Annotated in this window: 52 protein-coding genes and 1 tRNA gene (1 of these 53 running past the window's edge); 28 read left to right on the plus strand and 25 right to left on the minus strand. The window is 65.4% G+C overall.

The annotated features are described in order from the left end of the window. Positions 1–74: 74 nt before the first annotated feature. Positions 75–1274, minus strand: a complete 1200-nt coding sequence (gene tyrS, locus PA6_RS18335; protein ID WP_021702460.1) for a tyrosine--tRNA ligase — start codon at positions 1272–1274, stop codon at positions 75–77. Positions 1275–1454: 180 nt separating this feature from the next. Here tyrS and PA6_RS18340 point away from each other — a divergent pair, with 180 nt between their 5' ends. Further along, entirely contained in the window at positions 1455–2873 is a 1419-nt protein-coding gene (locus PA6_RS18340) for a peptidoglycan DD-metalloendopeptidase family protein (protein ID WP_021702461.1), read from the plus strand. Position 2874: 1 nt separating this feature from the next. Next, positions 2875–3966 carry an anhydro-N-acetylmuramic acid kinase gene (locus tag PA6_RS18345; protein ID WP_021702462.1) on the plus strand — a complete coding sequence of 364 codons (1092 nt, stop codon included), beginning with the start codon at positions 2875–2877 and terminating at the stop codon, positions 3964–3966. Positions 3967–4026: 60 nt separating this feature from the next. Here the strand turns inward: PA6_RS18345 and erpA are convergent, their stop codons facing one another. Then, entirely contained in the window at positions 4027–4377 is a 351-nt protein-coding gene (gene erpA / locus PA6_RS18350; protein WP_021702463.1) for an iron-sulfur cluster insertion protein ErpA, read from the minus strand. A gap of 133 nt (positions 4378–4510) precedes the next feature. Then, the gene (gene argC / locus PA6_RS18355; RefSeq protein ID WP_021702464.1) at positions 4511–5545 is read right to left on the minus strand and encodes an N-acetyl-gamma-glutamyl-phosphate reductase; all 1035 of its coding nucleotides are present in this window, start codon (positions 5543–5545) and stop codon (positions 4511–4513) included. Positions 5546–5689: 144 nt separating this feature from the next. Between argC and hemJ the strand changes: the two genes are divergently transcribed. The 4 genes from hemJ to PA6_RS18375 all read left to right on the plus strand — a co-directional run bounded on the left by hemJ (position 5690) and on the right by PA6_RS18375 (position 9004). Beyond that, positions 5690–6115, plus strand: a complete 426-nt coding sequence (gene hemJ / locus PA6_RS18360; protein ID WP_021702465.1) for a protoporphyrinogen oxidase HemJ — start codon at positions 5690–5692, stop codon at positions 6113–6115. A gap of 18 nt (positions 6116–6133) precedes the next feature. Further along, the gene (locus PA6_RS18365; protein ID WP_021702466.1) at positions 6134–7096 is read left to right on the plus strand and encodes an NAD(P)H-dependent flavin oxidoreductase; all 963 of its coding nucleotides are present in this window, start codon (positions 6134–6136) and stop codon (positions 7094–7096) included. Positions 7097–7183: 87 nt separating this feature from the next. Continuing rightward, the gene (locus tag PA6_RS18370) at positions 7184–8179 is read left to right on the plus strand and encodes a DUF805 domain-containing protein (protein WP_021702467.1); all 996 of its coding nucleotides are present in this window, start codon (positions 7184–7186) and stop codon (positions 8177–8179) included. A gap of 3 nt (positions 8180–8182) precedes the next feature. Further along, positions 8183–9004 carry an SDR family NAD(P)-dependent oxidoreductase gene (locus PA6_RS18375; RefSeq protein WP_021702468.1) on the plus strand — a complete coding sequence of 274 codons (822 nt, stop codon included), beginning with the start codon at positions 8183–8185 and terminating at the stop codon, positions 9002–9004. Here PA6_RS18375 and PA6_RS18380 read toward each other — a convergent pair. Further along, complete coding sequence (locus tag PA6_RS18380; protein WP_021702469.1) at positions 9001–10482, minus strand: AAA family ATPase; 1482 nt, start codon at positions 10480–10482, stop codon at positions 9001–9003. The two genes, PA6_RS18375 and PA6_RS18380, sit on opposite strands and share 4 nt — an antisense overlap. 71 nt (positions 10483–10553) lie before the next feature. Between PA6_RS18380 and PA6_RS18385 the strand changes: the two genes are divergently transcribed. Further along, entirely contained in the window at positions 10554–10892 is a 339-nt protein-coding gene (locus PA6_RS18385; RefSeq protein WP_021702470.1) for a histidine triad nucleotide-binding protein, read from the plus strand. An 86-nt stretch (positions 10893–10978) separates the two neighbouring features. Continuing rightward, positions 10979–11626: a 2-polyprenyl-3-methyl-6-methoxy-1,4-benzoquinone monooxygenase gene (coq7, locus tag PA6_RS18390; RefSeq protein ID WP_043217011.1), complete on the plus strand. Its 648-nt coding sequence runs from the start codon at positions 10979–10981 to the stop codon at positions 11624–11626. Positions 11627–11680: 54 nt separating this feature from the next. On the opposite strand, the gene speD is transcribed toward coq7, so the two are convergent. Continuing rightward, a complete protein-coding gene (gene speD / locus PA6_RS18395) occupies positions 11681–12475 on the minus strand; it encodes an adenosylmethionine decarboxylase (RefSeq protein WP_021702472.1) in 795 nt (264 codons plus the stop codon). Between the two features lie 211 nt (positions 12476–12686). Continuing rightward, positions 12687–13109 (minus strand): OsmC family protein, encoded by a 423-nt coding sequence (locus PA6_RS18400; protein ID WP_021702473.1) that lies wholly within the window; start codon positions 13107–13109, stop codon positions 12687–12689. Positions 13110–13335: 226 nt separating this feature from the next. On the opposite strand from PA6_RS18400, the gene crp reads away from it, so the two are divergent. Next, positions 13336–13980: a cAMP-activated global transcriptional regulator CRP gene (crp, locus tag PA6_RS18405; RefSeq protein ID WP_021702474.1), complete on the plus strand. Its 645-nt coding sequence runs from the start codon at positions 13336–13338 to the stop codon at positions 13978–13980. 176 nt (positions 13981–14156) lie between these two features. Here the strand turns inward: crp and trpC are convergent, their stop codons facing one another. From trpC to PA6_RS18470, 13 genes are all read right to left on the minus strand, one after another. Beyond that, positions 14157–14993, minus strand: a complete 837-nt coding sequence (gene trpC / locus PA6_RS18410) for an indole-3-glycerol phosphate synthase TrpC (RefSeq protein ID WP_021702475.1) — start codon at positions 14991–14993, stop codon at positions 14157–14159. Then, on the minus strand, positions 14990–16036 hold the full coding sequence (trpD, locus tag PA6_RS18415) for an anthranilate phosphoribosyltransferase (RefSeq protein WP_021702476.1): 1047 nt from the start codon (positions 16034–16036) through the stop codon (positions 14990–14992). The genes trpC and trpD overlap by 4 nt, the downstream gene beginning before the upstream one ends. Continuing rightward, positions 16036–16629 (minus strand): aminodeoxychorismate/anthranilate synthase component II, encoded by a 594-nt coding sequence (locus tag PA6_RS18420; protein WP_021702477.1) that lies wholly within the window; start codon positions 16627–16629, stop codon positions 16036–16038. The genes trpD and PA6_RS18420 overlap by 1 nt, the downstream gene beginning before the upstream one ends. A gap of 12 nt (positions 16630–16641) precedes the next feature. Then, positions 16642–18120 (minus strand): anthranilate synthase component I, encoded by a 1479-nt coding sequence (trpE, locus tag PA6_RS18425; RefSeq protein WP_021702478.1) that lies wholly within the window; start codon positions 18118–18120, stop codon positions 16642–16644. Positions 18121–18191: 71 nt separating this feature from the next. Next, positions 18192–18965, minus strand: a complete 774-nt coding sequence (locus PA6_RS18430) for a phosphoglycolate phosphatase (RefSeq protein WP_052520192.1) — start codon at positions 18963–18965, stop codon at positions 18192–18194. 38 nt (positions 18966–19003) lie between these two features. Continuing rightward, positions 19004–19678 (minus strand): ribulose-phosphate 3-epimerase, encoded by a 675-nt coding sequence (gene rpe, locus PA6_RS18435; protein WP_021702480.1) that lies wholly within the window; start codon positions 19676–19678, stop codon positions 19004–19006. A gap of 138 nt (positions 19679–19816) precedes the next feature. Next, complete coding sequence (locus PA6_RS18440; RefSeq protein ID WP_021702481.1) at positions 19817–20644, minus strand: ABC transporter permease; 828 nt, start codon at positions 20642–20644, stop codon at positions 19817–19819. Positions 20645–20752: 108 nt separating this feature from the next. Continuing rightward, positions 20753–22000 (minus strand): ABC transporter permease, encoded by a 1248-nt coding sequence (locus tag PA6_RS18445; protein WP_021702482.1) that lies wholly within the window; start codon positions 21998–22000, stop codon positions 20753–20755. A gap of 123 nt (positions 22001–22123) precedes the next feature. Beyond that, positions 22124–23176, minus strand: coding sequence for an ABC transporter substrate-binding protein (locus PA6_RS18450; RefSeq protein WP_021702483.1), 1053 nt, complete (start codon positions 23174–23176; stop codon positions 22124–22126). Between the two features lie 43 nt (positions 23177–23219). Continuing rightward, a complete protein-coding gene (locus tag PA6_RS18455; RefSeq protein WP_021702484.1) occupies positions 23220–24329 on the minus strand; it encodes an ABC transporter ATP-binding protein in 1110 nt (369 codons plus the stop codon). A 137-nt stretch (positions 24330–24466) separates the two neighbouring features. Beyond that, on the minus strand, positions 24467–25492 hold the full coding sequence (locus PA6_RS18460) for an ABC transporter substrate-binding protein (protein ID WP_043217013.1): 1026 nt from the start codon (positions 25490–25492) through the stop codon (positions 24467–24469). A 127-nt stretch (positions 25493–25619) separates the two neighbouring features. Further along, positions 25620–26249: a response regulator gene (locus PA6_RS18465; protein WP_021702486.1), complete on the minus strand. Its 630-nt coding sequence runs from the start codon at positions 26247–26249 to the stop codon at positions 25620–25622. Then, on the minus strand, positions 26246–28633 hold the full coding sequence (locus tag PA6_RS18470) for a PAS domain-containing sensor histidine kinase (protein ID WP_021702487.1): 2388 nt from the start codon (positions 28631–28633) through the stop codon (positions 26246–26248). Before PA6_RS18470 ends, PA6_RS18465 begins: the two co-directional genes overlap by 4 nt. An 89-nt stretch (positions 28634–28722) precedes the next feature. On the opposite strand from PA6_RS18470, the gene PA6_RS18475 reads away from it, so the two are divergent. Next, complete coding sequence (locus tag PA6_RS18475) at positions 28723–29709, plus strand: alpha/beta hydrolase family protein (RefSeq protein WP_021702488.1); 987 nt, start codon at positions 28723–28725, stop codon at positions 29707–29709. A 5-nt stretch (positions 29710–29714) separates the two neighbouring features. Here the strand turns inward: PA6_RS18475 and PA6_RS18480 are convergent, their stop codons facing one another. From PA6_RS18480 to PA6_RS18490, 3 genes are read right to left on the minus strand one after another with little or no spacing between them, the layout of a single operon-like run. Continuing rightward, on the minus strand, positions 29715–30488 hold the full coding sequence (locus PA6_RS18480; RefSeq protein WP_021702489.1) for a TerB family tellurite resistance protein: 774 nt from the start codon (positions 30486–30488) through the stop codon (positions 29715–29717). Between the two features lies 1 nt (position 30489). Further along, a complete protein-coding gene (gene murU / locus PA6_RS18485; RefSeq protein WP_021702490.1) occupies positions 30490–31161 on the minus strand; it encodes an N-acetylmuramate alpha-1-phosphate uridylyltransferase MurU in 672 nt (223 codons plus the stop codon). Further along, a complete protein-coding gene (locus tag PA6_RS18490) occupies positions 31158–32183 on the minus strand; it encodes an aminoglycoside phosphotransferase family protein (RefSeq protein ID WP_043217015.1) in 1026 nt (341 codons plus the stop codon). Before PA6_RS18490 ends, murU begins: the two co-directional genes overlap by 4 nt. Positions 32184–32310: 127 nt before the next feature. Here PA6_RS18490 and PA6_RS18495 point away from each other — a divergent pair, with 127 nt between their 5' ends. The 11 genes from PA6_RS18495 to PA6_RS18545 all read left to right on the plus strand — a co-directional run bounded on the left by PA6_RS18495 (position 32311) and on the right by PA6_RS18545 (position 46399). Continuing rightward, positions 32311–35073: an LPS-assembly protein LptD gene (locus PA6_RS18495; protein WP_021702492.1), complete on the plus strand. Its 2763-nt coding sequence runs from the start codon at positions 32311–32313 to the stop codon at positions 35071–35073. Next, complete coding sequence (locus PA6_RS18500) at positions 35048–36346, plus strand: peptidylprolyl isomerase (protein ID WP_043217016.1); 1299 nt, start codon at positions 35048–35050, stop codon at positions 36344–36346. Before PA6_RS18495 ends, PA6_RS18500 begins: the two co-directional genes overlap by 26 nt. Before the next feature lie 90 nt (positions 36347–36436). After that, the gene (pdxA, locus tag PA6_RS18505) at positions 36437–37429 is read left to right on the plus strand and encodes a 4-hydroxythreonine-4-phosphate dehydrogenase PdxA (protein ID WP_021702494.1); all 993 of its coding nucleotides are present in this window, start codon (positions 36437–36439) and stop codon (positions 37427–37429) included. A gap of 152 nt (positions 37430–37581) precedes the next feature. Further along, on the plus strand, positions 37582–38394 hold the full coding sequence (gene rsmA / locus PA6_RS18510; RefSeq protein WP_021702495.1) for a 16S rRNA (adenine(1518)-N(6)/adenine(1519)-N(6))-dimethyltransferase RsmA: 813 nt from the start codon (positions 37582–37584) through the stop codon (positions 38392–38394). 31 nt (positions 38395–38425) lie between these two features. Continuing rightward, positions 38426–38806, plus strand: coding sequence for a Co2+/Mg2+ efflux protein ApaG (gene apaG / locus PA6_RS18515; protein ID WP_021702496.1), 381 nt, complete (start codon positions 38426–38428; stop codon positions 38804–38806). Further along, positions 38806–39630: a symmetrical bis(5'-nucleosyl)-tetraphosphatase gene (locus tag PA6_RS18520; protein WP_021702497.1), complete on the plus strand. Its 825-nt coding sequence runs from the start codon at positions 38806–38808 to the stop codon at positions 39628–39630. The genes apaG and PA6_RS18520 overlap by 1 nt, the downstream gene beginning before the upstream one ends. Beyond that, positions 39627–39956, plus strand: a complete 330-nt coding sequence (gene glpE / locus PA6_RS18525; RefSeq protein ID WP_021702498.1) for a thiosulfate sulfurtransferase GlpE — start codon at positions 39627–39629, stop codon at positions 39954–39956. Before PA6_RS18520 ends, glpE begins: the two co-directional genes overlap by 4 nt. A gap of 267 nt (positions 39957–40223) precedes the next feature. Next, positions 40224–42146, plus strand: a complete 1923-nt coding sequence (locus tag PA6_RS18530) for a PrkA family serine protein kinase (protein ID WP_021702499.1) — start codon at positions 40224–40226, stop codon at positions 42144–42146. Positions 42147–42262: 116 nt separating this feature from the next. Beyond that, positions 42263–43534 (plus strand): YeaH/YhbH family protein, encoded by a 1272-nt coding sequence (locus PA6_RS18535; RefSeq protein ID WP_021702500.1) that lies wholly within the window; start codon positions 42263–42265, stop codon positions 43532–43534. 10 nt (positions 43535–43544) lie between these two features. After that, the gene (locus PA6_RS18540) at positions 43545–45101 is read left to right on the plus strand and encodes a SpoVR family protein (protein WP_021702501.1); all 1557 of its coding nucleotides are present in this window, start codon (positions 43545–43547) and stop codon (positions 45099–45101) included. Between the two features lie 65 nt (positions 45102–45166). Next, entirely contained in the window at positions 45167–46399 is a 1233-nt protein-coding gene (locus tag PA6_RS18545) for a multifunctional CCA addition/repair protein (RefSeq protein WP_021702502.1), read from the plus strand. A gap of 27 nt (positions 46400–46426) precedes the next feature. Here the strand turns inward: PA6_RS18545 and folK are convergent, their stop codons facing one another. After that, a complete protein-coding gene (folK, locus tag PA6_RS18550) occupies positions 46427–46960 on the minus strand; it encodes a 2-amino-4-hydroxy-6-hydroxymethyldihydropteridine diphosphokinase (protein ID WP_021702503.1) in 534 nt (177 codons plus the stop codon). Next, on the minus strand, positions 46957–47310 hold the full coding sequence (gene folB, locus PA6_RS18555) for a dihydroneopterin aldolase (protein ID WP_021702504.1): 354 nt from the start codon (positions 47308–47310) through the stop codon (positions 46957–46959). Before folB ends, folK begins: the two co-directional genes overlap by 4 nt. 75 nt (positions 47311–47385) lie before the next feature. Between folB and plsY the strand changes: the two genes are divergently transcribed. Next, positions 47386–47955: a glycerol-3-phosphate 1-O-acyltransferase PlsY gene (gene plsY / locus PA6_RS18560; protein WP_021702505.1), complete on the plus strand. Its 570-nt coding sequence runs from the start codon at positions 47386–47388 to the stop codon at positions 47953–47955. Positions 47956–47974: 19 nt separating this feature from the next. Here the strand turns inward: plsY and tsaD are convergent, their stop codons facing one another. Beyond that, entirely contained in the window at positions 47975–49000 is a 1026-nt protein-coding gene (gene tsaD / locus PA6_RS18565) for a tRNA (adenosine(37)-N6)-threonylcarbamoyltransferase complex transferase subunit TsaD (protein WP_021702506.1), read from the minus strand. 199 nt (positions 49001–49199) lie between these two features. Here tsaD and rpsU point away from each other — a divergent pair, with 199 nt between their 5' ends. From rpsU to PA6_RS18595, 6 genes are all read left to right on the plus strand, one after another. Beyond that, positions 49200–49415, plus strand: coding sequence for a 30S ribosomal protein S21 (rpsU, locus tag PA6_RS18570; RefSeq protein ID WP_021702507.1), 216 nt, complete (start codon positions 49200–49202; stop codon positions 49413–49415). Positions 49416–49555: 140 nt separating this feature from the next. Continuing rightward, the gene (gene dnaG, locus PA6_RS18575; RefSeq protein ID WP_021702508.1) at positions 49556–51559 is read left to right on the plus strand and encodes a DNA primase; all 2004 of its coding nucleotides are present in this window, start codon (positions 49556–49558) and stop codon (positions 51557–51559) included. A gap of 67 nt (positions 51560–51626) precedes the next feature. Beyond that, positions 51627–53465, plus strand: coding sequence for an RNA polymerase sigma factor RpoD (gene rpoD, locus PA6_RS18580; RefSeq protein ID WP_021702509.1), 1839 nt, complete (start codon positions 51627–51629; stop codon positions 53463–53465). An 83-nt stretch (positions 53466–53548) separates the two neighbouring features. Beyond that, complete coding sequence (locus tag PA6_RS18585; protein WP_021702510.1) at positions 53549–57283, plus strand: EAL domain-containing protein; 3735 nt, start codon at positions 53549–53551, stop codon at positions 57281–57283. A 17-nt stretch (positions 57284–57300) separates the two neighbouring features. Next, positions 57301–57377, plus strand: a tRNA-Ile gene (locus PA6_RS18590). Between the two features lie 127 nt (positions 57378–57504). Then, positions 57505–57671, plus strand: the 5' end (the start) of a protein-coding gene (locus PA6_RS18595) for a tyrosine-type recombinase/integrase (RefSeq protein ID WP_021702511.1). 910 nt of this gene lie beyond the right edge of the window; the window shows 167 of its 1077 coding nt (coding positions 1–167); the start codon lies at positions 57505–57507; its stop codon lies off the right edge, out of view.

Raw genomic sequence — 57671 nt, forward strand, 5'->3', positions numbered from 1 at the left:
CCGAGAGGACTGCACCGGAAGAGGCGCGCATTATAAGGACCTTGAACGGGCCGTCAAGCCCATTCCAAGAACTTTTACTCAGCCTTGAGGCTGATGCGCGCGAAAGCCTTCTTGCCCGCCTGGCAGACATGCACGGAACCCAGCTTAAAGATGAAGGTGCGGTCGACCACCTCGCCATCCACCTTCACGCTACCCGCATTGAGCAGATCACGAGCAGCCGCAGCATTCTTCACCAGACCAGCTTTATTAAGGACAGACGAGATCGGCATATCCTCGGCAGAGAGCAGCTCCACTTCCGGCAGATCGTCAGGCAGCTCACCATCCTTGAGGCGATTGCCCGCCGAGCGATGCGCATTGGCGGCAGCCTCTTCACCATGGAAGCGCGCAACGATCTCCTCAGCCAGCTTGATCTTGATATCGCGAGGGTTGGCGCCGGCGGCCACATCCTGCTTGAACTGCTCGATCTCCTCCATGGAGCGGAAGCTCAGCAGCTCGAAGTAACGCCACATCAGCGCGTCAGGCATGGAGACCAGCTTGTTGTACATGACACCCGGCGCTTCCTGGATGCCCACGTAGTTACCCAAGGACTTGGACATCTTCTTCACACCATCCAGCCCTTCGAGCAGCGGCATGGTGACGATGCATTGCGACGGCTGACCATAGGCACGCTGCAGTTCGCGTCCCATCAGCAGATTGAACTTCTGGTCAGTACCACCCAGCTCGACGTCAGCACGCAGCGCCACCGAGTCGTAGCCCTGCACCAAGGGATAGAGGAACTCATGAATGGCGATCGGCTGGTTGCCTTCATAGCGCTTCTGGAAATCATCGCGCTCGAGCATGCGCGCCACGGTGTACTGAGAGGCCAGGCGAATGAAGTCGGCCGGCGTCAGCTGATCCATCCAGGTGGAGTTGAACGCCACCTCGGTCTTGGCCGGATCGAGAATCTTGAACACCTGCGCCTTGTAGGTCTCGGCGTTATCCAGCACCTGCTCACGGGTCAGAGGAGGACGAGTCGCGCTCTTGCCACTGGGATCACCGATCATCCCGGTGAAGTCGCCGATCAGAAAGACCACCTGATGCCCCAGCTCCTGGAACTGGCGCAGCTTATTAATAAGCACGGTATGCCCCAGGTGCAGGTCGGGCGCCGTCGGATCGAAACCAGCCTTGATACGCAGCGGCTCGCCACGCTTCAGCTTCTCTACCAGTTCAGACTCAACCAGAACCTCTTCCGCACCGCGCTTGATCAGCGCCAGCTGCTCTTCAACCGACTTCATGACAGAACTCACGCTACCCACAGACCAAAAGGGAACCAACCATACAAGATCACTGACCAATTACAAGCTTTGCCCCCAGGGCCGGCCACTCGGCCGATAGGTCAGCCACAGGGTTGCCTATAGGGAATTTTGATTATATTTTAGACAGTTAATGCATTCTTCCAAGAAACACCCTTAGCCATGACGCATTCTGTACCCAAAGCCCCGCCCTACCCGAGGAGCCATCTGCTGGCAGCCAGCGGTGTAGCGGCGCTGCTGAGCCTGGCCCTGCTGGTGTTCCCCTCCCGCGAAGTCGAGGCGAAGAAGACCTACCTGAGCCTGGAGCTGGAGAACGGCTCCGAGCAGATCGTCCAGGAAAAGGACGATCTCCGACCCGGCCAGGCCGCCGGGGATGGAGGCGCATCGCCTTTTGCCGATGCAGGCCTCAGCGACAACAAGAACAGCGCCCAAGCAGACGCGGATAAAAACAACCAAGCCAGTCTTCCCACCGATCCGCTACAGAAAAGCGTCACTGTTGCCAGTGGCGACACACTGTCGACCGTGTTCTCGCGGGTCGGTCTGGATGCCAACGCGCTACACGAAGCCATTGGCAGCAGCAAGGAAGCCAAACGCTTCGGTCGTCTGCATGTTGGCCAGGTACTGGAGTTCAAGCTGACTGCCGACGGCAAGCTGGAACGCCTGGGCAGCAAGCTGAGCGACCTCGAAAGCATCTCCCTGACGCGCAGCGACAACGGTTTCTCCTTCAAGCGCGAGCTGGTCAAGCCGGACGTACGCACCACCTACGCTCACGGCGTGATCAACAGCTCACTGTTCCTCTCTGCCAAACGTGCCGGTCTGTCGCACAGCCTGACCATGGATCTGGCCAACGTGTTCGGCTACGACATCGACTTCGCCCAGGACATCCGTGAGGGCGACGAGTTCGAAGTCATCTATGAGGAGCACGTGGTCGGCAACAAACAGGTTGGCAGCGGCAACATCCTCTCTGCGCGCTTCACCAACCGCGGCAAGACCTATACCGCCGTGCGCTACACCAGCAAGCAGGGCGTGACCAGCTACTACAACGCCGACGGCATGAGCATGCGCAAGGCGTTCATCCGCACCCCGGTAGACTTCGCGCGCATCAGCTCGAAGTTCTCCATGGGCCGTCGCCACCCGATTCTGAACAAGATCCGCGCCCACAAGGGCGTCGATTACGCCGCGCCGCGTGGCACGCCGATCAAGGCCGCCGGCGACGGACGCGTCATGCTGGCCGGACGACGTGGCGGCTACGGCAACACCGTGATCATCCAGCACGGCAACAGCTACCGCACGCTCTACGGACACATGCAGGGCTTTGCCAAGGGCATCCGCAACGGCGTGGGCGTGAAACAGGGTCAGATCATCGGCTATATCGGCACCACCGGTCTTTCTACCGGGCCGCACCTGCACTACGAGTTCCAGGTCAACGGCCGTCACGTCGACCCGCTCAGCCAGAAGCTGCCGATGGCCGATCCCATCGCTCGCAACGAGAAGCAGCGCTTCCTGCAGCAGAGCAAGCCGCTGATGGCCCGCATGGATCAGGAAAAGGCCACCCTGCTGGCCGCCAACAAGCAGCCCTGATATGCCGCACTACCTGGGGGTGATGTCCGGTACCAGTCTCGACGGACTGGACATCGCCCTGGTCCGCCAGGAAGACCGCCCCACCCTACTCGCCCACCACTACCTGCCCATGCCGGCCGCGCTGCGTGCCGAGCTGCTGGCCTTGTGCGCCTCCGGGCCAGACGAACTGGCGCGCGCGGCAACAGCCGAGCAGCAATGGGTCGAGCTGGCCGCTGAAGGCATACACAAACTGCTGAAACGCGAGCAGCTGAGCCCGGATGACATCCGCGCCATCGGCAGCCACGGCCAGACCGTGCGGCACGAGCCGGCACGCGGTTTCACGGTACAGATCGGCAACCCCGCCCTGCTGGCCGAACTGACCGGTATCGAGGTGGTCGCCGACTTCCGCCGTCGCGACGTCGCGGCTGGGGGGCAGGGCGCCCCCCTGGTCCCCGCCTTCCACGAGGCGCTATTCGATACTCAGGACAGCCCCTGCGCCGTGCTCAATGTCGGCGGCTTCAGCAATCTGAGCCTGATCGATCCGGGCCGGGAGGTGCGCGGCTTTGACTGTGGCCCGGGCAACGTCCTGCTGGACGCCTGGATCGGCAAGGTACGCGGCGAGACCTTCGACCGCGACGGTGCCTGGGCCGCCAGCGGCCTGCTGAACGAAGCCCTGCTGTTGCGCCTGATGAGCGATCCCTACTTCGCCGGGCGCGGCCCGAAGAGCACCGGCCGCGAGCTGTTCAACCTGCCCTGGCTGGAAAGCCATCTCGCTGCCCTGCCGCCGCTGCCAGCAGCCGATGTACAGCGCACCCTGCTGGAACTGACCGCGCGCAGCATCATCGATTCGCTGCGGCAGGCCCAAAGCGATACCGCCGAACTGCTGGTGTGCGGCGGTGGCGCACACAACGGCGCGCTGATGCAGCGCCTGCAGGCACTGCTGCCGAGCTGCCGGGTCGCCAGCACCGCAACTCGGGGCGTGCCACCGGACTGGGTCGAAGCCATGGCCTTCGCCTGGCTGGCACACTGCTGCCTGGAGCGCATCCCTGCCAACCGCCCCAGCGTGACCGGCGCCAGAGGGCTGCGCGTATTGGGCGCCATCTACCCCGCCTGACGGCGCCCGAGCCGAAACGAAAAAGCCGCGCATCAGCGCGGCTTTTCCTGTCCAGCAGACTTAGATCGAGAAGGACGATCCGCAGCCGCAAGTGGTCGTGGCATTGGGGTTGTTGATCACGAAGCGGGAACCCTCCAGGCCTTCCTGGTAGTCCACCTCGGCACCCGCCAGGTACTGGAAGCTCATCGGATCAACCACCAGGCTGACACCCTCGCGCTCGACAATGGTGTCGTCGTCGGCCACATCCTCATCGAAGGTGAAACCGTACTGGAAGCCCGAGCAGCCGCCACCGGTGACGAACACGCGCAGCTTCAGGCGCGGGTTGCCTTCTTCATCGACCAGGCTCTTCACCTTGTTCGCCGCGCCCTGGGTGAAGATCAGGGGGGTTGGAGTGAAGGTCTCGACGCTCATCTTGCTGCTCTCCCGGCGCCAGGCGCCAACTTACATACCACACGGGTGGCGATTATCCGCTTACCCGAGCAAATCGGTCAATTATTCCGCACCAAGGTTGGCGCGGAGCCTGCCCGCGCAGGCTCCACGTGGATCAGGGCAGCAGTGCGGCGTGAGCCAGGCCCAGGCGCTCGTCCAGACCGAAGAGGATGTTCATGTTCTGCAGCGCCTGGCCCGACGCGCCCTTGACCAGGTTGTCGATGGCCGACAGCACCACCACCAGTTCGCCGCCCTGCGGACGGTGCACGGCGATGCGGCAGACGTTGGCGCCACGCACACTGCGGGTTTCCGGATGGCTACCGGCCGGCATCACATCAACGAAGGGTTCGTTGGCGTAGCGCTGCTCGAACAGCGCCTGCAGGTCCACGCCACGATCGGCGACAGTGGCGTACAGGGTCGCGTGGATGCCGCGGATCATCGGCGCCAGGTGCGGCACGAAGGTCAGGCCGACCGGGCCATTGGCGGCACGACGCAGGCCCTGACTGATCTCCGGCAGGTGGCGGTGCCCCTTGACCGAGTAGGCCATCATGCTTTCGCTGGCCTCGCACAGCAGCGAGCCGACCTTGGCCCCACGGCCCGCGCCGCTGACGCCGGAGGCACAGTTGGCGATCAGGCGGCTCGGGTCGGCCAGGCCGGCTTCGAGCAGCGGGATCAGGCCGAGCTGGGTCGCCGTCGGGTAGCAACCTGGTACGGCGATCAGGCGGGCGCCCTTGATCGCCTCGCGATTGACTTCCGGCAGGCCGTAGACCGCTTCCGGCAGCAGATCCGGCGCGCCGTGCGGCTGGCCGTACCACTGGGCCCACTCCTGCGCATCCTGCAGACGAAAGTCGGCCGACAGGTCGATGACCTTGGTGCCGGCCGCCAGCAGCTCACCGGCCAGGGCATGGGCCACGCCGTGCGGGGTGGCGAAGAACACCACGTCGCAGGCGCCCAGGGTCGCCACGTCCGGCACGCTGAACGCCAGATCGTCGTAGTGACCACGCAGGTTGGGGTACATGTCGGCGACCTTGACTCCAGCCTCGGAGCGCGAGGTGATCACCGCCACCTCGGCCTGCGGGTGCTGAGCCAGCAGGCGCAGCAGCTCCACTCCGGTGTAACCCGTGCCGCCGACGATTCCGACCTTGACCATTGCATACCCCCGCTGCGAGACCGTTGAGAAAGGCTGCGATGATAAGGCCCGTGGCCGCGCCGGCCAACCTCGAACGGCGAGAGGATGACGGGCAGGCGCGGCTTTCTCTACTATCGCAGGCAACTCTTCAGCTGGACGCCGTCAATGCTCTATCTCTGGATCAAGGCCCTGCACATCATCGCCATCGTCTGCTGGTTCGCCGGCCTGTTCTATCTGCCGCGCCTGTTCGTCTATCACGCCATGGCCGAGGACCAGATCAGCCGCGAGCGCTTCTGCGTGATGGAGCGCAAGCTGTATCGCGGCATCATGAACCCGTCGATGATCGCCACCCTAGCCTTCGGCGCCTGGCTGCTCTACCTCAATCCGGCCTGGCTGAAGATGGGCTGGCTGCACGCCAAGCTGCTGCTGGTGGTCCTGCTGGTCGGCTACCACCATGTCTGCGGTGCCCAGCTCAAACGCTTCGCGCGCGGCGAAAACGCCCGCGGCCATGTGTTCTACCGCTGGTTCAACGAGGTGCCGGTGCTGTTCCTGCTGGGCATCGTGATCCTCGTGGTGGTCAAACCCTTCTGATTACAAGAGGAAAGTCTCATGTCCCTGCCCGCCCTGCTCGACCAGCGCCTGCGCCTGCCCGTGGTGGCCGCGCCGATGTTCCTGGTGTCCAACCCGCAACTCGTGCTGGCCTGCTGCCACAGCGGCGTGCTGGGCAGCTTCCCCGCCCTCAACCAGCGCGAGAGCAGTGGTTTCAAGGCCTGGCTGGAAGAAATCGAGGCCGGCCTCAAGACCGACTCCGCCCCCTATGCGGTCAATCTCATCGTGCATGGCAGCAATCCGCGCCTGCAGGCGGACCTGGCCATCTGCGTCGAACACAAGGTGCCGGTGGTGATCACCAGCCTGGGCGCGGTCAAGGAAGTGGTGGACGCGGTGCACAGCTACGGCGGCCTGGTGTTCCACGACGTGACCACCCGCCGTCATGCCGAGAAGGCCGCCGAGGCCGGAGTGGACGGCCTGATCGCGGTAGCTGCCGGCGCCGGTGGGCATGCCGGCACCTGGAGCCCGTTTGCCCTGATTGCAGAGATCCGCCAGTTCTTCGACAAGACGCTGTTGCTCTCCGGCTGCCTCAACCATGGCCATGAAGTGCTGGCCGCGCAGCTGCTCGGCGCCGACCTGGCCTATATGGGCACCCGTTTCATCGCCACCCGCGAGAGCAACGCCGACGCCGACTACAAGCAGATGATCCTCAACGCCCGCGCCGCCGATATCGTGCATACCCCGGCGGTGTCCGGCGTGCCGGCCAGCTTCATGCGCCAGAGCCTGGAGAAGGCCGGCTATGACCTGGCACGCCTGCAGGACAAGGGTGACGTCAACTACGGCGAGAAGCTCAAACCGATCAGCGACGAGGCCAAGGCCTGGAAGACCGTGTGGTCGGCCGGCCAGGGCGTCGGCGGCATCGCCGATGTACCCTCGGTGGCCGAACTGGTGGCACGCCTGGATGCCGAATACCGCGCCGCCCAGGGACGTTCCTCGCAGCTCAGCCAGCATTGGCCGCGCTGAGCAGGAATTTGCGCAGCCGTCGCTTGTCCGCCCTCGGCAAAGCCCCTAGGCTCTAGACATTTTAATAACGCAGACAGGGATGCACGCATGACAGAAGCTCGCTACAAGATCGTCTTCGACGGCCAACTGATGCCGGAGATGACGCTCGAAACGGTCAAGGACAACCTGGCTCGCCTGTTCAAGAGCGACCCGAGCAAGATCGACGCACTGTTCAGCGGCTCGCCGGTGGCGCTCAAGCGCGACCTGGCCGAGACCGAGGCGGACAAGTACCTGGCCGCTCTGCAGCAGGCCGGCGCCCAGGCCCGCAAGGAGCAGGAAGCGGTCGCGCTGAGCCTGGTTGAAACCACTCCGGAGCCGGCAACGGCACCCGCGCACGCCATGACTTGCCCCAAGTGTGGCCATCAGCAGGACAAGGCAGCCGAGTGCGCAGCGTGCGGCATCATCATCGACAAGTACCTGGCGCGCCAGGCGCAGCAGGCCGAGAGCGCTCCGGCGTCGGCCACGCTCGGCGCACCATCGCCCTACAGCCCACCGCGCTCTGAAGTCGGCGACAGCCTGCCGGAATACGGCACGCTGAAGGTCTTCACCACGGATGGGCGGATCGGCCGCGTGCGCTATCTGGGCTGGTCCATGGGCATGATGCTCCTGGCCATGCTGGCCTATGGCATCTCGGCCGGTCTGATGCTCGCCTCGCCCATCCTGGGCGGCATTCTGATGATCCCGCTGGTGATTGCCGCCGTGGTGATCAGCGTGATGATCGGCGTGCAGCGCCTGCACGATATCGGCTGGTCCGGCTGGCTGTGGCTGGTCAACTTCGTTCCGGTGGTCGGCAGCGTATTCGCCATCCTGATGCTGGTAGTACCCGGCACCCAGGGCGCCAACCGTTACGGCGCACCGCCGCCGCCGAACAGCCGCGGCGTCATCGCCCTGGCCTGGTGCGCACTCCTGGTGCCCATCATCGGTATTGTCGCGGCCATCTCGATTCCGGCCTATCAGGACTATGTCGATGCGGCCCAGGGCATGGAGCAGGTGGCGCCCGCAGACGCCGCCGAGCCCTACGTGAGCCCGGACTTCGAGGAGTAAGCCTTGAGCGGTTACGCCCTGATCACCGGAGCCTCCAGCGGCCTCGGCCTGGCCCTGGCCGAGGCGCTGGCCCGGCGCGGGCGCAACCTGATCCTGGTGGCGCGCCAGCGCGACGCGCTGGAGAGCATTGCCTGCGAGCTGAGCCAGCGCTTCGGCATCGAGGCGCTGCTACGCATCTGTGACCTGACCGAACCCCTGCAGCTCACCGGGCTGATCCAGGAACTGGAACAGGGCGAGCGCCACATCGACCTGCTGGTGAACAATGCCGGCATCGGCAGCGCCGGGTTGTTCGTCGACCAGGACTGGGGGCAGGAACAGGACCTGATCGAGCTCAACATGCTGGCCGTCGCCCGCCTCTGCCATGCCCTGGGTGCGGACATGAAGCGGCGCGGCGGCGGGCAGATTCTCAATGTCGCGTCCGTGGCGGCCTTCCAGCCCGGGCCGCTGATGAGCAATTACTTCGCCAGCAAGGCCTACGTGCTGCACCTGTCCGAGGCCCTGCGCTGCGAACTGGCGCCTTTCGGCGTCAAGGTCTCGGTGCTGTGCCCCGGGCCGGTGGCCACCGCCTTCTTCCGTCGCGCCGGCCTCTACAGCGGCGGGCTGGAGCGGCACCAGCAACTGGCCAGCCCCGAGCAGGTCGCCCTGGCCGCCATGCGAGGTCTGGAGAAGAATCGCGCCATCATCATTCCCGGATGGCGCAACCGCCTGCTGCCCCAGTTGCTGCGCCTGACCCCGCGCGCGCTGGTGCGCCGCATTGCCATGCGCATGGTGCGCCCGCTGCTGCCGCGAACGCCGGACGGCGAGCAGGCCCGCGCGCTCGACTAGCCGGCGTTTACCGTGCGGCCATCCGCCCAGGCGCGCAGGGCGGCCAGGTCCTCGGCCATCACCACCGACAGCGGCGCCGTGCCCTGGATATTGCTCAGCAGCAACGCCTGATCCACGGGCTGCTGGCGGGCTTGCGCGGCATACAGGGCGCTGACCACCACCTGCTCGATCTCGGCCCCGGAGAAACCGTCACAGGCTGCTGCCAGCGCGGCCAGATCGAACTGCTCGGGCTCCAGCTCGCGGCGCCGCAGATGGATGGCGAAGATCTCCGCGCGCACCGCCGCATCCGGCAGGTCGACGAAGAACAGCTCGTCGAAGCGGCCCTTGCGCACCAGTTCCGGCGGCAGACGGTGAATGGCGTTGGCGGTGGCCACCATGAACACCGGCGCCTTGCGCTCGGCCATCCAGGTCAGCAGGGTGCCCAGTACGCGCTGGCTCACGCCGTCGTCGTTGTCGGCAGTGGCCAGGCCCTTCTCCAGCTCGTCCATCCACAGCACGCAGGGTGCCATCTGCTCGGCCAGCTTGAGCGCCTCGCGCAGGTTGCGTTCGGTCTCGCCGAAGAACTTGTTGTACAGGCTGGCAAAGTCTAGGCGCAGCAGCGGCAGGCCCCAGAGCCCGGCCACGGCCTTGGCCGCCAGGCTCTTGCCGCCGCCCTGCACGCCGACCAGCAACATGCCCTTGGGCATGTCCGCCCCCTTGCCGTTGAGGAAGATGTCCTGGCGCTCGCCCAGCCAGCGCTTGAGGTTGGCCAGGCCGCCGACTTCGGCGAAGCGCGCGGTGTCGTGTTCGAAGCTGAGCACGCCATCCAGGTCGAGCAGCTGGAACTTGGCCTTGTTCAGCTCCGGCAGGTCTTCCTGGGTGATGGCGCCGTCGTCGCAGATCAGGTTGCGCGCCAGCGCCCGCGCCTCCGCATGGCTCATGCCACGCAGGTTCTTCACCACCTGCTGCAGGGTGCGGTTGTCGGTGCGCACCCGCGCGCCACGGTTGCGCTCGCTCCAGCGCGTGGCTTCCTCGCGCACGATCGCCAGCAGCTCCTCCTCGGTCGGCAGCGCCAGGCTGAAGCGTGCGGCGTAGCGCTGTACCTCGGCCGGCAGTTTGACCGCATGCGACACCAGCACCAGGGTCGGCTTGTGCGGCGCCTCGTTCATGGCGATTTCCTTGAGCAGGCGCACCAGCTTGGGGTCGTCGACCAGGAACGGATGCAGGTCGCACATCACGTAGAGGTTGGGCGTCGGATCGGCCTTAATCAGGCGCAGCGCCTGCTCCGGCTCACGACTGTCCTGCTCGCCCACCGGCTCGCCACCAAAGGCCAGGCGCTGCAGGCCTTCGGTGACCGCCCAGGTGTAGATGCCGAGGCCGCGCTTGATCGCCAGCGAGGTGAGGGTTTCCAGCACTCGCGGTTCATCCCAGGACTCGATCACCACCAGCTTGACGCGCGACTCCAGCACCAGCCCGAGATCGTGAATATCGTTCTTCAACACGCACTCCTTGTGCAGCCTGCCAACACGATTAAACTCGCAGAATACCCAAAGTCACCGAGGGAAAGCGCATGGACTGCCTGTTCTGCCGCATCGTCGCCGGCGAGATACCGGCCCGCACGCTGTATGAGGACGACCAGGTGCTGGCCTTCCATGACATCGGCCCACAGGCGCCGGTGCATTTCCTGGTAATCCCCAAGCGCCACATTCCCCGCCTCGACCAGCTCACCGAAGATGACCGGGCCCTGGCCGGGCACATCCTCTACACAGCCCAGCGCCTGGCCATGCAGGAGGGATGCGCGGAAGGTTTCCGCGTGGTGATGAACTGCAATGACCTGGGCGGGCAGACCGTGCATCACATCCACATGCACGTGCTCGGCCAGCGCCAGCTGCACTGGCCGCCGGGCTGAGCGGCGCACTGCGGCCTCTTGTCACCGGTCATTTTTCTGTCCGGCCCTTCAGGTAAACTGACTGCATGCTTTCCGTGGAGTTGGCCATGAGCAACGAACGCCAGTTTTCCCCCGTCGACCGTCTGCTGATGCAGGCCGATGCCGCCATGCGCACGCTGCTGCCCTTCAGTGGCGCCCCTGCGCGCCCCTCGCCGGCGATCCTGCAGAACGAGTCGGCGCTGAGCGACGACGAGGCCCGCCATGTCGCCGGCCTGATGCGCATCAACCACACCGGCGAGGTCTGCGCCCAGGCGCTCTATCAGGGCCAGGCGCTGACCGCCAAGCTGCCGCAGGTACGCAAGGCCATGGAACATGCCGCCGACGAGGAGATCGATCACCTGGCCTGGTGCGAGCAGCGCATCCGCGAACTGGGCAGCCACCCGAGCGTGCTCAACCCACTGTTCTACGGCCTGTCGTTTGGCGTCGGCGCAGTGGCCGGGCTGATCGGCGACCGCGTCAGCCTGGGCTTCGTCGCCGCCACCGAGGATCAGGTGGTCAAGCATCTGGACGAGCACCTGGAACAGATCCCGGCGGACGATGCCAAGACCCGCGCCATTCTCGAGCAGATGCGCGAGGACGAAGAGCAGCATGCCACCAGCGCCCTGGACGCAGGCGGGCTGCGCTTCCCGGCGCCTGTGAAGCTGGGCATGAGCCTGCTGTCCAAGGTGATGACCAAGAGCACCTATCGCATATAACGCGGTAGCCACGAAAAAGGGCGCCAATCGGCGCCCTTTTTCATTGCAGGAGCATCAGCGCGGCATGTTGCGCGCGTAGAAGATCTCCAGCATCTCGTGGCGCACGCGCTCTTCCACCTGCTTGCGCTGTTCGGCGGTGAGGTTGCGGGTCGCGTCACCGAACAGGTAGTTGTCCAGATCGAACTGCTTGAGCAGCATCTTGGTGTGGAACAGGTTCTCCTGGTACACGTTGACGTCCGTCATCTGATAAGCGTCCCGGGTGTCGTCGGAGAGGTATTTCTGGATCGAGTTGATCTCGTGATCGATGAAGTGCTTCTTGCCTTCCACGTCGCGGGTAAAGCCCCGCACGCGGTAGTCGACGGTGACGATGTCCGAGTCGAACTGGTGGATCAGGTAGTTGAGCGCCTTCAGCGGCGAAATCACGCCACAGGTCGACACGTCGATGTCCACGCGGAAAGTCGCGATGCCCTCGACCGGATGGATCTCCGGGTAGGTGTGCACGGTGATGTGACTCTTGTCCAGGTGCGCCAGGATGGTCTCCGGCAACGGCCCCGGGGACTCCTCGATCTGGCTGGCGGTGGGTTCCACCGGCTGCTCGGAGATCAGGATGGTCACGCTGGCGCCTTGCGGGTCGTAGTCCTGACGGGCGATGTTCAGAATATTGGCGCCGATGATGTCGACAACATCGGTGAGGATCTGCGTCAGGCGCTCGGCGTCGTACTCTTCATCGATGTACTGGACGTAGGCCTGCTGGTCTTCCGGCGTTTCCGCGTAGCAGATGTCGTAGATGTTGAAGCTCAAGGTCTTCGTCAGGTTGTTGAACCCGTGGAGCTTGAGTTTGCTTTTCACCGTTTGGAACTCTCTATGTGGATGCGGCCCTGCCGCGTGATCGAGCATGCCCGTCAGCTGGGAACGACTCAGCTGCGTAGGACGGTTAACACCTCTTCGCGATGGCGATTGTGGTTTGGGGTTGCGGGCATGAGCCCGCGAAAAGGCGCGCATTATGCAGAGCCGGGACCGGCTCCGCCAGAGCATGCGCGCGCGGCATGACGAACGTGGCTCAGCCCAGTTCGACGATTTCGTAGTCGTGGGTGATCTCGACGCCGGCGCGGCCGAGCATGATCGAGGCCGAGCAGTACTTCTCCGCCGACAGTTCCACGGCGCGCTTGACCTGGGGTTCCTTGAGGCCGCGGCCCTTGACCACGAAGTGCAGGTGGATCTTGGTGAATACCTTGGGATCTTCGTCGGCACGCTCGGCCTCGAGGAAGGCTTCGCAGCTCTCGACCGGCTGACGCGCCTTCTTCAGGATGCTGACCACGTCGAAGTTGCTGCAACCGCCCAGGCCGATCAGCACCATTTCCATCGGGCGCACGCCGAGGTTGCGACCACCGGCCTCGGGCGGGCCGTCCATCACCACCACATGACCGCTGCCGGATTCGCCGAGGAACATGGCCTCGCCGGCCCATTGAATGCGCGCTTTCATTGCCAGGACTCCACTGCCCGAAAAAGGCGCGTAGCTTATCACAGCGCGCTGTAGCGCCCGTTCCCGGACAATGGGCCGCACTGCGTGCCGACTGTGTCGCAATTTGGCATTGCCGCCCCCCCTCGGTCTGTTAAGCTGACCCCGGATAACTGGCACACTTGTTCGGATAACTAATAAGAAATTCGCCTGCTGGACAAAGGCTTACTCTAATTTTCGGGACTCGGGCATGGTCGCTATTACCCTTACACCTAAGATCAAGAACATCGACAAACTGCTCGCGCATTGTCACCGCCGCCGCTACACGGCCAAAAGCACCATCATCTATGCAGGGGATCGTTGCGAAACCCTGTTCTTCATCATCAAAGGCTCGGTCACCATCCTCATCGAGGATGACGACGGCCGCGAGATGATCATCGCCTACCTCAACGCCGGCGACTTCTTCGGCGAGATGGGCCTGTTCGAGAAGGAAGGCACCGAGAAGGAACGCAGCGCCTGGGTCCGCGCCAAGACCGAGTGCGAGGTGGCGGAACTGAGCTACGCCAAGTTCCGTGAACTGACCCAACAGGACCCGGAGATTCTCTATGCCCTGGGCAGCCAGATGGCCGATCGCCTGCGCAATACCACGCGCAAGGTGGGCGACCTGGCTTTCCTCGACGTTACCGGCCGCGTGGCCCGCACCTTGCTGGACCTGTGCAAGCAACCGGACGCCATGACGCATCCGGACGGCATGCAGATCAAGATCACCCGTCAGGAAATCGGCCGCATCGTCGGCTGCTCCCGCGAGATGGTCGGCCGCGTGCTCAAGTCCCTGGAGGAACAGGGCCTGGTGCATGTCAAAGGCAAGACCATGGTGGTCTTCGGTACCCGCTGACGGATACCGGCCAGAAAAGGCCCGCCAATGGCGGGCTTTTTTGTGCCTGGCGTAAGGCGAATGAAACCCGCATAGACTCCCCGACACACGAAAGCCCGCCGCGGGTTTCACCCGCCCTACCGCCTCGAAGAATGAAAAAGCCCGCCGATTGGCGGGCTTTTTATTGAGCGGCGGAATCAGTCCGGATCAGCGCCCAGCACCACGCGCTTGCCATCCGGGAAGAACAGGCGCTTCAACTCTGCACCCGGCTCCTCGGCGCGCATGAAGGCTTCGCCAACCAGGAAGGAATAGACCCGGTTGATCTCCATCAGCTCCACGTCGGTGCGGGTGAGGATGCCGCTCTCGGTGATCACCAGGCGATCACTGGGGATGCGCGGCAACAGATCCAGGGTGGTTTCCAGGCTCACCTCGAAGGTGTGCAGGTTACGGTTGTTGATGCCCACCAGCGGCGTGTCGAGGGTGTTCAGGGCACGCTCCAGCTCGGCGCCGTCGTGCACCTCTACCAGCACATCGAGGCCGACGTCCTTGGCGGTGGCAGCCAGCTCGGCCATGCGCACGTCGTCCAGCGCCGAGACGATCAGCAGGATGCAGTCGGCGCCGATGGCCCGCGCTTCCACCACCTGGTAGGGGTCGATCATGAAGTCCTTGCGGATCACCGGCAGGCTGCAGGCCGCGCGGGCCTGCTGCAGGTATTCGTCGGCGCCCTGGAAGAAGTCGATGTCGGTTAGTACCGACAGGCAGGCCGCACCGCCAGCCTCGTAGCTCCTGGCGATCTCGGCAGGCACGAAGTCCTCGCGCAGCACGCCCTTGCTCGGCGAAGCCTTCTTCACCTCGGCGATCACCGCCGCCTGTTTGCGCGCTACCCGCTCCTGCAGGGCGCGGGCAAAGCCGCGCACCGGGTCGGCGGCGCGGGCCGCGGCCTCGACTTCGGCAAAGCTTGCGCGTGCGCGCCGTTCGGCAACTTCCTCGGCCTTGCGGGCGAGGATCTTCTCCAGCACGGTTGGAATGCTCATCCTTCGTTCTCCACGCGGAATACGGCGGTAAAGGACACCAGCTCGTCCAGCTTCTCCCAGGCCAGGCCGGTATGCAGGGCGTCCTGCGCCAGCTGCACGCCTTCCTTGAGACTGGTGGCGATGTCGGCGGCATACAGGGCCGCGCCAGCGTTGAGCACGATCATGTCGGCGGCCTTCTGGCCGTTGTCGGTCTTGCGCTTGCCTAGCGCGTCGCGGATCAGCGCCAGCGAGTCCTGCGCGCCCTCCACGGTCAGGCCGATCAGGGTCTGGCTGCGGATGCCGAAGTCTTCCGGCTGGATGCGGTACTCGCTGATCACCCCGTCCTTGAGCTCGGCGACATGGGTCGGCGCGGCCAGACTGATCTCGTCCAGGCCGTCCTGCGCATGCACCACCAGCACGTGCTGGCTGCCGAGGCGCTGCAGCACCTCAGCCATCGGCCGGCACAGGGCCTGGCTGAACACGCCGATCACCTGGTGCTTGACCCCGGCCGGATTGGTCATCGGGCCGAGCATGTTGAATACGGTGCGCAGGCCCAGCTCGCGGCGCGGGCCGATGGCGTGCTTCATGGCGCCGTGATGGGCCGGGGCGAACATGAAGCCGACGCCGACGCTCTCGACGCAGCGCGCGACCTGATCGGACTTGAGGTTCAGGTACACACCCGCGGCCTCCAGCAGGTCGGCGCTGCCGCTCTTGCCGGAGACTGCACGGTTGCCATGCTTGGCCACGCGACCACCCGCCGCGGCGACCACGAAGGCGGCGGCGGTGGAGACGTTGAATACGTTCATGCCATCGCCACCGGTGCCGCAGGTATCGACCAGGCGCTCGGCGTCGATGCTCACCGGCGAAGCCAGCTCGCGCATCACGGTGGCGGCCCCGACGATCTCGTCGATGGTCTCGCTCTTCATGCGCATGCCCATGAGGAAGGCGCCGATCTGCGCGTCGGTGCACTGGCCGGTCATGATCAGGCGCATCACGTCCTGCATCTCGGCGGTGGTCAGGTCGAGGTTGTTGACCACCCGGTTGAGGGCTTCCTTGATATCCATCAGCGCACTCCGCCTTGCTGTTTGAGGAAGTTGGCGAACAGTTCGTGGCCCTGCTCGGTGAGGATGGATTCCGGGTGGAACTGCACGCCCTCGATGTTCAGGGTCTTGTGGCGAAGGCCCATGATCTCGTCGACCGAGCCATCGGCATGCTGGGTCCAGGCAGTCATCTCCAGGCAGTCCGGCAGCGTCTCGCGCTTGACCACCAGGGAATGGTAGCGGGTCACGGTCAGCGGCTTGTTGAGGCCGGCGAACACGCCCTTGTCCTGGTGGAACACCGGGCTGGTCTTGCCGTGCATCACCTGGCGCGCGCGCACCACGTCACCACCGAAGGCCTGGCCGATGCTCTGGTGGCCCAGGCACACACCGAGGATCGGCAGCTTGCCGGCGAAGTGCAGGATGGCCTCGATGGATACCCCCGCCTCGGTCGGCGTGCACGGGCCGGGCGAAACCACGATGCGCTCGGGCTTGAGAGCCTCGATCTCGGCGACCGTCAGTTCGTCGTTGCGGATCACGTGGACATCGGCACCCAGCTCGCCCAGGTACTGCACCACGTTGTAGGTAAAGGAGTCGTAGTTGTCGATCATCAGCAGCATGGTGGGGCTCCCTTACTCTACGGACTGTTCGGCGAGGCTGACCGCGCGGAACATGGCGCGGCGCTTGTTCAGGGTTTCTTCCCACTCCAGGGCCGGCTGCGAATCGGCGACGATGCCGGCACCGGCCTGCACGTGCAGCTCACCGTCCTTGATCACCGCGGTACGGATGGCAATCGCGGTGTCCATGTTGCCGTTCCACGCCAGGTAGCCCACGGCGCCGCCGTAGACCCCACGCTTGACCGGCTCCAGCTCGTCGATGATCTCCATCGCGCGCACCTTGGGCGCACCGGACAGGGTACCGGCCGGCAGGATGGCGCGCAGGGCGTCCATGGCCGACAGGCCTTCCTTCAGATGGCCGGTGACGTTGGAGACGATGTGCATGACGTTGGAATAGCGCTCGATGACCATCTGCTCGGTGACCTTCACCGTGCCGGTGGTGGAGACGCGGCCGACGTCGTTACGGCCCAGGTCGATCAGCATCAGGTGCTCGGCGATCTCCTTGGCGTCGGACAGCAGGTCCTTTTCCAGGTCCAGGTCGGCTTCCTCGGTGGCGCCGCGCGGGCGGGTGCCGGCGATCGGGCGCACGGTGACCAGGTTGTCCTCGACCCGCACCAGCACTTCCGGCGAGCTGCCCACCACATGGAAGTCGCCGAAGTTGAAGAAGTACATGTAGGGCGTCGGGTTGATGCAGCGCAGCGCGCGGTACAGGTCGATCGGCGCAGCCTGGAACGGAATCGACATGCGCTGGGAAATCACCACCTGCATGCAGTCGCCGGCCAGGATGTACTCCTTGATGGCGCCGACGGCGGCCTCATAGTCGTCGCGCTTGAAGCTGGAGACAAAGTCCGGCTCCTTGCCCGCCGGCTTGCTCAGGTCCACACCCAGGCGCGGGGTGATCGGCTGGCGCAGCTTGTTCAGCAGCTCGCGCAGCTGCGCCTGGCCCTGCTCATAGGCATCGGCCTGGCTGGGGTCGGCGAGAACGATGGCGTGCATCTTGCCGGCCAGGTTGTCGAACACCACGACCGCATCCGAGACCATCAGCAGGATATCCGGGGTGCCCAGCGGATCGGGGTTGGGGCACTGCGCCAGCTTCTTCTCCACGTAGCGCACGCTGTCGTAGCCGAAGTAGCCGACCAGGCCACCATTGAAGCGCGGCAGACCGGCGATGGTGGGGACGTTGTAACGCGCCTTGAACTGCTCGACGAAAGCCAGCGGGTCTTCGCTTTCCAGGCTCTCCACCTCGACGCCGTCGACACGCACGCTGACATGGTGGCCATGCACGCGCAGCACGGTGCGCGCCGGCAGGCCGATGATCGAGTAGCGCCCCCATTTCTCGCCGCCCTGCACGGATTCCAGCAGGTAGGAGTTGGGGGTGTCGGCCAGCTTGAGGTAGATCGACAGCGGGGTGTCGAAGTCAGCCAGGGTTTCGAAAGCCAGCGGGATGCGATTGAAGCCGTCGGCGGCCAAGCGCAGGAATTCTTCGCGGTTCATGAAAAACAGCCTCGTGGAGGAGGAAAATCGGGAGTCAGGCAAACGCGCCGGAACCAGCCGGCCAGGAAAAGTCAGGCGCGCCAGCGCCAGCGGGCCAGGGCCTTGATGACTTTCATCCATTGTTTGCTGGCAACTACCACGATGCTGTCTCGATGCGGCGGGTATTCAGAAGAGTCCGGCGACATTAGCGCAGCGTCATCGACCGTGCAACCGGGCAGCAGCTGGCGCAGGTCATCGAGCACCCGCGTCGGCCCCTCTTCCGCGATCGGCCGGCCATGGTTGTAGCCGTAGCTCAGCGCCACGCAGGGCACGCTGGCGGCGCGGGCGGCCAGCACGTCGTTGCGCGAATCGCCGATAAAGAGCGCCTGCTGCGCCTCGACGCCGGCCAGGCGCATGACGAACAGCAGCGCGGCCGGGTCCGGCTTCTGCTGCGGCAGGGTGTCACCGCCGATGATCCAGCGGAAATAGCGGCCCAGCTTCATCTCGTCCAGCAGCGGGGCAACGAAGCGCTCCGGCTTGTTGGTGATCAGCGCCAGCTCCACGCCCTGCTGCTTGAGCCACTTGAGCGTGGTGCGCACGCCAGGGTAGACCGAGCTCAGCGCGTGGTTGTCGGCATAGGCCTCGTTGAACAGCTCCAGCGCCTGCTGGGTCTCGGCCTCGCCGATGGCGGCATGCTCGATGTCATTAGCCAGAGCACGCCGCACCAGCACGCGGGCGCCGTTGCCGACCCAGTCGCGCACCCGCTCGACACCGGCGGCCGGGCGACCGAGCTGCACCAGCATGCGGTCGACCGCGGCGGCCAGGTCCGGCACCGAATCCACCAGGGTGCCATCCAGGTCGAACATCACCAGGCGCGGCAGGCGCCCCTCGAACAGCTCGAAGATCACGCGCGCACCTGGGCCAGTTCGGCGCGCATGGCGTCGATCACCGTCTTGTAGTCCGGCTGGTTGAAGATGGCCGAGCCGGCGACGAAGGTGTCGGCGCCCGCGGCGGCGATCTCGCGGATGTTCTGCACGTTGACCCCGCCGTCGATCTCCAGGCGAATGTCGTAGCCGCTGGCGTCGATCAGCGCGCGGGCCTCGCGCAGCTTGTCGAGGGTACCGGGGATGAACTTCTGCCCGCCGAAGCCGGGGTTGACGCTCATCAGCAGGATCATGTCGACCTTGTCCATCACGTACTTCAGGCAGTCCAGCGAGGTCGCCGGGTTGAACACCAGGCCGGACTTGGCGCCGCCGTCGCGGATCAGCTGCAGGGAGCGGTCGATGTGTAGGGTGGCCTCCGGGTGGAAGGTCACGTAGGTCGCGCCGGCGTCGATGAAGTCGCCGATGATGCGGTCGACCGGCGAGACCATCAGGTGCGCGTCGATCGGCGCGGTGATGCCGTACTTGCGCAGCGCCGAGCAGACCATCGGGCCGATGGTCAGGTTGGGCACGTAGTGGTTGTCCATCACGTCGAAGTGGACGATGTCGGCGCCGGCGGCGAGGACCTTGTCGACTTCCTCACCCAGGCGGGCGAAATCGGCGGAGAGGATCGACGGAGCGATGGCGAAGGGTTGCATGGCGGCCTCAGGCGTGAATCGGAAAGGCGCGATTGTAGCCTGAGTCGGGGGGCGGGGCAGTTGTCGTATGTCAGCTAACGGGGGCGACATTGGTCGGGGGCGGCAGCCCCGCAAGCCGTCGCCCCGGCGCTGCTGGGCTTATTCCGGCACGGCAGTGCGCATCTTCTCGCTACGCCCGCGCAGCCATTCCAGGGTCAGCAGCATGATGATCGAGAAGGCGATCAGCAGGGTCGCGGCGGCGGCAATGGTCGGCGACAGGTTCTCGCGGATACCGCTGAACATCTGCCGTGGCAGGGTGGCCTGCTCGGGGCCGGCGAGGAACAGGGTCACCACCACTTCGTCGAACGAGGTGGCGAAGGCGAACAGCGCGCCGGAGATCACCCCGGGAGCGATCAGCGGCAGGGTCACGCGGCGGAACGCGGTCAGCGGCGAGGCGCCCATGCTGGCAGCGGCACGCACCAGGTTGTAGTTGAAGCCCTGCAGCGTCGCGGACACGGTGATGATCACGAAGGGCACGCCGAGCACTGCGTGCACCAGGATCAGCGAGGTGTAGCTGTTGCCCAGGCCCATCGGCGCGAAGAACAGGTAGCTGGCGACACCGACAATCACCACCGGGGCGACCATCGGCGAGATCAGCAGGCTCATCACCAGAGCCTTGCCGCGGAATTCGCCACGGGTCAGACCGATCGACGCCAGGGTGCCGAAGACCATTGCCAGCACCGTGGCGGCAGGCGCCACGATCAGGCTGTTCTTCAGCGAGCGCATCCACTCGGCGGAGGTGAAGAAGTCTTCGTACCAGCGCAGCGAGAAGCCCTGCAGCGGGTAGACCAGGAAGCTGCCGGAGTTGAACGACAGCGGGATGATCACCAGCACCGGCAGGATCAGGAACAGCAGCACCAGCGCGCACAGGCCACGGTGGGTCCAGAACCAGGCGCGCTCGACGGGGGACTTGTAGGGGCTCAGCATCTGCATTCTCCAATCAATCTCTAGCGGGGCCTCGCCCCTCTCCCGCCCTGCGGGCAGCCTCTCCCCAGAGGGGTGAGGGTCATCAGTTGGCCTGCTGCGCAGGCCTCTTTATCCAAGACGCAGGCGGCTCGCGCCCACCAGCCAGCTGTACACCACGTAGAGCAGCATGGTCGCCAGCAGCAGCAGACCGCCCAGGGCCGTGGCCATGCCCCAGTTGATGGTGCTGTTGGTATAGAAGGCGACGAAGTAGCTGATCATCTGGTCGCCCGGGCTGCCCAGCAGCGCCGGGGTGATGTAGTAGCCGATGGACAGGATGAACACCAGCAGGCAACCGGCGCCGACGCCGGCCAGGGTCTGCGGGAAGTACACCCGCCAGAAGCTGGCGAACGGGTGGCAACCGAGCGAGATGGCGGCACGCATGTAGGAAGGCGAAATGCCCTTCATCACGCTGAAGATCGGCAGGATCATGAACGGCAGCATGATATGCACCATCGCCACGTACACGCCGGTGCGGTTGAACACCAGCTGCAGAGGCTGGTCGATCACGCCCATGGCGATCAAGGCGCTGTTGATCAGACCGCCGGATTGCAGCAGCACGATCCAGGCCGCCACGCGCACCAGGATCGAGGTCCAGAACGGCAGTAGCACCAGGATCATCAGCAGGTTGCTGGTGCGGGTCGGCAGGTTGGCCAGCAGGTAGGCAAGCGGGTAGGCCAGCACCAGGCAGATGGCGGTGATCACCAGGCCCATCCAGAAGGTGCGGGCGAAGATGTCCAGGTAGATGGCCTGGTCCGGGGTGGCGGACGCCAGCTCGCCGAGGTCGTCGATGCGGTGATCGAGCGACGCCAGCAGGAAATAGGAAGTGACGCCACTATCATTGCGGCGGATCACCTGCCAGTAGGCCGGGTCGCCCCAGCGCTCGTCGAGGTTCTCCAGCGCATCTTTGAACGAGGCAGGCTCCTGCTTGAACGGTAGGGCACGACCGGTCTTGGCCAGCAGGCTGCGGTAGCCGGCCAGCTCCATGTTCAGGCGCTTGGACAGATCGCCAATGGTCTGGTTCTTGCGCGCGTCGGCCAGGTCCAGGGCCAGGGCGCGGTACACCGGCTCATCCGGCAGACCACGGCCATCCCAGGTGGAAATGGCTTCGACGGTGCGCGGCAGGCTGCCGACCACCTCGGGGTTTTCCACGCTCTTGTACAGCAGCACGCCGATCGGCAGGAGGAATACCACGAAGAGAAACACCAGCAGCGGCAGGATCAGACCCTGAGCCTTGAGCCGGTTGATGCGCTCGGCGCGGGCCAGCTTCTGCTTCAGCGTCAGACCGGCGAATTCGGTGAGGGAAACGGTAGTGGCCATCGCAGGCTCCAGAGACACCGGGACAAAGCGCCCTCGCCCAACGGCGGGCGAGGGTTCGGAGGGACGGGGGAGCGTCCCTCCAACCAACTCCCCTTCACCAGGAAGGGGCACTGCACGGGATGCTTACTTCGCAGCCCAGGCGTTGAAGCGCTGCTCCAGTTGCTCGCCGAAGTCGGCCCAGAAGGTCACGTTCATGGCCACCTGGTTGGCGATGTTTTCCGGCGTGGTCGGCATGTCCTTGAGCAGCGCCGGGTCGAGCAGCTCGACGGCCTTCTTGTTGGCCGGGCCGTAGGCGATGTTCGAGGAGTAGACCTTCTGCTGCTCGGGCTGCACGCTGAAGGCGGCGAAGGCCTTGGCGGCGTCGGCATCCTTGGCACCTTTCGGGATGGCCCAGGAGTCGAAGTCGTAGATACCGCCGTTCCACACCACCTTGAGGTTGCTCTCCTTCTGTACGGCGGCGATGCGGCCGTTGTAGGCGGAGCTCATGACCACGTCACCGGAGGCGAGGAACTGCGGCGGCTGGGCGCCGGCTTCCCACCACTGGATGTGCGGCTTGATCTCGTCGAGTTTCTTGAACGCGCGGTCCTGGCCTTCCTGGGTGGCGAGCACGGTGTAGACGTCCTTCGGCGCCACGCCGTCGGCCATCAGGGCGAATTCCAGGGTGTACTTGGCGCCCTTGCGCAGGCCACGCTTGCCCGGGAACTTGGCGACGTCCCAGAAATCGGCCCAGCTGGCCGGCGCGGCGGACAGCTTGTCGGCGTTGTAGGCGAGCACCGTGGACCAGACGAAGAAGCCCACGCCGCAAGGCTGGATGGCGCCTTCGATGAAGTCGTCGGGGTTGCCGAACAGGGCCGGATCGAGCTCCTCGAACAGGCCCTCGTCGCAACCACGGGTCAGCTCGGGCGACTCCACTTCGACCAGGTGCCAGGACACGCTGTTGGTGTCGACCATGGCTTTGACCTTGGCCATCTCGCCGTTGTACTCACCGGCGATCACCTTGCCTTTGCCGGCCGCTTCCCACGGCTGGTAGAAGGCCTTGGTCTGGGCTTCCTTGTTGGCGCCACCGAAGGAAATCACCGTCAGGTCGGCGGCCATTGCCTGGGCCGCGCCGAGCAGGCCGAGGGCCAGGGCTCCGTAACGGGTACTGTGACAGAAGATGCTGCGGAAATTGCTCATTGTTGTTTTCTCCACTGTGCAGGGTTGGTAATGCCTGGCGCCGTCACTCGACGATCAGAGGGTCTAGCGCCCTTACGTGCTCCACGTGCCAGCCGAGCGGCACCACGTCGCCCACGCCCAGGGCGGGGTCGAGCTCGGCGATCGGCTGCTTGACGAAGAAATTGGGATTGCCGCAGACCTCCATGCGAATGCGCACGTGGTCGCCCAGGTAGATGAACTCGGCCACCCGGCCGCTGAAACGGTTGGCGCAGCTCTCGCTGGCGCCATTGATGCGCACCCGCTCGGGACGGATCGACAGGCTCACCGGCTCACCCGGCGTGCCGACCTTCACCGCCAGCGCCTCGACCTGTTCGCCACGGGCGGTGCGCACGGTGCAACGCTCGCCATCACGGCTGACCAGCTCGCCGGCCAGGCGGTTGTTCTCGCCAATGAAGTGGGCAACGAAGGTGTTGCAGGGCGCCTCGTAGAGATCGCGCGGCGGGGCGATCTGCTGGATCTCGCCCTGGTGGAATACCGCCACGCGGTCGGACATGGTCAGCGCCTCGCCCTGGTCGTGGGTCACGTAGACCACGGTCACGCCCAGGCGCTGATGGATGTGCTTGATCTCCATCTGCATGTGCTCGCGCAGCTGCTTGTCGAGCGCGCCGAGCGGCTCGTCCATCAGCACCAGCTGCGGCTCGAACACCAGCGCGCGGGCCAGTGCCACGCGCTGCTGCTGACCACCGGAGAGCTGTGCCGGGTAGCGGTTGCGGAAGTTGTCGAGCTGCACCATGGACAGTGCGCGCTTGACCCGCTCGGTGATGTCGGTCTTGTTCATGCCGCGCACGGTGAGCGGGAAGGCCAGGTTCTCGGCCACCGTCATGTGCGGGAACAGCGCGTAGTTCTGGAACACCATGCCGATGTCGCGCTTGTGCGGCGGCACGTTGTTGATGGCGCGCCCGGCCAGGAGGATCTCGCCGGCAGTGGGCGTCTCGAAACCGGCCAGCATCATCAGGCTGGTGGTCTTGCCGGAGCCGGACGGACCGAGCAGGGTGAGAAACTCGCCCTTGCGGATGTCCAGGTTGAGGTCTTTGACGATCAGGCTTTCGCCGTCGTAGCTCTTCTGCACGCCCTTGAAACTGACGAGCACATCGCTGGAAGCATTCTCGGCCATCACACACCTTTGTTCTTGTTGCCGTGCTGTAAGACTAGAAAGCCCTGCAGCCGGCGCAAATCGGGCGGTATGAGAGATTGCTATAAGGCGGACGGAGGAGGCGCTGTAGGGATCGCCCTACAACGCCCGAGGCAGGGTCAGCGCTCGGCCCAGCGGGCGAAGCGCTCCTCCAGGGCGGCGCCGTTGGCGGCCCAGAAGGCGGCATCCATGCCGACGCCGCCTGCCAGGTTGGCCGGTGCGGTGGGCAGGTTGGCGCTGACCTTGGGGTCCAGCGCGGCGATGGCCTGGCGGTTCACCGGGCCGTAGGCGATCTTCTCGGCGAAGCTGCGCTGCGCTTCCGGCTGGCTGGCGAAGGCGACGAAACGGCGCGCCTGCTCGGCCTTGCTGATGCCCTTGGGCAGCGCCCAGTAATCGAAGTCGTAGATGCCGCCATTCCAGCTCAGGGCCAGCTGCGGCTGTTCGGCCTGAGCCGCGGCGACCCGACCGTTATAGGCCGAGCTCATCACCACGCGACCGTCACCGAGCAGGCGGATCGGCTCCACGCCGGTGCGCCACCAGTGCAGCTGCGGCTTGAGCTGGTCGAGCTTGCGGAAGGCACGATCCTGGCCCTCGGCGCTGGCCAGCACGCGGTACACGTCCTTGGCCGGCACCCCGTCGGCCATCAGGGCGAATTCCAGGTTGTACTTGGCGCCCCAGCGCAGGCCGCGCTTGCCGGGGAAGCGCTGGGTATCCCAGAAATCGGCCCAGCCCTGCGGCGCCCCCTTCAGCTTGCTGCCGTTGTAGGCCAGCACCGTGGACCAGACGAAAATACCGACGCCGCACGGCTGCACGGCACCGGGCAGGTAGTCGGCGGCATCACCGAGCAGGCTGGCATCGAGCTGTTCGAACAGGCCTTCCTCGCAGCCGCGCGCCAGCTCCGGTGCTTCCACCTCGACCACGTCCCAGGACACGTGGCTGAGCTGCACCATCTTGCGCAGCTTGGCCAGGTCGCCGTTGTAGGAGCCGTGCACCACGCTGGTACCGGTGGCCTGCTTGAAGGGTTCGTAGAAGGCGGCGCGCTGCGCCTCCTTGTTCGCCCCGCCGAAGGAAATCACCGTCACGTAGTCGGCGTGGGCCGGCAGTGCGGCCGCCAGCAGACTGCCTGCAAGGTACTTCTTGTACATCTTGTCCCCCATTGCATGGATGCCCTGTGAGCGGGCGAAAGGCGCGCGCCAGAGCGGCCGCCGCGAAAGCTGACCAATCAGCCACGAAGCGACTGCAATGTAAAGAGGAACAAATGAGGTGCTTGTCTCAGATCAACTTGTGCTCGACCGCGTACTTCACCAGATCGGCCACCGAGTGCAGGTTGAGCTTCTGCATCAGGCGCGCCTTGTGGGTGCTGACGGTCTTGCTGCTGACCGACAGATGCTGGGCGATCTCGTTGACCCCCTCACCGCGCACCAGGCGCTCGAACACCGAGAACTCGCGCTCGGAGAGCAGCGAATGCGGCGGCCGCGAATCGGTCAGGCCAACCTCGAAGACCATACGGTCGGCCAGCTCGGGGTCGATGTAGCGCCCGCCCGCGGCGACCTTGCGGATGGCGGTGAGCAGCAGGGCCGGGTCGCTGTCCTTGGTCGCGTAGCCGGCCGCGCCGATCTTCAGGGCACGGGCGGCCATCTGCGCTTCGTCGTGCATGGACAGCACCAGCACGGCCGGCGGATGGGTCAGCGCACGGATGCGCGGAATGGCTTCCAGACCATTAACGCCGGGCATGGAGATATCCAGCAGCACCACTTCGCAGGGCGTGTGGCGCAGGGTTTCCAGCAGCTGTTCACCATTGCAGGCCTCGCCAGCCACCTGCAGATCCTTGGCCAGGCCGATCAGCTGCTTGATGCCCTCGCGGACGATGGTGTGGTCCTCGGCCACCAGTACTCGAATCACGCTACCACCTCTTCATCCAGAGCTACCCGCACCACCAGCGTGGTGCCCTCGCCCGGCGTACTGTCCAGCGCCAGGCGGCCGCCGAGCATCAGCACGCGCTCGCGCATGCCGACCAGGCCGAAGGATTGTGCGCGCTGCGCCTGCGGATCGAAACCCCGACCATCGTCACTGACGCGCAGGCACAGCTCGCCACCCTGCACCTCCAGGGCAATTTCCACCGTGTGCGCCTGGGCATGGCGCAGCACGTTGGTGAGCGCCTCCTGCAGCACACGGAACAGGCCGATGGCCTTGGCATCGGACAGCTGCGGCAGCTGCTCCGGCACCTGCACCAGGCAGGGGATGCCGCTGCGCGCCTCGAAGCGCCGCGCCTGCCATTCGATGGCCGAAGCGATGCCGGCATCGAGGATCGGCGGGCGCAAGGCGGTAGCGACGTCGCGCACCAGCTGGAACAGGTTGGCGATCAGCTTCTTCATGCTGTCCAGACGTACCTGCAGGCCGGGGTCGAGGCCGGCGTAGGCCAGCTCGCACATGGAGGTTTCCAGCTTGAGCACGGTCAGCACCTGGCCCAGCTCGTCATGCACCTCGCGGGCGATGCGTGCCTTTTCCTCTTCGCGCACGCTCTCCAGGTGCGCCGACAGCTCGCGCAGCTGGGCCCTCGACTCGGCCAGTTCCAGCTCGATCGCCTTGTTGTCGCTGATGTCCCACACCACGCCGTCCCACACCACATGCTCGGCGCTCAGCTGGCGGGCGCTGGCCTTGATGTCGGCCCAGCGCACGCGACCGTCGCGGGTAAGGATGCGGCCCTGCCACTGCCAGTCGCCGGCTGCCTCGATGGCGGCATCCTGGGTGGCGTGGTAGGCGGCGCGATCCTCGGGATGGACCAGGCTGCGGATGCCGAAGTCGGTCGCCATGATGGTCGCCGGCGGGTAGCCGACCAGCTGCTCGCTGCCTTCGCTGATAAAGGCGAAGTCCACCAGCGCGCCCGGACGCGGGCGCTCCAGGCGGAACACCAGGCCCGGCACATTGCCGGCGATACCCTTGAGGCGCGCTTCGCTCTCCTCCAGGGCGGCCCGGGCACGGCGGCGCTCGGTAACGTCGGTGAGGTAGACCACCAGGTACTCGGCCTCGCGAAAGCGCAGGAAGCCCAGGGTGACATCGGCCGGCATCGTACTGCCGTCGGCACGCCGGCAGCTGCTCTCGAAACTCAGCGCGCCTTCCTCGTGCTGGCGTACGCGTTTCCACAGGGTCAGCCAGCGGTCCATGCCGAGGGTCGGCTCGAACTCCTGCAGGGCACGGTCGACCATGGCCTGCGGGGTGTAGCCGAGCATCTCGGCGACCGCCTGGTTGGCGTAGCGCACGCGGCTGTCCCAGTTGACCCAGAGGATGCCCACCGTACTGTGGTCGAGGGAGAACTGCGCCAGGCGCAGGGCCTCCTCGGCCACCTCGCGCTGGGCCAGGGTCTGCCGCGCCTCCAGCAGGCGCTTCTCCAGCCGCCCGCGCTGGCGCCGCAGCACGCTGAGCAGGAGGATGCAGACCGCCAGCAGCAGGCCGAGCAGGATGCTCAGGCTGCGCCAGAACAGGGGGGATTCGCCGAGGCCCGGCTTCTTCGCCGTCAGCCAGCGCTGCTGCAGCTGCTCCAGCTGCTCGGCCGGCAACTGGCGCAGGCCGGTGTCGAGAATGGCGCCCAGCTGCGGCCAGTCGGGCCGGGTACCGAAGCGCAGCAGCTGCGGCAAACCGACGTCGGCAATGATCGCCAGGCGTGAGTAGTCGCTCTCCTGGCTCAGCCGGCTGAGCTGCGCCTGATCCACCACCGCGTAGCGCGCCCGCTGCTCGACCACCGCCTGCAGGGCCTGACGCGCCGAGGGCTGGGGTTGCAGGTGCAGGTTGAAGTAGTTGCTGCGCAGGTAGTCGGCCACCATGCTGGGTACGCGCACGGCAATCGGTTCGCGCTCGCTCAGGCGCTCCAGCTCGACGCTGACCTCGCCCAGGCGCTCGCCCACCAGCAGGTGCGGAATACGCAGGTAGGGGTCGCTGTAACGCCACAGGCGCAGGCCCGCGGGCGTCTGCACCTGCCCCGGGGCAAAGTCGATGCGTCCGTCGCGCAGGGCCTGTTCCAGCGCGGCCTGGGTCTCGAAGCTGCGCCAGCTGAGCGTGACGCCCAGCGATGAGGCCAGGGTCTCGGTCAGCTCCACGTTGAGCCCACCCAGCTGTTGCTGGCGCCGCTGATACTCGGCATAGGGCGCCTGCAATACCACCCCCGCGCGCAGCTGCGGATGCTCGGCCAGCCAGGCACGCTGGAGCGCATCCAGCTCACTTGCCCGGCCCAGCAGCGGGCACAGCAGCAACAGCCAACAGACCACACGTATCCTGCGCACGACGCCCATCCACCTCATCAAGCCCGCCCCTACCTTACCTGACAAACCGTGAGGAAGCGCTTAGGCTGCTGAAACCATCCCCCATGTGAAGTGCTGAGATGCGCCGTCCAGTCCTGCCGACACTCCTGGCCCTGAGCCTGACCCTCGCCCTGCCCCTGCATGCCGAGGAAACCACTCCCACGGAACCACCGGCCGAGCCTGCTGCCAGCGAGGCGCCTGCCCCAGCGGAAGTGCCGCGGGTACCGCTGGAAGAGCGCAGCCAGGACAGCGCCGCAGCACTCGAACGTCAGTTGCCCAAGGGCGAGCAACAGATGCTGCAGGCCGGCGACGAGTCGTTCCTGGCGCTGTGGAAACCGGCCAATGCACCGGAGGCCAAAGGTGTGGTGCTGCTGATTCCGGGCGCCGACGAAAGTGCCGACTGGCCGAAAGCGGTCAAACCGCTGCGCCTCAAATTGCCGGACATCGGCTGGAGCACGCTGAGCCTGAGCCTGCCCGACAGCAAGGATGCGCCGCTGCCGGAAGCGGTACTGCCGCGCACGCCCGAGGCGGTGACCGTCGATACCGCCAGCCAGCCTGCCGAGGGCGCCGAACAGGCTCCGAGCGAGACCACTGACGCTGCCGCACCAGCAGCCTCAGCTCCCACGCCGCCCCCCGCGCCAGCTCCGGTCGATCCGGCCGAGCGCATCTTTGCCCGCATCCAGGCCGGCATCGCCTTCGCCGAACAGCAGGACGCCAAGAACATCGTGCTGCTCGGCCATGGCGCAGGCGCCTACTGGGCGGCGCTCTATCTCAAGGAGCGCAAGCCCGAGGCCATCAAGCAACTGGTGGTCGTGGCAGCGCAACTGCCCGCCGGGCAGACTCCGCCCCTGGAGGAGCTGATCCCCGGCCTCAAGCTGGCCACCGGCGACTTCTTCTACAAGGATCAGGCCGCCGACCGTGGCAGCGCCGTGCGACGCAAGCAGGCCGGCAAACGCCTGGCCCATGACGGCTACACGCAGATTGCCCTCAAGGCACTCCCGGGCAATCAGGAGGCGGAACAGGAACAGCTGTTCCGCCGCATCCGCGGCTGGCTGGAGAAGCAGTAGCCGAACTAGCGGAAACCGTGACGCTGGCGTACCAGCTCGTAGGCGACCTGCAGCTCGCGGGTCTTGTCGGTGGCGGCACGCAGCTGGGCGGGAGTCGCACCGGAGCCGGCCAGCTTGTCCGGGTGATGACGGCTGATCAGGCGCCTGTAAGCGCGCTTGATCACCGCCGGCTCGCTGTCCGCCTGCACCCCGAGCAGGCGCAGCGCCGCCTGGTAATCGCTGGTTTTCACCTCGGGCACCTTGCGCGCCGGCTCGTACTCGCTGGCCAAGGCCGCCAGCGCCTCGCGCCGCCAGCCCAGCCAGACCCCCCACTGGCGGATCAGCCGGGCCTCGGCCTCACTCACCCGGCCATCGGCCCAGGCCATGCGCCAGCAGGTACGCAGCAGCGCCTCGCTGCGCTCGGGGCGATGATGCAGAGCCCGCAGCGGCGCGCGCAGTTCACTGTCCTCGAGCTGCTTGCCGCGATTGAAGGCCTGCATGGCACGGCGCCGCGCCGGCTCGTCCAGACCGAGGCGCTGCATCTCGTTGCGCGCGGCCTGGATATGGCTGTCGAGCACCCGCCCGTCACTCTTGGCCAGACGGCCGATCAGCATGAACAGCAGGTCCTCGTCATCCAGCACCGTCGGCTTGCGCCCGAGCAGTTCGCGCAGGTGGTCGAGCGATTGCAGGCGCATGCGCCGATCCAGCACCTGCCCCAGCAAGCCACCCAGCAGCGCGCCGGGAATGCTGGCCAATGCCAGTCCCGCGGCAGCACCGAGCAGGGTCGCCGGCCACAGCATCTCAGGCGCCCGCCATCAGCAGTTGCTCGACTTCCGCCAGGCGCTCGTGGGTGCCGACATCGACCCAGCGCCCACGATGCTGCTCGCCACTCACCTGGCCATCGGCCATGGCCGCACGCAGCAGCGGCGCAAGCGTGAAGGCGCCCGGCTGGCAACCGGCGAACAGCCGCGGATGCAGCACAGCGATACCGCTGTAGGTCAGCGCTGGCTCACCGGCGACGGCATCGCTGACACGCCCCTGGTGCAGGCGGAAATCGCCGGCCTGGTGATGGGCTGGGTTGCTGACCAGCACCAGATGCGCCAGGCCCTCGAGCGGGCGGCGCAGGGTGGCGAAGTCGTAGTCGGTCCAGATATCGCCATTGACCACCAGGAAAGGTTCGTCACCGAGCAGCGGCAGGGCCTTGAAGATGCCGCCGCCGGTCTCCAGCGGCTCACCCTCGGCCGAGTAGGCGATGTGCAGGCCGAAGCGGCTGCCATCGCCCAGGTAATCCTCGATCTGCTGACCGAGCCAGGCATGGTTGACCACCAGTTCGGTGAAACCGGCGGCGACCAGGGCGCGCACATGAAACTCGATCAGCGGCGTGCCGGCGGCACGCACCAGCGGCTTGGGCGTATGCAGGGTCAGGGGGCGCAGGCGCTCGCCCTTGCCCGCTGCCAGAATCATCGCCTTCATGCCGGTTGCACCTCAGGTTGCGGCAGGCTGGCCAGCAGCTCGCCGAGCACGGCCAGTTCCGGCCGGCGCGCCAGCACCGCTTCTATATAGGCAAAGAAGCGCGGCACATCGGCGAGGTACTTGGGTTTGCCGTCGCGATGGCAGATGCGCGCGAAGATGCCGATCACCTTGAGGTGGCGCTGCACGCCCATAAGGTCGCTCATACGCTGGAACTCGGCAAACTCGGCCGGCACCGCCAGGCCGGCCTCACGCGCCAGCTGCCAGTAGCGCTGCAGCCAGGCCTGCACGCGCGCTTCCGGCCAGCTGAGGAAGGCATCCTTGAACAGACTGGTGACGTCGTAGCTGATGGGGCCGTGTACGGCGTCCTGGAAGTCGAGGATGCCCGGATTGGGCTCACTCAGCATCAGGTTGCGCGGCATGTAGTCGCGATGCACGAACACCCGCGGCTGGGCCAGGGCACTGCCCACCAGCAGGTCGCAGATCCGTTGCCACTGGTCGCGCTGCACCTCGTTCAACTCGACGCCGAGGTGACGCTGCAGGTACCAGTCGGGGAACAGCTGCAGCTCGCGGCGCAGCAGGGCATCGTTGTAGGGCGGCAGCGCGTCTGCACCCGGCATGCGCTGGAACCTCACCAGCGCCTGCAGAGCCTGCTCGAACAGCGCATCGGCGTTGTCGGCATTCAGCACTTCCAGCCAGGTCTGCCGGCCCAGGTCGTCCAGCACCAGGAAGCCACGCTCAAGGTCCTGAGCCAGGACGCGCGGCACATGCACACCGCTGTCTGCCAGCAACGCGGCGATGCGCACAAAGGGGCGGCAGTCTTCCTGGGGCGGCGGCGCATCCATCAGAATCAGGCTGCGGCCCTCGGCCTGCCAGCGGAAATAGCGACGGAAACTGGCGTCGCTACTGGCCGGCGTGAGGCTCGCCGGGGGCACCGCGCCCCAGCCTTCGCGCTCGAAAAGGGCTGGCAAACACTGTTCCAGCCAGCTCTGCAGGAGCTGGAGGCGTACATCTTGATCAGGCATTACAGGGGTCTCCGACGGCGCTAGCCGTTGCGCGGGTCATGCTTTATTATCCAGCATCTTTTTCAGCCCATCGAGAGGCGTGCGGCCCCCGCGGGTCGAAGGCGCGCAGGAAGCCCGGAAAAACAAGATGGCAGTAAAACTCCCCCTGTTCCGTAAAAAATTCCCGTTGCTGGTGACCGGCGGCCTGCTGGCTCTGCAACCTCTGGCCTCGCCTTTCGCCGTCGCTGCCGAGCAGTACGACTGCAGCGCCTCCGCCTCCGGCGGCTGGGCCTGCACGCCGAAGAGCAACGCCACTGCCGCGGTGCCGCGTCCGCAGCATAGCGCCAACGCCGTCAGCTCCGCGCCGGCCGATGCCCAGTCCGCCGGCGGCCAGGCCCAGGGCGAGCAGCCGGTCCTGGTGACCGAGAGCGGTGGTCGCGCCCTGCTGAGCCGCAGCGCCGACTACAGCCACCTCGACTGGGTACCGCGCGAGCAGCTGACCGCCGCCCAGCTGGCGGAAGTCGGCCCCTACTGCGAGGGCTCCTACGTCGAGCCGCTGCGCCCGGGGATGAACGACGACACGCCAATGAACGAGTCGCCGACCTTCGTTTCGGCCAAGGCCTCGCGCTACGAGCAGGAAAAGGAAGCCGCTACCCTGGCCGGTGACGTGGTCCTGCGCCAGTCGAGCATGCAGATCGAGGCCGACGAAGCCACCCTGCACCAGGCCGAGAACCGCGGCGAGCTGAAAGGCAACGTGCGCATTCGCGACAACGGCATGCTGGTGGTCGGCGACCGCGCCGAGATCCAACTGGACAATGGCGAGGCCAAGGTCGAGAACGCCGAATACGTGATCCACAAGGGCCACGTACGCGGCAGCGCGCTCTACGCCAAGCGCGAAGAGAGCGCCGTGGTCCGCCTCAAGGACGGCACCTTCACCCGTTGCGAACCGGGCAGCAATGCCTGGCACCTGAAAGGCAACAACGTCAAGCTGGACCCTGCCACCGGCTTCGGTACCGCGACCAACGTGACCCTGCGGGTGAAAGACATTCCGGTCTTCTACACCCCGTACATCTATTTCCCGATCGATGATCGCCGCCAGTCAGGCTTCCTCGCTCCGGGCATCAGCACCGCCAGCGACACCGGCTTCTCGCTGTCGACGCCCTACTACTTCAACCTGGCGCCGAACTACGACGCCACCCTCTACCCGACCTACATGGCCAAGCGCGGCCTGATGCTGGAGGGTGAGTTCCGCTACCTGACCAAGAGCAGCGAAGGCCAGATCGGCGCCGCCTACCTGGATGACCAGGAAGACGAACGCAAGCTGCAGTCCGAGTACGAAGACCAGCGCTGGATGTACAACTGGCAGCACAAGCAGGGCCTCGACTCGCGCCTGCTGGCCGAAGTCGACTACACCGACATCAGCGACCCTTATTACTTCCAGGACCTCAGCAGCGACCTGGAAAACCTGGAAACTCCGGACTTCCTCAACCAGCGCGGCACCCTGACCTATCGCGGCGACAGCTTCGTTGCCCGCTTGAATGCTCACGCCTATGCGCAGACCAGCGTCATCGATATCACGCCGTACGAGCGCCTGCCGCAGCTGACGCTGGACGGGCAGCTGCCGTTCCAGCCGGGCGGTCTGAATTTCTTCTACGGCAGCGAGTTCGTTCGTTTCGATCGTGACTTGCGCAGCGGTGACTTCATCGACGAAGACGGCAATCCGACTCCGTGGTACGACAACAACGTCCGCGGCCTTGCTCGCTCCACCGGTGACCGCATCCATCTCGAGCCAGGCATGAGCCTGCCGATGGAAAACAGCTGGGGCTTCATCAAGCCGAGCCTGAAGTATGCCTACACGCAATATGATCTGGACTTGGACTCCATCGGCAAATCCCAGCTGACGGGCAACTTCCAGGATTCTCCGGACCGCGGCGTACCGATCACCAGCATCGACAGCGGTCTGTACTTCGACCGCAACACCCAGCTGTTCGGCACCAACTTCCGCCAGACTCTGGAACCGCGCGCCTACTACCTGTATGTGCCGGAAGAGGAACAGGACGATATCCCGGTGTTCGACACCGCCGAGTACCGTTTCAGCTACGCCTCGCTGTTCCGCGATAACCGCTTCTCGGGCAATGACCGCATCGGCGACGAGAACAAGCTGTCGCTAGGCGTGACCAGCCGCTGGATCGAAGACAATGGCTTCGAGCGCCAGACCTTCAGCATCGGCCAGGCCATCTACTTCGCCGACCGCAAGGTGCAGATGCCGGACATCGACTACCGCACCCGTGACGATGCGAAGTCCGACTTCTCGCCCTATGCGCTGGCCTACATGTACCGCTTCAACCGCGACTGGCGCCTGACCTCCGACTTCAACTGGGATGGCGAAACCCACCGCACCCGCTCCGGCAGCGTGATGTTCCACTACCAGCCGGAAGACAACCCGAACAAGGTGGTCAACGCCGGCTTCCGCTATCGTGACGACACCATCCGCTATGACCAGGCCAGCGGTACCTGGACCTATGGCAGCGACTTCGGCACTCCGGGCACAGCCAACTACATCAAGGACTACTACAAGATCGAGCAGCATGACGTCTCCGTCATCTGGCCGATGGTCCCGCAGTGGAACGTGATCGCCCGCTGGCAGCACGACTACGCACGCAACCGCACCCTGGAAGCCTTCGGCGGCTTCGAGTACGACAGCTGCTGCTGGAAACTGCGCCTGATCAACCGTTACTGGATCGACTACGACGAAACCAGTCTCAACCCGGACGTCAACGAAGAGCCGGATCGCGGCATCTTCCTGCAGGTCGTCCTCAAGGGGCTCGGCAATGTGCTGGGCGGTAAGACCGAAGGTTTCCTCGAGCAAGGCATTCAAGGTTATCGTGAACGTGAAGAACAAGCTTTCTGATTGCCTGCGCCCGCTGCTGCTGGGCGCAGTTCTCCTCGCCTCCGGCGCCCAGGCGCAGTTCCAGTCCCTCGATCGCGTGGTCGCCATCGTCGACAACGACGTGATCATGTACAGCCAGCTGGATCAGCGCCTGCGTGAAGTCGAGCAGACCATCGCCAAGCGTGGCGGGCAGATGCCGCCACAGGACGTGATGCAGCAGCAGGTGCTGGAGCGCCTGATCGTCGAGAACCTGCAACTGCAGATCGGCGACCGCTCCGGCATCCGCATCACCGACGAGGAACTGAATCAGGCCATGGGCAGCATTGCCCAGCGCAACAACCTGACCCTGGAGCAGTTCCGTGCCGCCCTGTCGCGTGACGGCCTTTCCTACGAGGAAGCCCGCGACCAGGTGCGCCGCGAGATGATCATAAGCCGCGTACGTCAGCGCCGTGTGGCCGAGCGCATCCAGGTCACCGACCAGGAAGTGCAGAACTTCCTCGCCTCCGACCTCGGTCAGATGCAGCTGTCGGAAGATTACCGGCTGGCCAACATCCTGATTCCGGTGCCCGAGGCCTCCTCGCCGGACGAAATCCGTGCGGCGGCGCAGAAAGTCTCCACTATCTATGACCAGCTGCGCAGCGGCGCCGATTTCGCCCAGCTGGCGATCTCCAGCTCCGCCAGCGAAAACGCACTGGACGGTGGCGAGATCGGCTGGCGCCGAGCCGCCCAGCTGCCGCCGACCTTCGTCGAGCTGCTGCGCAGCCTGAACGTCGGCGACATCACCGAACCGGTCCGCACCCCCAGCGGTTTCATGATCGTCAAGCTGCTGGAAAAGCGTGGTGGCGATGCCCAGGTACGTGATGAAGTGCATGTGCGCCACATCCTGATCAAGCCCAACGAAATCCGCAGCGAAGCGGAGACCCAGCGCCTGGTCGAGCGTCTGTACGAGCGCATCATCGCTGGAGAAGACTTCGCCACCCTGGCCAAGAGCTTCTCCGAGGACCCGGGCTCCGCGCTCAATGGCGGCGACCTGAACTGGATCGACCCCAACACCCTGGTGCCGGAGTTCCGCGAAGTGATGGCCAAGACGCCCAGCGGCCAGCTCTCCAAGCCGTTCAAGAGCCCCTACGGCTGGCACGTCCTGGAAGTCATGGGCCGTCGCGCTACCGACAGCAGCGAGCAGTACCGAGAGCAGCAGGCGATGAATGCCCTGCGCAACCGCAAGTACGACGAGGAGCTGCAGGCCTGGCTGCGCCAGATCCGCGACGAGGCCTACGTCGAGATCAAACTCTGACGATTCGCAGCACCACCAGAGAGCCCGGCACCGCCGGGCTTTTTCTTGAGCGTAAAATAGCGCCCATCCGCCAGCCCGAAGAGATCGATCATGCCCGCATCCCGCCTGTTTGCCCTGACCCCCGGTGAGCCGGCCGGTATCGGCCCGGATCTTTGCCTGTTGCTGGCGCGCGAGGCCCAGCCGCAGGTGCTGGTGGCGGTGGCCAGCCGCCAACTGCTGGCCGAGCGCGCCGCACAGCTGGGCCTGCACATCGAGCTGCACGATGTCGGCCCCGGCAACTGGCCACACGCCCCCGCGCCGGCCGGCAGCCTGTATGTCTGGGACACTCCGTTGGCCGCCCCGGTGGTTGCCGGACAGCTGGACCGGAGCAACGCCGACTATGTACTGCAGACTCTCACCCGCGCCGGCCAGGGCTGCATCGACGGCACCTTCGCCGGGATGATCACCGCGCCGGTGCACAAGGGCGTGATCAACGAGGCCGGCATCCCCTTCTCCGGCCATACCGAGTTTCTCGCCGAGCTGACCGCCACCGAGCAGGTGGTGATGATGCTGGCGACCCGTGGCCTGCGTGTGGCCCTGGTGACCACTCACCTGCCCCTGCGCGACGTGGCCGACGCCATCACTGCCGAGCGCCTGGCGCGCGTCAGCCGCATCCTGCATGCCGACCTGGTGGAGAAGTTCGGCATCGCCGCCCCGCGCATCCTGGTCTGCGGCCTCAACCCGCACGCCGGAGAAGGTGGCCATCTGGGCCGCGAGGAAATCGAAGTGATCGAGCCGACCCTGGCGCGCCTGCGCAGCGAGGGCCTGAACCTGATCGGCCCGCTGCCGGCCGACACCCTGTTCACCCCCAAGCACCTCGACCACTGCGACGCGGTATTGGCGATGTACCACGACCAGGGCCTGCCGGTGCTCAAGTACAAGGGCTTCGGCGCGGCAGTCAATGTCACCCTGGGTCTACCGATTATCCGGACCTCGGTCGACCACGGCACGGCTCTGGACCTCGCCGGTAGCGGCCGGGTGGATACCGGCAGCCTGCAGGTCGCCCTGGAAACCGCCTACCAGATGGCAGCGGCACGTCGCTGACCGCGACGGCATTGCGCCCCAGAATGACTGGCCCGCAGCTTTTCTCGCGCTGGTTATGGCGCGCGAGGCTTAGAGCCTGGCCGCTTGACTGCTAAACTGCCGCTCTTTGCATTGCGCTTTGAGCTTGTGGCTTGAAGCTTGGAGCCGTACCCATGTCCGAATACCAACACCGCGCGCGCAAGCGCTTCGGCCAGAACTTCCTGCATGACGCCGGGGTCATCCACCGCATCCTGCGCGCCATCCATGCCAAGGAAGGCGAGCGCCTGCTGGAGATCGGCCCGGGCCAGGGCGCGCTGACCGAAGGCCTGCTGGGCAGCGGCGCGCAGCTCGACGTAATCGAACTGGACCTCGACCTGATCCCCATCCTGCAGGCCAAGTTCGGCGGCAACCCGAACTTCCGCCTCAACCAGGGCGACGCCCTGAAGTTCGACTTCACCCGCCTGCAGGCCGCGCCGCACAGCCTGCGGGTGGTCGGCAACCTGCCATACAACATCTCCACCCCGCTGATCTTCCACCTGCTGGACAACGCGCCGCTGATCCGCGACATGCACTTCATGCTGCAGAAAGAGGTGGTGGAGCGTCTGGCCGCCGAGCCGGGCGGTGGCGACTGGGGCCGTCTGTCGATCATGGTGCAGTATCACTGCCGGGTGGAGCATCTGTTCAATGTCGGGCCGGGCGCTTTCAATCCGCCGCCCAAGGTCGATTCGGCCATCGTTCGCCTGGTGCCACACGAAGTGCTGCCGCACCCGGCCAAGGATCATCGCCTGCTCGAGCGAGTGGTTCGCGAGGCCTTCAACATGCGCCGCAAGACCCTGCGCAACACGCTAAAGCAGCTGCTGCCGGCCGAGGCCATCGAGGCCGCCGGCGTGGATGGCGGCTTGCGCCCGGAACAGCTCGACCTGGCCGCCTTCGTGCGCCTGGCCGATCAGCTGGCCGCACGCCAGAGTGCCGAACAAGCGGACTAAACTGCCCTTCCAGCCTGTCGAGTTTTCCCAGATGGCCGACCCGCGTTACCAGATCGACGTCAGCGTCGAAACCCGCTACCTGCCGGAGCAATCGACCCCGGAGCAGAACCGCTACGCCTTCGCCTACACCGTGACCATCCACAACGCCGGCAGCGAGGCGGCCAAGCTGCTCAGCCGGCACTGGATCATCACCGACGGCGACGGCCGTGTGCAGGAAGTCCGCGGCGCCGGCGTGGTCGGCCAGCAGCCGCACCTGCAGCCGGGTGAGAGCCACACCTACAGCAGCGGCACCGTGATGGCGACCAAGGTCGGCAACATGCACGGCAGCTACCAGATGCTCGCCGACGATGGCAAACGCTTCGACGCGACCATCGCGCCCTTCCGCCTGGCCGTACCGGGGGCCCTGCACTGATGGCGACCTATGCCGTCGGCGACCTGCAGGGCTGCCTGCAGCCACTGCAGTGCCTGCTCGAACGGGTCGCCTTCGACCCTGCCCGGGACAAACTCTGGCTGGTCGGCGACCTGGTCAACCGCGGCCCGCAGTCGCTGGAAACCCTACGGTTCCTGTTCGCCATGCGCGATGCGCTGGTCTGCGTGCTCGGCAATCACGACCTGCACCTGCTGGCCGCCGCGCACAACGTCGAGCGCCTGAAGAAGCACGACACCCTGCAGGAAATCCTCGACGCGCCGGACCGTGCCGACCTGCTCGAATGGCTGCGTCAGCAGAAACTGATGCACTACGACGAGCAGCGCGACATCGCCCTGGTGCATGCCGGCATCGCGCCGCAGTGGACGCTGAAAAAGGCGCTCAAGCGCGCTGCCGAAGTCGAGGAAGTGCTGCGTGACGACGCCCGCCTGCCGCTGTTCCTCGACGGCATGTACGGCAACGAACCAGCCTGCTGGGACGGTGACCTGCACGGCGTCACACGCCTGCGGGTGATCACCAACTACTTCACGCGCATGCGCTTCTGTACCGAGGACGGCACCCTCGATTTGAAAAGCAAGGAAGGCGTGGACACTGCCCCGCCCGGCTACGCCCCCTGGTTCAGCTGGCCCTCGCGCAAGACCCGCGGGCAGAAGATCATCTTCGGCCACTGGGCAGCGCTGGAAGGCAACTGCGACGAACCTGGCCTGCACGCCCTGGACAGCGGCTGCGTGTGGGGCGGCGCCATGACCCTGATGAACATCGACAGCGGCGAGAAACACCGCTGCGGCTGCAAGGAGATCGCCCGATGAGCGAATTCAAACGCATTGCCCCGGAACAGGCCCAGGCCCTGCGCGAGCAGGGTGCCGTGGTTGTGGATATTCGCGACCCGCAGAGCTTCGCCAACGGCCATATCAGCGGCTCCAGCCATCTCGACAACCACAGCCTGGCGGACTTCATCGCCAAGGCCGACTTCGATCACCCGCTGATCGTCACCTGCTACCACGGCAACTCCAGCCAGAGCGCCGCCGCCTACCTGGCACACCAGGGCTTTGCCGAGGTCTACAGCCTGGATGGCGGCTTCGAGCTGTGGCGCAGCCAGTACCCGGATCAGGTATCGCGCAGCGAGCTCGAATAAAAAATCCGCCGCGGCGCAAAGCCGCGCCAGCCGTAGCCTGCCGACGAACGGCAACACCTTGTCACCCTCTCGCCACACTTGACGCCGGCGAAACCGAACTACGCTTAGGACGAGGCCATCCAGAAGGGAGAGCCGGCACACCGGTTCCGGGCCATCGGTAGCGTCTTTGTTGTGTTCTGGGGGATGTTCAACGGCCGACCCGCCGTCCTCCCGCGCACCCGCCCGAATGCCCCGCGCCGGCTCCACGCAAGCGAGCGAGGTGCAGTCATGAGTATATTCAGCCACTTCCAGCAACGATTCGAGGCGACTCGGCAGGAAGAATATTCCCTGCAGGAATATCTGGAGCTGTGCAAAACCGACCGCAGCGCCTATGCCACCGCAGCCGAACGCATGCTGATGGCCATAGGTTCGCCCGAGTTGCTCGACACCTCGGTCGACCCACGGCTGTCGCGGATCTTCTCCAACAAGGTGATCCGCCGTTATCCGGCCTTCGCCGACTTCCACGGCATGGAAGAGTGCATCGACCAGATCGTCTCCTACTTCCGCCATGCCGCCCAGGGCCTGGAGGAGAAGAAGCAGATCCTCTACCTGCTGGGTCCGGTGGGCGGCGGCAAGTCCTCGCTGGCCGAGAAGCTCAAGCAGCTGATGGAACACATCCCCTTCTATGCCATCAAGGGCTCGCCGGTGTTCGAGTCGCCGCTCGGCCTGTTCAACGCCGACGAGGACGGCAAGATTCTCGAAGAGGAGTACGGCATCCCGCAGCGCTACCTGCGCTCGATCATGTCGCCCTGGGCGACCAAGCGCCTCAACGAATTCGGCGGCGACATCAGCAAGTTCCGCGTGGTCAAGCTGCACCCCTCGATCCTCAACCAGATCGCCATCGCCAAGACCGAGCCGGGCGACGAGAACAACCAGGACATCTCCGCCCTGGTCGGCAAGGTGGATATCCGCAAGCTCGAGGAATACCCGCAGAACGACGCCGATGCCTACAGCTACTCGGGCGCGCTGTGCCGGGCCAACCAGGGCCTGATGGAGTTCGTCGAGATGTTCAAGGCACCGATCAAGGTGCTGCACCCGCTGCTGACCGCCACCCAGGAGGGCAACTACAACAGCACCGAGGGCCTTGGCGGCCTGCCCTACAGCGGCATCATCCTGGCCCACTCCAACGAGTCGGAGTGGCACAGCTTCCGCAACAACAAGAACAACGAGGCCTTCATCGACCGCATCTACATCGTCAAGGTGCCGTACTGCCTGCGGGTCACCGACGAGGTGCGCATCTACGACAAGCTGCTGATCAACAGCTCGCTGGCCAACGCCCACTGCGCCCCGGACACCCTGAAGATGCTGGCGCAGTTCTCCGTACTGAGCCGCCTGAAGGAGCCGGAGAACTCCAACATCTACTCGAAGATGCGCGTCTACGACGGCGAAAACCTCAAGGACACCGACCCCAAGGCCAAGTCGATTCAGGAATACCGCGACAGCGCCGGCGTCGACGAGGGCATGAACGGCCTGTCGACCCGCTTCGCCTTCAAGATCCTGTCCAAGGTGTTCAACTTCGACCCGCACGAGATCGCCGCCAACCCGGTGCACCTGTTGTACGTGCTGGAACAGCAGATCGAGCAGGAGCAGTTCCCCGCCGAGATGCGCGAGCGCTACCTTCGCTACATCAAGGAGTACCTGGCGCCGCGCTACATCGAGTTCATCGGCAAGGAAATCCAGACCGCCTACCTGGAGTCCTACAGCGAGTACGGGCAGAACATCTTCGACCGCTACGTGCTGTACGCCGACTTCTGGATCCAGGACCAGGAATACCGCGACCCGGAAACCGGCGAGATTCTCAACCGCGTGGCCCTCAACGAGGAGCTGGAGAAGATCGAGAAACCGGCCGGCATCAGCAACCCGAAGGACTTCCGCAACGAGATCGTCAACTTCGTGCTGCGCGCCCGCGCCAACAACAACGGCAAGAACCCCACCTGGCTCAGCTACGAGAAGCTGCGGGTGGTCATCGAGAAGAAGATGTTCTCCAACACCGAGGACCTGCTGCCGGTCATCAGCTTCAACGCCAAGGCCAGCAAGGAGGATCAGCAGAAGCACAACGACTTCGTCAAACGCATGGTCGAGCGCGGCTACACCGAGAAGCAGGTGCGCCTGCTGTCGGAATGGTATCTGCGGGTGCGCAAGTCGCAGTAGTCTGCCATCGGCGTCGCGGCAAGACCGCGGCGCCGGTCGCCGCGCGCCCGCAAGGGCGAGCGTGCCATGAACCTGCTCGCCGGCTCGCTGCCTGGGGCAGGTTCTAAGGAGAAGTCATGAGCTATGTGATCGACCGGCGCCTGAACGGCAAGAACAAGAGCACGGTAAACCGCCAGCGCTTCCTGCGGCGTTACCGTGAGCACATCAAGAAGGCCGTCGAGGAGGCGGTCAGCCGGCGCTCCATCACCGACATGGAGCACGGCGAGCAGATCAGCATTCCCGGCCGCGACATCGACGAGCCGGTGCTCCATCACGGCCGCGGCGGACGGCAGACCGTCGTCCATCCCGGCAACAAGGAGTTCAACGCCGGCGACCACGTGCAACGCCCGCAGGGTGGTGGCGGTGGCCGCGGCTCCGGCAAGGCGAGCAACTCCGGCGAAGGCATGGACGAGTTCGTGTTCCAGATCACCCAGGAGGAATTCCTCGACTTCATGTTCGAGGACCTGGAGCTGCCCAACCTGATCAAGCGCCACCTGACCGGAACCGACACCTTCAAGACGGTGCGCGCCGGCATCAGCAACGAGGGCAACCCCTCGCGCATCAACATCGTCCGCACCCTGCGTTCGGCCCATGCCCGGCGCATCGCCCTGTCAGGCTCCAGCCGCGCCAAGCTGCGCGAGGCCAAGGCCGAGCTGGAACGCCTGCGCCGCGAGGAGCCGGACAACTTCGGCGACATTCAGACGGTGGAGGCGGAGATCGAGCGCCTGAGTGCGCGCATCCACCGCGTGCCGTTCCTCGACACCTTCGACCTCAAGTACAACCTGCTGGTGAAGCAGCCCAACCCCAGCTCCAAGGCGGTGATGTTCTGCCTGATGGACGTCTCCGGCTCCATGACCCAGGCCACCAAGGACATCGCCAAGCGCTTCTTCATCCTGCTCTACCTGTTCCTCAAGCGGAACTACGAACGCATCGAGGTGGTGTTCATCCGCCACCACACCAGCGCCAAAGAGGTCGACGAAGAGGAGTTCTTCTACTCCCGCGAGACCGGCGGCACCATCGTCTCCAGCGCGCTCAAGCTGATGCAGGAGATCATGGCCGAGCGCTACCCGGTCAACGAGTGGAACATCTACGGTGCCCAGGCCTCGGACGGGGACAACTGGAACGACGACTCGCCGGTATGCCGCGACATCCTGATCAACCAGATCATGCCGTTCATGCAGTACTTCACCTACGTCGAGATCACCCCGCGCGAGCATCAGGCGCTGTGGTACGAGTACGAACAGGTCAGCGAGACCTTCCCCTCCTCCTTCGCCCAGCAGCAGCTGGTTTCCGCCGCCGACATCTACCCGGTGTTCCGCGAGCTGTTCCAGCGCCGCATGGTCACCTGAGGAACGCCCCATGAGCGCCAGACGCCAGCCCCTCTCCACCGGCTCGGAATGGACCTTCGACCTGATCCGCCAGTATGACAAGGAGATCGCGCGCATCGCCGAGCGCTATGCGCTGGACACCTACCCCAACCAGATCGAGGTGATCACCGCCGAGCAGATGATGGACGCCTACGCCTCGGTCGGCATGCCGCTGGGTTACCACCACTGGTCCTACGGCAAGCACTTCCTGGCCACCGAGAAGGGCTACTCGCGCGGGCAGATGGGCCTGGCCTACGAGATCGTGATCAACTCCGATCCGTGCATCGCCTACCTGATGGAAGAGAACACCATGTGCATGCAGGCCCTGGTGATCGCCCATGCCTGCTACGGCCACAACAGCTTCTTCAAGGGCAACTACCTGTTCCGCACCTGGACCGACGCCAGCTCGATCATCGACTACCTGGTGTTCGCCAAGCAGTACATCATGCAGTGCGAGGAGCGCCACGGCATCGACGCCGTGGAAGAGCTGCTCGACTCCTGCCACGCCCTGATGAACTATGGCGTGGACCGCTACAAGCGCCCCTACCCGATCTCCGCCGAGGAAGAGCGGCGCCGCCAGAAGGAGCGCGAGGAGCACCTGCAGAAGCAGATCAACGACCTCTGGCGCACCATCCCCAAGAGCGCCAGCAAGGGCCACGACCAGGACAGCAAGCGCTGGCCAGCCGAACCGCAGGAAAACATCCTGTACTTCCTGGAGAAGCACGCGCCGCTGCTGGAGCCCTGGCAGCGCGAGGTGATCCGCATCGTGCGCAAGATCGCCCAGTACTTCTACCCACAGCGCCAGACCCAGGTGATGAACGAGGGCTGGGCGACCTTCTGGCACTACACCCTGATGAACGACCTGTACGACGAGGGCCTGGTCACCGAAGGCTTCATGATGGAGTTCCTGCAGTCGCACACCGGGGTCATCTACCAGCCAGGCTTCGACAGTCCCTACTACAGCGGCATCAACCCCTACACCCTGGGCTTCGCCATCTACAGCGACCTGCGCCGCATGTGCGAACACCCCACCGAAGAGGACAAGCGCTGGTTCCCGGACATCGCCGGCAGCGACTGGCTGAGCACCCTCAAGTTCGCCATGGCCAACTTCAAGGACGAGAGCTTCATCCTGCAGTTCCTCTCGCCCAAGGTGATCCGCGACCTCAAGCTGTTCAGCGTGCTCGACGACGACCAGAAGGACGACCTGCTGATCCCCGCCATCCACGACGAGCCCGGCTATCGGCAGATCCGCGAAACCCTGGCCGCCCAGTACAACCTGGGCAACCGAGAACCCAACGTGCAGATCTGGAGCGTGGATCGCCGCGGTGATCGCTCCCTGACCCTGCGCCACTTCCAGCATGATCGCAAACCGCTGGGCGACTCGACCCAGGAAGTGCTCAAGCACCTGCACCGCCTGTGGGGCTTCGACATCCACCTGGAAAGCCTGCGCGGCGATCATATCGTCGGCGTCCAGCACGTGCCGCCGCGCAGCGAGCACAGCGAGGACAACGACTACCCGCGCCTGGACCTGGTGATTCCCCCCATCTGACGTCCGGATGGGCGCCTCGCCCGGCGCTTTTCGCTTATCCTCCGCGGCAACGGAGGACTTCATTCATGCAGATCTACAAAGTCGGCGGCGCCGTGCGCGACCGCCTGCTCGGCCGGCCCGTCAGCGATATCGACTGGGTGGTGGTCGGCGCCAGCGCCGAAGCCATGCAGGCCCGGGGCTTTCGCCCGGTGGGCGCGGACTTCCCGGTCTTTCTGCATCCCGACAGCGGCGAGGAGTACGCCCTCGCCCGCACCGAGCGCAAATCCGGCCAGGGTTATGGCGGCTTCACCTTTCACGCCAGTCCGGACGTCACTCTGGAAGAAGACCTGATCCGCCGCGACCTGACCATCAATGCCATGGCCGAGGACGATCAGGGCCATATCACCGACCCCTATGGCGGCCAGCGCGACCTTGAAGCGCGCCTCCTGCGCCATGTCTCCCCGGCCTTCGCCGAAGACCCGTTACGCGTGCTGCGTGTCGCCCGTTTCGCCGCGCGCTACGCACCGCTGGGCTTCAGCGTGGCGCCGGAAACCCTGGCGCTGATGCGCCAGCTCGCCGAGTCCGGCGAGCTACAGGCGCTGACCGCCGAGCGCAGCTGGAAGGAAATTTCCCGCGCGCTGATGGAGCCGCGCCCCGATGTGTTCATCCAGGTGCTGCGCGACTGCGGCGCCCTGGCCGAGCTGCTGCCGGAACTCGATGCCCTGTTCGGCATCCCGCAGACGGCAGCCCATCACCCCGAGGTGGACACCGGGGTGCACTGCCTGATGGTGCTGCAGCAGTGCGCCCTGCATGAACAGCCGCTGAGCGTGCGCTGGGCCTGCCTGCTGCATGACCTGGGCAAGGGCCGTACGCCGCCGGCCGAATGGCCACGCCACATCGCCCATGAGCATCGCGGGCTCAAGCTGATCGACGCGGTCAACCAGCGCTGCAAGGCACCGCGCGACTGCGCCGAACTGGCCCTGCTGGTCGGCGAGTACCACACCCACGGCCATCGTGCCCTGGAGCTGCGCGCCAATACCCTGCTGGAGTTGCTGCAGAGCTTCGACGTCTACCGCCGGCCGCAGCGCTTCGAGGAATTCATCGCTGCCTGCGAAATGGACGCCCGCGGCCGTCTGGGCCTGGAGGAGCGCGCCTACCCGCAGGCCGAGTACCTGCGCGGTGCCATGCAGGCGGCTCGTGCGGTGCACGTGCAGCCATTGCTGGAGCGCGGCCTGAAGGGCGCAGAGCTGGGCGAAGCGCTCAAGGGCGAACGCCTGCAGGCACTCAGGCACTACAAGGAACGCGCGCAGCAGGCGTAGCCCGGCCCCAGCGCGATTGCCTCCGCGCTAGGGCGGGGTCGGATAGGCCTGCAACAGCGCGGCCGGCGTCAGCTCGGCGCCGCGCCAGGCGAAAGGTACCGGCCACAGCTGCTGGTCGATCTGCGCCGTTGCCCAGAGCTCGGCGAAGGGTTTGCCGGCCACGGGGTGCACCGCCTCCGGCGCCAGCAGCGCCAGCGGCCAGAGCACGAAGGCGTTCTTCAGAATCTCCGCGCGCGGCAGTTCCAGGCCATCGAAGCTGCCGACCAGGCCGTCGTACAGCAGCACGTCGATATCCAGCGGCAGCCCCTTGCGCTCGGGCGCGTAGCGACCGTTGTCGGCTTCGATGAACTTGAGGCGGCGATCCAGCTCATGCAGCGACAGCTCGGTGTAGCCGCTGACCACCAGGTTGTAGAAATTGCCGCTCTTGATGCCGACCGGACGGCTCTCGAACACCGGCGAGCAACGCAGGTCGCGAACGAACTCGGCGAGGGCGTCGAGCCCGGCGACCAGGCGCTGCTCGCGCTCGATATTGCTCCCCAGCCCCAGGAAGATCGGTGTCATGGCCGGCTGCGCTCGATTTCCACGCCCACGGCACGCGCCGCCGGGTTGGCGCCGGGCTTGGTGACCCGCAGGCGCAGCCAGGGTGCACCGAAGTGCGCCAGCAGCTCGGCGGCCAGGCGCTCGGCAAAGGTCTCCACCAGCTCGAACCGGGCGGCGCGGGCGAAGGCCTGCACATGCTGGTTCACCGCCGCGTAGTCGAGGGCCTGGCTCAGGTCGTCAGTGGCAGCGGCCGGGCGAATGTCCCAGGCAAACGTCAGGTCCAGGCGCAGGCACTGGCGAATGCCGCGCTCCCAGTCGTACGCCCCGATCAGGGTGTCGACTTCCAGACCCTCGATGAAAACCTTGTCCAAACCTCGTCTCCGCTGCACGACAAGACCCAGGTCCCGCCGCTAGAATCGGGGCTCACTCGCCCCGGAATGGATACCATGTTCTGGCTGCTGGCACTGCTCGCCTATCTGCTCGGCTCGCTGTCCTTCGCCATCCTGCTCAGCCGCCTGAGCGGCGGCCCCGACCCGCGCGCCAGCGGCTCGGGCAACCCCGGCGCCACCAACATGCTGCGCATCGCCGGCAAGAAGCTGGCCGTGCTGACCCTGCTGGGCGACCTGCTCAAAGGCCTGCTGCCCGTGCTGGTCGCCTACCTGCTTGGCCTCGGCGTGCAGCAACAGGCCTGGATCGGCCTGGCCGCCGTGATCGGCCATCTCTACCCGGTCTACTTCCGCTTCCAGGGCGGCAAGGGTGTCGCCACGGCGGCCGGCATGTTGCTCGGCCTCTATCCGCCGGCGGCACTGCTGGCCCTGGCGAGCTGGGCGCTGACCTTCTACCTGACCCGCACCAGCTCCCTCGCCTCGCTGATCGCCACACCGCTGACCCTGCCCCTGCTGGCCTGGCAGCAACCGGCGGCGCTGCTGCCGATGTGCGTGCTGACCGGGCTGATCGTCTGGCGTCATCGCGGCAATCTACGCGACCTCATGGCCGGACGCGAACGGCATTTCTAATCGCCGGCCTGAGCCCGGCTCATATGGCCGGCAGCTGCTCCATCGGCCAACGTGCCTGCACCTTGATCTCCGGTCCCTCGTGCTGGCCGGCCAGCAGACGCTGGCAGCCGGCGTAGGCGATCATCGCGCCGTTGTCGGTGCAGAAGCGCGGGCGGGCGTAGAACACCTTGCCCTTGAGCCCGGTCAGCATGCTTTCCAGGGACTTACGCAGGGCCTGGTTGGCACTCACGCCACCGGCGATCACCAGGCTGTTCAGGCCGGTCTGCTTGAGCGCGCGCTTGCACTTGATGGTCAGCGTATCGACCACCGCATCCTGGAAGGCGCGGGCGATATCGGCGCGGGTCTGCTCACTGGCATCGCCGGCGTCGCGGCACTGCTGCCAGGTGTTCAGGGTGAAGGTCTTCAGACCGCTGAAACTGAAATCCAGGCCAGGCCTGTCGGTCATCGGCCGCGGGAAGGTGAAGCGCCCTGGCGTCCCGCTTTCCGCCAAACGGGCAATCTCCGGGCCGCCTGGGTAACGCAGCCCCATCAGCTTCGCGGTCTTGTCGAACGCCTCGCCGGCGGCATCGTCCAGCGACTCGCCGAGCAGCTGATAGCGGCCGATGCCGTCGACCCGTACCAGTTGGGTATGCCCACCGGAAACGAGCAAGGCGACGAACGGAAAGGCCGGCGGCTGCTCTTCCAGCATCGGCGCCAGCAGGTGGCCTTCCATATGATGCACACCCACGGCCGGAATGCCCCAGGCGAACGCCAGGGCCTGGGCGCAGGCGGCGCCGACCAGCAGCGCGCCAACCAGCCCGGGGCCGGAGGTGTAAGCGATGGCCTCGATCTGCTCGCGGCTGGCGCCAGCCTCATCCAGCACCTGGCGGATCAGCGGCAGCATGCGTTTGACGTGGTCGCGCGAAGCGAGCTCCGGCACGACGCCACCATAGACGCGATGCAGATCGATCTGACTGAACAACGCGTCGGCCAGCAGGCCGCGCTCGCTGTCGTAGAGCGCGACGCCGGTCTCGTCGCAGGAGGTTTCCAGGCCCAGCACTAGCATGGGGGACCTTCAACACTGGCTATAAAAGGAGGCGCGCATGATAATCGCCGTCCCCTGGCCCGGCCAGCGCTTTTCGATCAGAGGCTTTGCATTCCGCGGCGCGAGGCGTTAATATCCGCAGCCCTTGAAAACCGACGTATTCCCGTGCCCTTGCCGGATCGCGTCGTCCATTCGGTAAAACAGTGAAGGTACGACCTGGATGCCAGCCGTCAAAGTTAAAGAGAACGAACCCTTCGACGTAGCTCTGCGTCGTTTCAAGCGCTCCTGCGAAAAAGCCGGTGTCCTGGCTGAAGTCCGCAGCCGCGAGTTCTACGAAAAGCCGACCACCGAGCGCAAGCGCAAGGCTGCTGCCGCTGTTAAGCGTCACGCCAAGAAAGTGCAGCGCGAGCAGCGTCGCCGCGAGCGCCTGTACTGAGTTATCAGTCGCGCCGCTAAAGGCTTGCGCAAAGCCCGGCTTCGGCCGGGCTTTGCATTTCTGACTCCGCGTCGCCGTCCGGCGATGATCGGAGTTTTTTCGTTTATGCTGCCGCCTTTCTTCTTCCACGCTGACGAGCCATGGCCGGTCTGATTCCGCAGTCCTTCATCGATGACCTGCTCAACCGCACCGACATTGTCGAGGTGGTGAGTTCGCGCATCCAGCTGAAGAAGGCCGGCAAGAACTACACCGCCTGCTGCCCGTTCCACAAGGAGAAGACCCCCTCCTTCAGCGTCAGCCCGGACAAGCAGTTCTACTACTGCTTCGGCTGCGGGGCCGGCGGCAACGCACTCGGCTTCATCATGGACCACGACAGCCTGGACTTCCCCCAGGCCGTCGAGGATCTGGCCAAGCGCGCCGGCATGGACATCCCGCGCGAGGAAGGCGGCCGCGGCCGCACCCCGCGCCAGCCGGTCGATTCACCGCTCTACCCGCTGCTGACGGCCGCCGCCGACTACTACCGGCAGGCCCTGAAGAGCCACCCGACGCGCAAGTCGGCCGTGGACTACCTCAAGGGCCGCGGCCTGACCGGCGAGATTGCCCGCGACTTCGGCCTGGGCTTCGCCCCGCCGGGCTGGGACAACCTGCACAAGCACATGGCCGGCGACAAGCTGCAGCAGAAGGCCATGATCGATGCTGGCCTGCTGATCGAGAACGCCGAGAACGGCCGCATCTACGACCGCTTCCGCGACCGCGTGATGTTCCCCATCCGCGACAGCCGCGGCCGCGTCATCGCCTTCGGCGGCCGCGTACTCGGCGACGACAAGCCGAAGTACCTCAACTCCCCCGAAACCCCGGTGTTCCACAAGGGGCAGGAGCTGTACGGCCTGTACGAGGCGCGCAAGAACAATCGCGACCTCGACGAGATCATGGTGGTCGAGGGCTACATGGACGTCATCGCCCTCGCCCAGCAAGGCTTGCGCAACGCGGTGGCGACCCTTGGCACGGCAACCAGCGAGGAACACCTCAAGCGCCTGTTCCGCCTGGTGCCCAGCGTGCTGTTCTGCTTCGACGGCGACGCCGCCGGGCGCAAGGCGGCCTGGCGCGCCCTGGAAGCCACCCTGCCCAACCTGCAGGACGGTCGCCGCGCACGCTTCCTGTTTCTGCCCGAAGGCGAAGACCCGGACACCCTGGTACGCAGCGAGGGCACCGATGCCTTCCGCGCCCGCATCAACCAGCACGCCCAGCCGCTGGCCGACTACTTCTTCCAGCAGCTCAGCGAAGAAGCCGACCCACGCTCGCTGGAAGGCAAGGCGCACCTGGTGACCCTGGCCGCGCCACTGATCGACAAGATCCCCGGCAACCACCTGCGCGCCCTGATGCGCCAGCGCCTGTCGGAAATCACCGGCCTGTCCGGCGAGATGCTGCAGCAGGTCGCGCAGAGCGCCCCCGCCACGCCCGCCGCATCGACCGGCGGCCATGAGCCGCCGGCGGATTATGGCCACTACTACGACGCCCAACCCGAGTATGGCGACGTTGCCGACTACGCCAACCATATCGAGCCGCCGGCCGAAGCCTACGAGCAGAAGAAGCCCTGGCAGAAAGGCGAGGGCAAATCCTGGAAGAAGGATGGCGAGTGGAAAAAGGGTGGCGACTGGAAGAAGGGCTCGCGCGACAACGCACCGCCGCGCAAGCCGGTGCATGTCGAATCGCCGACGCTGACCGCCCTGCGCACCCTGCTGCACCACCCACAACTGGCACAGAAAGTCGAGGATGTCAGCCATTTCGCCGATGAAGACGACACTTACGCCCAGCTGCTCGTCGCCCTGGTCGGCACCCTGCAGAAAAGCCCCAAGCTGCGCTCGCTGCAACTGATCGCCCGCTGGCACGGCACCGAACAGGGCCGCCTGCTGCGCGCTCTGGCCGAGAAGGAATGGCTGATCGAAGGCGACAATCTTGAACAGCAGTTCTTCGACACCATTACTACACTTGCCAATGGCCAACTGAAAAAGCGCCGCGACCAGCTACTGCGTAGCGTCATGCACAAGAGCCCCAGCGAACTTAGTGACGAGGAGAAAGCTCTATTGAGAGAGCACTTCAGCCACCCCGCCACACCCGATAGCAAGAGCCCAACTGGCGCCTGACGCACCGGATCAGGTATAATCCTCGGCTTATTTTCAGCCCGCCAAGACCTTCAGTGGATAGGGTTTTATGTCCAAAGAACAGCAGTCACGCCTGAAAGAGTTGATCACCCGCGGCCGTGAGCAGGGTTACCTGACTTACGCCGAGGTCAACGACCACCTGCCGGAAGATATCTCCGATCCGGAACAGGTCGAAGACATCATCCGCATGATCAACGACATGGGCATCAACGTCTTTGAAAGTGCCCCGGATGCGGACGCCCTGTTGCTGGCCGAAGCCGACACCGACGAAGCCGCCGCCGAAGAAGCCGCAGCAGCCCTGGCCGCGGTGGAAACCGACATCGGCCGCACCACCGACCCGGTGCGCATGTACATGCGCGAAATGGGTACCGTTGAGCTGCTGACCCGCGAAGGCGAGATCGAAATCGCCAAGCGTATCGAGGAAGGCATCCGCGAGGTCATGGGGGCCATCTCCCTGTTCCCCGGCACCGTCGACAGCATCCTCGCCGAATACCAGCGCGTCACCACTGAAGGTGGCCGCCTGTCCGACGTCCTCAGCGGCTACATCGACCCGGATGACGGCAGCCTGCCGGCCGAGGAAGTCGTGCCCGAGCTGAAAGAAGCCACGGCCGAAGCCAAGGACGACGAGGAAGAAGAAGAGGAAGGCGACAGCGACTCCGACGACGAAGGCGATGGCGGCCCGGACCCGGAAGAAGCCGCCCGCCGCTTCGGCGCCGTCGCCGAGCAGCTGGACAAGGCGCGCAAGGCCCTGAAAAAGCACGGCCGCGGCAGCAAGCAGGCCGAGAAGGAACAGCAGGCCCTGGCCGAGCTGTTCATGCCGATCAAGCTGGTGCCCAAGCAGTTCGATGCCCTGGTCGAGCGCGTTCGCGGCTCGCTGGAGCAGGTTCGCGCCCAGGAACGCGCCATCATGCAGCTGTGCGTACGTGACGCGCGCATGCCGCGCGCCGACTTCCTCAAGCTGTTCCCCGGCAATGAAGTCGCCACCGACTGGGCTGCCGGCCTGGCCAAGGGCAAGGCCAAGTACGCCGAAGCCATCGGCAACCTGCTGGCCGATATCCAGCGCTGCCAGGAAAAGATGGCCGCCATCGAGGCCGACGCCGGCCTGGTGATCGCCGAGATCAAGGACATCAACCGCCGCATGTCCATCGGTGAAGCGAAAGCTCGCCGGGCGAAAAAAGAGATGGTCGAGGCCAACCTGCGCCTGGTGATCTCCATCGCCAAGAAGTACACCAACCGCGGCCTGCAGTTCCTCGACCTGATCCAGGAAGGCAACATCGGCCTGATGAAGGCGGTGGACAAGTTCGAATACCGCCGCGGCTACAAGTTCTCGACCTACGCCACCTGGTGGATCCGCCAGGCGATCACCCGCTCGATCGCCGACCAGGCGCGCACCATCCGTATCCCGGTGCACATGATCGAGACGATCAACAAGCTCAACCGCATCTCCCGCCAGATGCTCCAGGAGATGGGCCGCGAGCCGACTCCGGAAGAGCTGGGCGAGCGCATGGAGATGCCCGAGGACAAGATCCGCAAGGTCCTGAAGATCGCCAAAGAGCCGATTTCCATGGAGACGCCGATCGGCGACGACGAGGATTCGCACCTGGGCGACTTCATCGAGGACTCCACCATGCAGTCGCCGATCGAGGTGGCTACCGTGGAGAGCCTCAAGGAAGCCACCCGCGAAGTCCTGGCCGGGCTCACCGCCCGCGAGGCCAAGGTTCTGCGCATGCGCTTCGGCATCGACATGAACACCGACCACACCCTCGAGGAAGTCGGCAAGCAGTTCGATGTCACCCGCGAGCGTATCCGCCAGATCGAAGCCAAGGCGCTGCGCAAGCTGCGCCACCCGACGCGAAGCGAGCATCTGCGCTCCTTCCTCGACGAGTGATCACAAAAACCCCGGCGCAAGCCGGGGTTTTTGTTTCTGCTCCAGCTACACTTGAGGCGTCTACGTGCTTCCGGAATAGTCGCATGCCGCGTCTGCTGGCCATTCTTCTGTCGTGTCTGGCGTGCTGGGCGCTGCCCGTCGCAGCCGTCGAGCTCAGCCCGGAAGAACAGGCATGGCTGGCCGAACACCCCCAGCTGCGCCTGGGCATCGATGCATCCTGGCCGCCTTTCGAATTCCGCGACGAGCAGGGCCGCTACAGCGGCCTCAGTGCCGCCTATGTCGAGCTGATCGAAAAGCGCCTGAAGGTGCGCATGCGCCCCGTGGAGCCTCGCAGCTGGAGCGAGGTACTGGCCGGTGCCAGAGCCGGCCAGCTGGACCTGCTGCCCGGCATCATGTCCACGCCCGAGCGCCAGCGCGACCTGGCCTTCACCCGCCCCTACCTCGACTTCCCGATCGTCATCCTGGCCCGTCGCGACGGCCCCCAACCGCCGCGCCTGAGCGAGCTGTACGGACTCAAGATCGCCGTGGTGCAGGACTACGCCCCCCACGAACTGCTGCGTAACCGCCATCCAGACCTCAACCTGCTGCCCCTGCCCAGCGTGGTCGCGGCTTTGCAGGCACTCGCCACCGGCCAGGCGGACGCCATGATCGGCGACCTCGCCTCTAGCGTCTGGAGCATGCGCCAACTCAAGCTCAAGGACCTCCAGGTCAGCGGCGAGACTCCCTATCGCTACCAGCTGGCCATGGCCGCCCCGAAAAGCCAGGCCACCCTGATCGGCATTCTCGACAAGCTGTTCGCCGAACTCAGTGCCGAGGAGATCGCCGCCCTGCAGGAACCCTGGGTCGGCGGCGTGCTCGATAGTCGCTCGGTCTGGCACGACCGTCTGCTGAGCTACGGCATCCCCACGCTGCTCCTGGCCCTGCTGATCCTGGCTGCCGTGCTGCGCGTGAACCGCCGCCTGCACCAGGAGGTCAACGAACGCATGGCGCTCGAGGGGCGCCTGCGCGACAGCGAGCTGCACTACCGCGGCATGGTCGAGAGCCTGAATGCCATCGCCTGGCAGATGCGCCTCTCGGACTACTGCTTCACCTATGTCTCACCGCATGCCGAGAAGCTGCTCGGCTACCCCCTGGAGGACTGGCTGCAACCCGGCTTCTGGCAGCGCACCCTGCACCCCGAGGATGCCGCCCGTGCCGAGCACTACTGCGTCAGCGAAAGCCAGGCCGGCCGCGACCATAGCCTCGACTACCGGATGCTGGCGGCCGATGGTCGGGTCCTCTGGATACGCGACATCGTCACCCTGATCAACGCCGAGGAAGGCACGGTACTGCGCGGCCTGATGATCGACATCAGCGAGGCCAAGCGCGTCGAACAGGCCCAGCGCCTCTCGGAAGAGAAGTTCGAGCTGGTATTCCACAACTGCCCGGACGTGCTGGTCATCGCCCGCCGCAGCGATGGCATGCTGTTGACCGTCAACCGCACCTTCGAGCAACAGCTGGGCATCAGCGCCGCCGAAGCCATCGGCAAGACGGCCAGCGAGCTGGGGATCTGGGGCCTGCCAGGCATCGGCCCACTGCTGCTCGACCGCCTGCAGCAGGAAACGCTCAACAACGTCGAGATGCCATTCAACCGGCGCAACGGCGATCAGTTCACCGGCCTGGTTTCCGCTCAGCACATCGACATCGACGGCCAGGCAGCGCTGGTCGTGTCGGTGCGCGACATCACCGAACTCAAGCGCACCCAACGCCAGCTGCGACTGTCCGAGGAGAAATTCGCCAAGGCCTTCCACGCCTCGCCGGACGGCCTGCTGATCACCCGCCTGCATGACGGACAGATACTGGAAGCCAACGACGGCTTCTTCCGCATCACCGGCTACGACAGCCAGCAGGTCATCGGCCGCAGCACCCTGGAGATAGGTCTGTGGGCCGACCTGCGGGACCGCGACACGATGATCGCGAAGATGCGCGAACGCGGCTCACTGCGCGACTTCCGCGCCTGGATCAACACCCGCGACGGGCAACAGCGCCTGGGCGTCCTGGCCGTGCAGTCGATCATCATCGAAGGCGATCCCTGCATGCTGATCATCGCGCGTGACATCACCGAGCGGGAGCAGATGCAGGCGCGCCTGCATCAGGCCGCCACCGTGTTCGAGAGCACCTCCGAAGGCGTGATGATCACCGACCTCGACCAGCGCATCACCGCGGTCAATCGTGCCTTCAGCGCCATCACCGGCTACAGCGAGTCCGAGGCCCTGGGCCAGAGCCCGCGCCTGCTTTCTTCGGGCAAGCACGACAGCGCCTTCTATGCCGCCATGTGGCACCAGCTGGCGGCGGAGGGACACTGGCAGGGCGAGATCTGCAACAAGCGCAAGAACGGCGAGCTGTACCCGGAGTGGCTGACCATCAGCGCGGTGCGCGACCACAGCGGGCAGATCACTCACTTCGTCGGCGTGTTCGCCGACATCAGCTCGCTCAAGCAGGCCCAGGACCGCCTGGACTACCAGGCGCACCACGACCCGCGCACCGGTCTGCCCAACCGCATGCTGTTCGAAAGCCGCCTGGACAATGCCCTCAACGATGCGCGCACCGATCACCAGCGCGGTGCCGTGCTGTTCCTCGACCTGGATCGCTTCAAGCACATCAACGACAGCCTCGGCCACCCGGTCGGTGACCAGCTGCTCAAGAGCATTGCCCTGCGCCTGCGCGAACAGCTGCGCGACATCGACACCGTGGCCCGCCTGGGAGGCGACGAGTTCATCGTGCTGCTGCCGGGCCTGCACCAGCCGCGCGATGCCGAGCGGGTGGCCACCAAGCTGCTGACCTGCTTCCACGCGCCCTTCCAGGTGGACGGTCACGAGTTCTTCATCAGCGCCAGTATCGGCATCAGCCTGTTCCCCGAGGATGGCAGCGATGTCGCCACCCTGGTGAAGAACGCCGACGCCGCCATGTACAGCTCGAAGGCCAAGGGTCGCAACCGCATCGAGTTCTATACCCGTAACCTGACCTTCCAGGCCACCGAGCGCATGACCCTGGAGCTGGAGCTGCGCCGCGCCGTCGAACGCGACGAGCTGAGCCTGCATTACCAGCCCAAGCTGTGCCTGAGCACCGGGAAATTGGTGGGCGCCGAAGCCCTGATCCGCTGGCGCCACCCGGTGTTCGGCGAGATCCCCCCCGACCGCTTCATTCCCCTGGCCGAAGAGAACGGCATGATCCTCCAGCTCGGCGACTGGGTCCTGCAGGAGGCCTGCCGGCAGATGCGCACATGGCAGGACCAGCATGCGCCCTTCGGCCCGCTGTCGGTCAACCTGTCCGGCAGCCAGCTGCGCCAGGCGCAACTGGGCGAACGCATCGCCGCCATCCTCGCCACGTTCGGCCTGGGGGCGGACAAGCTGCAGCTGGAAATCACCGAGAGCTTCATCATGACCCAGGCCGAGGAGGCCCTGCTGATCCTGCATGAGCTCAAGGAGCTCGGCCTGCAGCTGGCCATCGACGACTTCGGCACCGGCTACTCCTCGCTCAGCTACCTCAAGCGCCTGCCCCTGGACATCCTCAAGATCGACAAATCCTTCGTCCGCGGCCTGCCGAGCGATCCGGACGATGCCGCCATTACCCGCGCCATCATCGCCCTCGGCCGCAGCCTGCAGATGACCGTTATCGCCGAAGGTGTGGAAACCAAGGCACAGGAGATATTCCTCACCAGCGAAGGCTGCGAACAGATCCAGGGCTACGTGATCAGCCGCCCGCTCTCGGCCGAGTCCTTCGCCGCCAATTTCCTCGGCCCGCTGCCGATTGGCAGCGCGGAAAAGGCGCCGCTATAATCCGCCGCTCCTTCTGAGGGCCTATAGCTCAGTCGGTTAGAGCAGAGGACTCATAATCCTTTGGTCCACGGTTCGAGTCCGTGTGGGCCCACCAACTCCAAAGCCGCGCACTGCGCGGCTTTTTCATGTCCGCAAGAAAAACAGCTAGACCAGTCCTATAGTCCAAAGGTACAAATTCAGTACAGTGCCGGTACAGCGTCGCACCTTGGGAGTAGGGAAAGATGGCCACCATCGTCAAAACGGATGCAGGTACATGGAAGGCCCTGGTGCGCAAAACCGGCTGGCCGACCAACACCAAAACCTTCCGCACCAAGCGCGACGCCGAAGACTGGGCGCGCCGTACCGAAGACGAAATGGTCAGGGGCGTATACATCCAGCGCAGCGGCTC

This window comes from Aquipseudomonas alcaligenes NBRC 14159, assembly GCF_000467105.1.
Lineage (GTDB): Bacteria > Pseudomonadota > Gammaproteobacteria > Pseudomonadales > Pseudomonadaceae > Aquipseudomonas > Aquipseudomonas alcaligenes.

Bases quoted from the DNA above. Each gene is read 5' to 3' on its own strand.
- murU (WP_021702490.1), bottom strand. From the start codon at position 31,161: ATGAAGGCGATGATTCTGGCAGCGGGCAAGGGCGAGCGCCTGCGCCCC.
- trpE (WP_021702478.1), bottom strand. From the start codon at position 18,120: ATGAACCGCGAAGAATTCCTGCGCTTGGCCGCCGACGGCTTCAATCGC.
- rsmA (WP_021702495.1), top strand. From the start codon at position 37,582: ATGTCCGAATACCAACACCGCGCGCGCAAGCGCTTCGGCCAGAACTTC.
- rpoD (WP_021702509.1), top strand. From the start codon at position 51,627: ATGTCCAAAGAACAGCAGTCACGCCTGAAAGAGTTGATCACCCGCGGC.
- pdxA (WP_021702494.1), top strand. From the start codon at position 36,437: ATGCCCGCATCCCGCCTGTTTGCCCTGACCCCCGGTGAGCCGGCCGGT.
- PA6_RS18530 (WP_021702499.1), top strand. From the start codon at position 40,224: ATGAGTATATTCAGCCACTTCCAGCAACGATTCGAGGCGACTCGGCAG.
- glpE (WP_021702498.1), top strand. From the start codon at position 39,627: ATGAGCGAATTCAAACGCATTGCCCCGGAACAGGCCCAGGCCCTGCGC.
- PA6_RS18345 (WP_021702462.1), top strand. From the start codon at position 2,875: ATGCCGCACTACCTGGGGGTGATGTCCGGTACCAGTCTCGACGGACTG.
- PA6_RS18480 (WP_021702489.1), bottom strand. From the start codon at position 30,488: ATGCTGTGGCCGGCGACCCTGCTCGGTGCTGCCGCGGGACTGGCATTG.
- tsaD (WP_021702506.1), bottom strand. From the start codon at position 49,000: ATGCTAGTGCTGGGCCTGGAAACCTCCTGCGACGAGACCGGCGTCGCG.
- PA6_RS18540 (WP_021702501.1), top strand. From the start codon at position 43,545: ATGAGCGCCAGACGCCAGCCCCTCTCCACCGGCTCGGAATGGACCTTC.
- PA6_RS18460 (WP_043217013.1), bottom strand. From the start codon at position 25,492: ATGTACAAGAAGTACCTTGCAGGCAGTCTGCTGGCGGCCGCACTGCCG.
- argC (WP_021702464.1), bottom strand. From the start codon at position 5,545: ATGGTCAAGGTCGGAATCGTCGGCGGCACGGGTTACACCGGAGTGGAG.
- dnaG (WP_021702508.1), top strand. From the start codon at position 49,556: ATGGCCGGTCTGATTCCGCAGTCCTTCATCGATGACCTGCTCAACCGC.
- rpsU (WP_021702507.1), top strand. From the start codon at position 49,200: ATGCCAGCCGTCAAAGTTAAAGAGAACGAACCCTTCGACGTAGCTCTG.
- PA6_RS18545 (WP_021702502.1), top strand. From the start codon at position 45,167: ATGCAGATCTACAAAGTCGGCGGCGCCGTGCGCGACCGCCTGCTCGGC.
- hemJ (WP_021702465.1), top strand. From the start codon at position 5,690: ATGCTCTATCTCTGGATCAAGGCCCTGCACATCATCGCCATCGTCTGC.
- PA6_RS18365 (WP_021702466.1), top strand. From the start codon at position 6,134: ATGTCCCTGCCCGCCCTGCTCGACCAGCGCCTGCGCCTGCCCGTGGTG.
- PA6_RS18520 (WP_021702497.1), top strand. From the start codon at position 38,806: ATGGCGACCTATGCCGTCGGCGACCTGCAGGGCTGCCTGCAGCCACTG.
- PA6_RS18340 (WP_021702461.1), top strand. From the start codon at position 1,455: ATGACGCATTCTGTACCCAAAGCCCCGCCCTACCCGAGGAGCCATCTG.
- rpe (WP_021702480.1), bottom strand. From the start codon at position 19,678: ATGCAACCCTTCGCCATCGCTCCGTCGATCCTCTCCGCCGATTTCGCC.
- PA6_RS18440 (WP_021702481.1), bottom strand. From the start codon at position 20,644: ATGCTGAGCCCCTACAAGTCCCCCGTCGAGCGCGCCTGGTTCTGGACC.
- PA6_RS18470 (WP_021702487.1), bottom strand. From the start codon at position 28,633: ATGGGCGTCGTGCGCAGGATACGTGTGGTCTGTTGGCTGTTGCTGCTG.
- PA6_RS18490 (WP_043217015.1), bottom strand. From the start codon at position 32,183: ATGCCTGATCAAGATGTACGCCTCCAGCTCCTGCAGAGCTGGCTGGAA.
- PA6_RS18455 (WP_021702484.1), bottom strand. From the start codon at position 24,329: ATGGCCGAGAATGCTTCCAGCGATGTGCTCGTCAGTTTCAAGGGCGTG.
- trpC (WP_021702475.1), bottom strand. From the start codon at position 14,993: ATGAGCATTCCAACCGTGCTGGAGAAGATCCTCGCCCGCAAGGCCGAG.
- PA6_RS18475 (WP_021702488.1), top strand. From the start codon at position 28,723: ATGCGCCGTCCAGTCCTGCCGACACTCCTGGCCCTGAGCCTGACCCTC.
- erpA (WP_021702463.1), bottom strand. From the start codon at position 4,377: ATGAGCGTCGAGACCTTCACTCCAACCCCCCTGATCTTCACCCAGGGC.
- tyrS (WP_021702460.1), bottom strand. From the start codon at position 1,274: ATGAAGTCGGTTGAAGAGCAGCTGGCGCTGATCAAGCGCGGTGCGGAA.
- PA6_RS18385 (WP_021702470.1), top strand. From the start codon at position 10,554: ATGGACTGCCTGTTCTGCCGCATCGTCGCCGGCGAGATACCGGCCCGC.
- PA6_RS18445 (WP_021702482.1), bottom strand. From the start codon at position 22,000: ATGGCCACTACCGTTTCCCTCACCGAATTCGCCGGTCTGACGCTGAAG.
- PA6_RS18400 (WP_021702473.1), bottom strand. From the start codon at position 13,109: ATGAAAGCGCGCATTCAATGGGCCGGCGAGGCCATGTTCCTCGGCGAA.
- PA6_RS18535 (WP_021702500.1), top strand. From the start codon at position 42,263: ATGAGCTATGTGATCGACCGGCGCCTGAACGGCAAGAACAAGAGCACG.
- PA6_RS18495 (WP_021702492.1), top strand. From the start codon at position 32,311: ATGGCAGTAAAACTCCCCCTGTTCCGTAAAAAATTCCCGTTGCTGGTG.
- PA6_RS18585 (WP_021702510.1), top strand. From the start codon at position 53,549: ATGCCGCGTCTGCTGGCCATTCTTCTGTCGTGTCTGGCGTGCTGGGCG.
- PA6_RS18370 (WP_021702467.1), top strand. From the start codon at position 7,184: ATGACAGAAGCTCGCTACAAGATCGTCTTCGACGGCCAACTGATGCCG.
- PA6_RS18430 (WP_052520192.1), bottom strand. From the start codon at position 18,965: ATGTTCGACCTGGATGGCACCCTGGTGGATTCGGTGCCGGACCTGGCC.
- folK (WP_021702503.1), bottom strand. From the start codon at position 46,960: ATGACACCGATCTTCCTGGGGCTGGGGAGCAATATCGAGCGCGAGCAG.
- plsY (WP_021702505.1), top strand. From the start codon at position 47,386: ATGTTCTGGCTGCTGGCACTGCTCGCCTATCTGCTCGGCTCGCTGTCC.
- coq7 (WP_043217011.1), top strand. From the start codon at position 10,979: ATGAGCAACGAACGCCAGTTTTCCCCCGTCGACCGTCTGCTGATGCAG.
- apaG (WP_021702496.1), top strand. From the start codon at position 38,426: ATGGCCGACCCGCGTTACCAGATCGACGTCAGCGTCGAAACCCGCTAC.
- crp (WP_021702474.1), top strand. From the start codon at position 13,336: ATGGTCGCTATTACCCTTACACCTAAGATCAAGAACATCGACAAACTG.
- trpD (WP_021702476.1), bottom strand. From the start codon at position 16,036: ATGGATATCAAGGAAGCCCTCAACCGGGTGGTCAACAACCTCGACCTG.
- PA6_RS18420 (WP_021702477.1), bottom strand. From the start codon at position 16,629: ATGCTGCTGATGATCGACAACTACGACTCCTTTACCTACAACGTGGTG.
- PA6_RS18450 (WP_021702483.1), bottom strand. From the start codon at position 23,176: ATGAGCAATTTCCGCAGCATCTTCTGTCACAGTACCCGTTACGGAGCC.